General features: G+C 63.2%; 52 protein-coding genes and 1 tRNA gene (2 of these 53 only partly in view). 5 read left to right on the forward strand and 48 right to left on the reverse strand.

The window, feature by feature from the left end:
- On the reverse strand, window positions 1-895 hold the 5' portion of the coding sequence (gene fucO / locus C1717_RS05785) for a lactaldehyde reductase (RefSeq protein WP_102372236.1). It extends 266 nt beyond the left edge of the window; 895 of the gene's 1,161 nt are visible here — the first part of the coding sequence; the start codon lies at window positions 893-895; the stop codon falls past the left edge of the window.
- A 204-nt stretch (window positions 896-1,099) separates the two neighbouring features.
- On the opposite strand from fucO, the gene C1717_RS05790 reads away from it, so the two are divergent.
- Window positions 1,100-1,636, forward strand: a complete 537-nt coding sequence (locus C1717_RS05790; RefSeq protein ID WP_102372237.1) for a nitroreductase family protein — start codon at window positions 1,100-1,102, stop codon at window positions 1,634-1,636.
- A gap of 33 nt (window positions 1,637-1,669) precedes the next feature.
- On the opposite strand, the gene C1717_RS05795 is transcribed toward C1717_RS05790, so the two are convergent.
- The 8 genes from C1717_RS05795 to C1717_RS05830 all read right to left on the reverse strand — a co-directional run bounded on the left by C1717_RS05795 (window position 1,670) and on the right by C1717_RS05830 (window position 8,265).
- Window positions 1,670-2,350 carry a PspA/IM30 family protein gene (locus C1717_RS05795; RefSeq protein WP_102372238.1) on the reverse strand — a complete coding sequence of 227 codons (681 nt, stop codon included), beginning with the start codon at window positions 2,348-2,350 and terminating at the stop codon, window positions 1,670-1,672.
- A gap of 98 nt (window positions 2,351-2,448) precedes the next feature.
- On the reverse strand, window positions 2,449-3,216 hold the full coding sequence (locus C1717_RS10585) for an alkaline phosphatase family protein (protein ID WP_180965854.1): 768 nt from the start codon (window positions 3,214-3,216) through the stop codon (window positions 2,449-2,451).
- Between the two features lie 559 nt (window positions 3,217-3,775).
- Window positions 3,776-4,453, reverse strand: coding sequence for a DivIVA domain-containing protein (locus tag C1717_RS05805; RefSeq protein WP_102372239.1), 678 nt, complete (start codon window positions 4,451-4,453; stop codon window positions 3,776-3,778).
- 53 nt (window positions 4,454-4,506) lie between these two features.
- A complete protein-coding gene (locus C1717_RS05810; protein WP_245859501.1) occupies window positions 4,507-4,749 on the reverse strand; it encodes a YggT family protein in 243 nt (80 codons plus the stop codon).
- 48 nt (window positions 4,750-4,797) lie between these two features.
- The gene (locus C1717_RS05815; RefSeq protein WP_102372241.1) at window positions 4,798-5,538 is read right to left on the reverse strand and encodes a cell division protein SepF; all 741 of its coding nucleotides are present in this window, start codon (window positions 5,536-5,538) and stop codon (window positions 4,798-4,800) included.
- A gap of 64 nt (window positions 5,539-5,602) precedes the next feature.
- Window positions 5,603-6,340, reverse strand: coding sequence for a YggS family pyridoxal phosphate-dependent enzyme (locus tag C1717_RS05820; RefSeq protein WP_102372242.1), 738 nt, complete (start codon window positions 6,338-6,340; stop codon window positions 5,603-5,605).
- A 120-nt stretch (window positions 6,341-6,460) separates the two neighbouring features.
- Complete coding sequence (locus C1717_RS05825) at window positions 6,461-7,330, reverse strand: phosphate signaling complex PhoU family protein (RefSeq protein WP_102372243.1); 870 nt, start codon at window positions 7,328-7,330, stop codon at window positions 6,461-6,463.
- Between the two features lie 143 nt (window positions 7,331-7,473).
- Complete coding sequence (locus C1717_RS05830) at window positions 7,474-8,265, reverse strand: purine nucleoside phosphorylase YfiH/LACC1 family protein (RefSeq protein WP_102372244.1); 792 nt, start codon at window positions 8,263-8,265, stop codon at window positions 7,474-7,476.
- A 317-nt stretch (window positions 8,266-8,582) separates the two neighbouring features.
- Between C1717_RS05830 and C1717_RS05835 the strand changes: the two genes are divergently transcribed.
- The 3 genes from C1717_RS05835 to C1717_RS10900 all read left to right on the forward strand — a co-directional run bounded on the left by C1717_RS05835 (window position 8,583) and on the right by C1717_RS10900 (window position 10,483).
- On the forward strand, window positions 8,583-8,873 hold the full coding sequence (locus C1717_RS05835) for an IS110 family transposase (protein ID WP_425430935.1): 291 nt from the start codon (window positions 8,583-8,585) through the stop codon (window positions 8,871-8,873).
- Window positions 8,874-8,920: 47 nt separating this feature from the next.
- A complete protein-coding gene (locus tag C1717_RS05840) occupies window positions 8,921-10,141 on the forward strand; it encodes an IS110 family RNA-guided transposase (protein ID WP_245859509.1) in 1,221 nt (406 codons plus the stop codon).
- Between the two features lie 207 nt (window positions 10,142-10,348).
- Complete coding sequence (locus tag C1717_RS10900; RefSeq protein WP_273383840.1) at window positions 10,349-10,483, forward strand: hypothetical protein; 135 nt, start codon at window positions 10,349-10,351, stop codon at window positions 10,481-10,483.
- 246 nt (window positions 10,484-10,729) lie between these two features.
- Here the strand turns inward: C1717_RS10900 and C1717_RS05845 are convergent, their stop codons facing one another.
- From C1717_RS05845 to C1717_RS06025, 37 genes are all read right to left on the reverse strand, one after another.
- The gene (locus C1717_RS05845) at window positions 10,730-11,701 is read right to left on the reverse strand and encodes an IS1595 family transposase (protein ID WP_102372245.1); all 972 of its coding nucleotides are present in this window, start codon (window positions 11,699-11,701) and stop codon (window positions 10,730-10,732) included.
- Window positions 11,702-12,010: 309 nt separating this feature from the next.
- Window positions 12,011-13,153, reverse strand: a complete 1,143-nt coding sequence (ftsZ, locus tag C1717_RS05850; RefSeq protein ID WP_102372246.1) for a cell division protein FtsZ — start codon at window positions 13,151-13,153, stop codon at window positions 12,011-12,013.
- 190 nt (window positions 13,154-13,343) lie between these two features.
- Window positions 13,344-14,504, reverse strand: coding sequence for a cell division protein FtsQ/DivIB (locus tag C1717_RS05855; protein WP_245859511.1), 1,161 nt, complete (start codon window positions 14,502-14,504; stop codon window positions 13,344-13,346).
- Between the two features lie 313 nt (window positions 14,505-14,817).
- On the reverse strand, window positions 14,818-15,729 hold the full coding sequence (gene murB / locus C1717_RS05860; protein WP_102372248.1) for a UDP-N-acetylmuramate dehydrogenase: 912 nt from the start codon (window positions 15,727-15,729) through the stop codon (window positions 14,818-14,820).
- A 7-nt stretch (window positions 15,730-15,736) separates the two neighbouring features.
- Window positions 15,737-17,158, reverse strand: coding sequence for a UDP-N-acetylmuramate--L-alanine ligase (murC, locus tag C1717_RS05865; RefSeq protein ID WP_180965855.1), 1,422 nt, complete (start codon window positions 17,156-17,158; stop codon window positions 15,737-15,739).
- A gap of 108 nt (window positions 17,159-17,266) precedes the next feature.
- Window positions 17,267-18,391: an undecaprenyldiphospho-muramoylpentapeptide beta-N-acetylglucosaminyltransferase gene (gene murG, locus C1717_RS05870; RefSeq protein WP_102372249.1), complete on the reverse strand. Its 1,125-nt coding sequence runs from the start codon at window positions 18,389-18,391 to the stop codon at window positions 17,267-17,269.
- On the reverse strand, window positions 18,381-20,132 hold the full coding sequence (locus C1717_RS05875) for an FtsW/RodA/SpoVE family cell cycle protein (protein WP_102372250.1): 1,752 nt from the start codon (window positions 20,130-20,132) through the stop codon (window positions 18,381-18,383). Before C1717_RS05875 ends, murG begins: the two co-directional genes overlap by 11 nt.
- A complete protein-coding gene (murD, locus tag C1717_RS05880; protein WP_102372251.1) occupies window positions 20,125-21,549 on the reverse strand; it encodes a UDP-N-acetylmuramoyl-L-alanine--D-glutamate ligase in 1,425 nt (474 codons plus the stop codon). Before murD ends, C1717_RS05875 begins: the two co-directional genes overlap by 8 nt.
- Before the next feature lie 9 nt (window positions 21,550-21,558).
- On the reverse strand, window positions 21,559-22,590 hold the full coding sequence (gene mraY / locus C1717_RS05885; protein WP_102372252.1) for a phospho-N-acetylmuramoyl-pentapeptide-transferase: 1,032 nt from the start codon (window positions 22,588-22,590) through the stop codon (window positions 21,559-21,561).
- Complete coding sequence (locus C1717_RS05890; protein ID WP_102372342.1) at window positions 22,591-24,039, reverse strand: UDP-N-acetylmuramoyl-tripeptide--D-alanyl-D-alanine ligase; 1,449 nt, start codon at window positions 24,037-24,039, stop codon at window positions 22,591-22,593.
- A gap of 192 nt (window positions 24,040-24,231) precedes the next feature.
- Window positions 24,232-26,091 carry a peptidoglycan D,D-transpeptidase FtsI family protein gene (locus C1717_RS05895; protein WP_342745800.1) on the reverse strand — a complete coding sequence of 620 codons (1,860 nt, stop codon included), beginning with the start codon at window positions 26,089-26,091 and terminating at the stop codon, window positions 24,232-24,234.
- A gap of 137 nt (window positions 26,092-26,228) precedes the next feature.
- Window positions 26,229-26,744 carry a cell division protein FtsL gene (locus C1717_RS05900; protein ID WP_102372253.1) on the reverse strand — a complete coding sequence of 172 codons (516 nt, stop codon included), beginning with the start codon at window positions 26,742-26,744 and terminating at the stop codon, window positions 26,229-26,231.
- An 87-nt stretch (window positions 26,745-26,831) separates the two neighbouring features.
- The gene (gene rsmH / locus C1717_RS05905; protein WP_102372254.1) at window positions 26,832-27,821 is read right to left on the reverse strand and encodes a 16S rRNA (cytosine(1402)-N(4))-methyltransferase RsmH; all 990 of its coding nucleotides are present in this window, start codon (window positions 27,819-27,821) and stop codon (window positions 26,832-26,834) included.
- 21 nt (window positions 27,822-27,842) lie between these two features.
- Window positions 27,843-28,277, reverse strand: a complete 435-nt coding sequence (locus C1717_RS05910; protein WP_102372255.1) for a division/cell wall cluster transcriptional repressor MraZ — start codon at window positions 28,275-28,277, stop codon at window positions 27,843-27,845.
- 769 nt (window positions 28,278-29,046) lie between these two features.
- Window positions 29,047-30,036, reverse strand: coding sequence for a site-specific tyrosine recombinase (locus C1717_RS05915; RefSeq protein WP_102372256.1), 990 nt, complete (start codon window positions 30,034-30,036; stop codon window positions 29,047-29,049).
- A 5-nt stretch (window positions 30,037-30,041) separates the two neighbouring features.
- Window positions 30,042-31,703, reverse strand: coding sequence for a CTP synthase (locus C1717_RS05920; RefSeq protein WP_102372257.1), 1,662 nt, complete (start codon window positions 31,701-31,703; stop codon window positions 30,042-30,044).
- A 548-nt stretch (window positions 31,704-32,251) separates the two neighbouring features.
- Complete coding sequence (locus C1717_RS05925) at window positions 32,252-32,935, reverse strand: ABC transporter ATP-binding protein (RefSeq protein WP_102372258.1); 684 nt, start codon at window positions 32,933-32,935, stop codon at window positions 32,252-32,254.
- Window positions 32,916-33,968, reverse strand: a complete 1,053-nt coding sequence (locus tag C1717_RS05930; RefSeq protein ID WP_245859513.1) for an ATP-binding cassette domain-containing protein — start codon at window positions 33,966-33,968, stop codon at window positions 32,916-32,918. Before C1717_RS05930 ends, C1717_RS05925 begins: the two co-directional genes overlap by 20 nt.
- The gene (locus tag C1717_RS05935; protein ID WP_102372259.1) at window positions 33,968-34,954 is read right to left on the reverse strand and encodes an ABC transporter permease; all 987 of its coding nucleotides are present in this window, start codon (window positions 34,952-34,954) and stop codon (window positions 33,968-33,970) included. The genes C1717_RS05930 and C1717_RS05935 overlap by 1 nt, the downstream gene beginning before the upstream one ends.
- Entirely contained in the window at window positions 34,944-35,948 is a 1,005-nt protein-coding gene (locus tag C1717_RS05940) for an ABC transporter permease (RefSeq protein ID WP_245859515.1), read from the reverse strand. Before C1717_RS05940 ends, C1717_RS05935 begins: the two co-directional genes overlap by 11 nt.
- Before the next feature lie 2 nt (window positions 35,949-35,950).
- Complete coding sequence (locus tag C1717_RS05945; RefSeq protein WP_102372260.1) at window positions 35,951-37,624, reverse strand: ABC transporter substrate-binding protein; 1,674 nt, start codon at window positions 37,622-37,624, stop codon at window positions 35,951-35,953.
- Window positions 37,625-38,162: 538 nt separating this feature from the next.
- Window positions 38,163-39,707 (reverse strand): CCA tRNA nucleotidyltransferase, encoded by a 1,545-nt coding sequence (locus tag C1717_RS05950; protein WP_102372261.1) that lies wholly within the window; start codon window positions 39,705-39,707, stop codon window positions 38,163-38,165.
- Between the two features lie 67 nt (window positions 39,708-39,774).
- Window positions 39,775-41,124 carry a C1 family peptidase gene (locus C1717_RS05955; protein ID WP_102372262.1) on the reverse strand — a complete coding sequence of 450 codons (1,350 nt, stop codon included), beginning with the start codon at window positions 41,122-41,124 and terminating at the stop codon, window positions 39,775-39,777.
- A gap of 79 nt (window positions 41,125-41,203) precedes the next feature.
- Entirely contained in the window at window positions 41,204-42,130 is a 927-nt protein-coding gene (locus tag C1717_RS05960; protein ID WP_102372263.1) for a 1-phosphofructokinase family hexose kinase, read from the reverse strand.
- 108 nt (window positions 42,131-42,238) lie between these two features.
- Entirely contained in the window at window positions 42,239-43,168 is a 930-nt protein-coding gene (locus C1717_RS05965) for a 1-phosphofructokinase family hexose kinase (RefSeq protein WP_102372264.1), read from the reverse strand.
- Between the two features lie 112 nt (window positions 43,169-43,280).
- Window positions 43,281-44,984, reverse strand: coding sequence for a phosphoenolpyruvate--protein phosphotransferase (gene ptsP, locus C1717_RS05970; RefSeq protein WP_102372265.1), 1,704 nt, complete (start codon window positions 44,982-44,984; stop codon window positions 43,281-43,283).
- Window positions 44,985-45,110: 126 nt separating this feature from the next.
- Window positions 45,111-45,374, reverse strand: coding sequence for an HPr family phosphocarrier protein (locus tag C1717_RS05975; RefSeq protein ID WP_102372266.1), 264 nt, complete (start codon window positions 45,372-45,374; stop codon window positions 45,111-45,113).
- A gap of 157 nt (window positions 45,375-45,531) precedes the next feature.
- Window positions 45,532-46,668, reverse strand: coding sequence for an AAA family ATPase (locus tag C1717_RS05980; RefSeq protein WP_180965856.1), 1,137 nt, complete (start codon window positions 46,666-46,668; stop codon window positions 45,532-45,534).
- Window positions 46,669-46,909: 241 nt separating this feature from the next.
- A tRNA-Arg gene (locus C1717_RS05985) sits at window positions 46,910-46,986 on the reverse strand.
- 373 nt (window positions 46,987-47,359) lie between these two features.
- Window positions 47,360-48,286: a transketolase family protein gene (locus C1717_RS05990; RefSeq protein WP_102372268.1), complete on the reverse strand. Its 927-nt coding sequence runs from the start codon at window positions 48,284-48,286 to the stop codon at window positions 47,360-47,362.
- Window positions 48,279-49,166, reverse strand: a complete 888-nt coding sequence (locus tag C1717_RS05995) for a transketolase (RefSeq protein WP_102372269.1) — start codon at window positions 49,164-49,166, stop codon at window positions 48,279-48,281. Before C1717_RS05995 ends, C1717_RS05990 begins: the two co-directional genes overlap by 8 nt.
- Window positions 49,167-49,212: 46 nt before the next feature.
- Window positions 49,213-50,100 carry a MurR/RpiR family transcriptional regulator gene (locus C1717_RS06000; protein WP_102372270.1) on the reverse strand — a complete coding sequence of 296 codons (888 nt, stop codon included), beginning with the start codon at window positions 50,098-50,100 and terminating at the stop codon, window positions 49,213-49,215.
- Window positions 50,101-50,126: 26 nt separating this feature from the next.
- Window positions 50,127-50,579, reverse strand: coding sequence for a PTS sugar transporter subunit IIA (locus C1717_RS06005; protein ID WP_102372271.1), 453 nt, complete (start codon window positions 50,577-50,579; stop codon window positions 50,127-50,129).
- An 87-nt stretch (window positions 50,580-50,666) separates the two neighbouring features.
- Window positions 50,667-51,536 carry a ketose-bisphosphate aldolase gene (locus C1717_RS06010; RefSeq protein WP_102372272.1) on the reverse strand — a complete coding sequence of 290 codons (870 nt, stop codon included), beginning with the start codon at window positions 51,534-51,536 and terminating at the stop codon, window positions 50,667-50,669.
- Window positions 51,537-51,545: 9 nt separating this feature from the next.
- Entirely contained in the window at window positions 51,546-52,643 is a 1,098-nt protein-coding gene (locus C1717_RS06015) for a PTS fructose transporter subunit IIC (protein ID WP_102372273.1), read from the reverse strand.
- Window positions 52,644-52,967 (reverse strand): PTS fructose transporter subunit IIB, encoded by a 324-nt coding sequence (locus C1717_RS06020; protein ID WP_102372274.1) that lies wholly within the window; start codon window positions 52,965-52,967, stop codon window positions 52,644-52,646.
- A 27-nt stretch (window positions 52,968-52,994) separates the two neighbouring features.
- Window positions 52,995-54,086 (reverse strand): class I mannose-6-phosphate isomerase, encoded by a 1,092-nt coding sequence (locus tag C1717_RS06025; RefSeq protein WP_102372275.1) that lies wholly within the window; start codon window positions 54,084-54,086, stop codon window positions 52,995-52,997.
- A 346-nt stretch (window positions 54,087-54,432) separates the two neighbouring features.
- Between C1717_RS06025 and C1717_RS10480 the strand changes: the two genes are divergently transcribed.
- Entirely contained in the window at window positions 54,433-54,639 is a 207-nt protein-coding gene (locus C1717_RS10480) for a hypothetical protein (protein ID WP_146003662.1), read from the forward strand.
- 100 nt (window positions 54,640-54,739) lie between these two features.
- On the opposite strand, the gene C1717_RS06035 is transcribed toward C1717_RS10480, so the two are convergent.
- Together C1717_RS06035 and C1717_RS06040 are read right to left on the reverse strand one after the other, a co-directional pair.
- Window positions 54,740-55,315, reverse strand: a complete 576-nt coding sequence (locus tag C1717_RS06035) for a DJ-1/PfpI family protein (RefSeq protein WP_102372277.1) — start codon at window positions 55,313-55,315, stop codon at window positions 54,740-54,742.
- 465 nt (window positions 55,316-55,780) lie between these two features.
- Window positions 55,781-57,671, reverse strand: the 3' portion of a protein-coding gene (locus C1717_RS06040) for an LTA synthase family protein (RefSeq protein ID WP_146003663.1). 158 nt of this gene lie beyond the right edge of the window; the window shows 1,891 of its 2,049 coding nt (coding positions 159-2,049); its start codon lies beyond the right edge, outside the window; it ends in the stop codon at window positions 55,781-55,783.

Consider the following 57,671-nt stretch of genomic DNA (forward strand, 5'->3'; position numbering starts at 1 on the left):
CGGGCTTGTTGAACTCCATGGCGATGGGCAGGAGCATGGCGCAGGCAACGCCGTGCGGGGTGTCGTAGTGGGCGGAGAGGGTGTGCGCCATAGCGTGGTCGATGCCGAGGCCCACGTTGGAGAAGCCCATGCCGGCGATGTACTGGCCAAGCGCCATGCCCTCGCGGCCGCTTCCGGGCTCGCCGCTCTTAGCCTCGGCGACGGCATCGCGCAGACTCTTGGAGATGAGCTCGATCGCCTTGAGATGGAACATGTCGGAGAGCTCCCAAGCGCCCTTGGTGGTGTAGCCCTCGATGGCGTGGGTGAGCGCGTCCATACCGGTCGCCGCGGTGAGGCTTGCCGGCATGGTCGCCATCATATCGGGATCGACGACGGCGATGATGGGCATGTCATGCGGGTCGACGCACACGAACTTGCGCATGCGCTCGGTATCGGTGATGACGTAGTTGATCGTAACCTCTGCCGCGGTGCCAGCGGTCGTGGGGACGGCGATGATCGGCGTGCAGGGGTTCTTGGTGGCCGCAGTGCCCTCAAGCGAGCGCACGTCCTCGAACTCGGGGTTCGCGATGATGATGCCGATTGCCTTGGAGGTGTCCATCGAGGAACCGCCTCCGATCGCGACGATGCAGTCGGAACCGGAGGCCTTGAAGGCCTCAACGCCGTGCTTGACGTTCTCGATCGTCGGGTTGGGCTTGATGTCGGAATAGACCTCATAGGGGATCTCGGCGGCGTCCAGAAGGTCGGTCACCTTGGCGGTGATGCCAAACTTCACCAGGTCGGGGTCGGAAGCGACGAACGCCTTCTTGAACCCGCGCGCATGGATTTCGTTGGGGATCTCGGCGATTGCGCCGGAGCCGTGATACGAGGTCTCGTTGAGCATGAAACGCTGTGCCATCTTGTCTCCTTCCAACACCAGCGGGGTCATGGCGAGGCCTCGCATGGAAAAGCGCCCATCATGGACGCCCGTGATTATCGATACCTACCCAACTCATGCGGCATCGATACAAGCTTTCGGCAAACTGGGCCGGGTCGGCGGTAGAATGGGAGCAACGCAGCCGCTCGCCTCGCGGGCGCAGGGAACATCACGATTGGAGCGACTATGTCATTCACCGAGCTCACGCAGAAGCGCTTCTCCTGCCGCGCATACGAGGACCGTCCCGTTCCCGCAGACGTCCTCGATGCGGTCATCGAGGCGGGCCGCATCGCGCCGTCCGCCCACAACAACCACCCCACGCGCGTCATCGTATGCGACACGCCGGAGCTGCGGGCCAAAGCCGCTCGCGCCGCGCACTACTTCGATCGCGGCGGCAGCGTCTTTGGGGCTCCCGTCGTGCTCATCGCCTGCGCCAAGACGTCGGATGCCTGGGTGCGCCGCGGCGACGACATGAATTCGTCGCTCATCGATACCTCGATCGTCATCGACCAGATGATGATGCAGGCAACGGAGCTCGGCCTCGGCACCTGCTGGGTCTGCATGTTCGACCCAGAGATCACCCGTACCGAGTTCGACCTGCCCGAAGGCGTCGACCCCATCTCGATGCTCACGTTGGGCTACCCCGCCGAGTCCATCGCCGACCCGGAGGCGCGCGAGGAGCGCTGCATCCCCCGCGAGCGCTTCCTCGACCCGCGCTCCTAGCACCGCCCGCCGAACGGCGCGGCGCCTCCTGGACTAGAGGCCCATCTCCTGCTTGAGGCGGGCGAGCTCGTCATCCACCGCAGCGGTCGAACCCGCCTCGGCGTACTTCTTCTCAAGCTCAGCCGCCGAATCAACCGGCTCGGCATTAAGCTCGCTCATGGCGTTGGCGCGGTCTAGCATCTCGTCTGCCTTGGCCTCCATGCGATCGAAAGCGCTCATAGCGGCTGCGGCGCTATCGCCGGCAGAGCTGACGGCGTTGACCTTATCCTGCGTCTTGGCAACGGCAACCTTCGCCTTGATGGCTTCGCGGCGGCCTTTGAGCGTCTCGATATCGGAGACGAGCTTGTCGTGCATCTCGCGCATCTTGCCAGCATTGTCGTGAGCGGCGGCCGCAGCCTGCTTCAGGCTCTCCCCCTTCGCGGCGAGCTGCTGCTTCTTAGCAAGGAACGTGCGGGCGTCATCCTCGTTGCCGGCCTTGAGCGCACGGCGCGCGAGGTCGTCGTACTTGGCGATCTCCGCTTCGTTCTCTTCGACAAGACGCTGCGTGCGGGTCTCCTCCGCCATGACGCCGGCGGTCTCCTGCTTCACCTCGACGAGTGACTCGCTGAGGTCGCGCAGGTACTGGTCGACCATCTTGGCAGGATCCTCGGCCTTGTCGAGGAGTTCATTGATGTTGGCCTTGATGATATCGGCAAACCTATCGAGCATTCCCATGTCCGTACTCCTTGTCGTATCGAGTCCGTTCACAATCCTCCCGGGCGGCTCAGGCACCCGATCGGCTTCTACCCATCTTGTTCTACCCAACCGAAAGCCTATGGGGCGGAGTTTCCGTCGTCTCCAGAATCATTCCTGTACTTGCTCTCGAGATCTTCGAGATCCTGGTCCCCAAAGGTCTCGAGCGGGGTGTTGAGCACCTGCTGCATGCGCTCCGCCTCGCGCTCCTTCGAAGCGCGGTAGCGCTTCACCCCAACGAACACGAGGGCTGCCACGGCAACGACCGCAGCGCAGACCGCGATGTACACCAAAGGCGACGTCGTCACATGCATGATGCGCTCACCGGTAGCCGAGAACGCGTCCGCGAACACCTCCTCCTCGGTTGCGGCCTCCTGGTAGTACCGGTCGAGGTAATCGGCGAGGATACCGATCGCCTCGTCGTCCATGACGGTCTTTGCCCGGGCACCCACCGCATACCCGCAATTGAACGATCCGTGGTTATCATCGCAGAACACAAGCAGGAAATGAGCCTCGTCATCGAACAGCTCATTGTATAGTTGATCCGCCATCTGACCAAGCTCGCTCACCGAGGTCGAGCTGCCGTTGGGCAGGATGTAGACGTAAGGCGAAACACCAGTCGCTTCGCGGAAGTCGCGCAAGCCCCGCTCGAGCGTGGCGGAGTCGTAGATCCAAGCGCCATCGGCATCGGTGTAATAGCCCGCCTCGTCGGTCACGGCATCATCAGGCAGCGCCTCGCGCTCGACCGTGGACGCAGGTGCCGAGAGGGAGGCTGCCGAGCAGGACATCGCACCGCTCAACAGCGAGAACAACATGGAGAGAACGATCAGCATGACGATGATGCCCATGCATCCGCCAAGCGAGCAGCCGCCGCCCTGCGGCTCCGAGCCGCCCGGGCCTCCCCCGCTGCCGCGCGAACCGCGCCCTATGCCGTAACCGGCTACAAACGGCCAGAAGCTTCCCCCGGATCCATGCCAGCGAGGCGGTGGGCCCATGGGTCGCGGAGCCCTGCCGAATCCGCCGAATCCACCCGAGCGCCCGCCGCTCCTACCGCGACCTCCCCCGCCGGAGAAACCGCCGAACGAGCGGCCACCGCCCGAAAACCCGCCGCCACCCGAGCGCCCGCCGCCAGATCTACCCATAGGACATCCCTTCCATCGTGGCACCATCTCGTGCCATTTCCTCCATTATGCCCACCCGCGTTCACCCTCGGCAGCACGTCGACGAATTGTCCGCCAGGAGTTGACCTCAAAGCAGCCTGCGGCAATCCATGCAGCGAGCTCGCGCGCGTAGTCGCACATGGCCATGAAAAAGCCTCCCGTTCCTCGGACCCATTACTGTCCAAGAAACGGAAGGCGGTTCATACCCTGAGGTCTCAGGATCTGCTGAGGGGCGACGTATCTGCGCCTAGTCCAGATCGTCCATGCCGAAGTTGTCGAGCGGGGCGAAGGGATCCGCCACCGGAACCGGCTCAGGAGCGGGCTGGGCAACGGGCGCGGGGGTCGGCGCGGGGGCGGCAACGGCAGGAACCGGCTCATAGCTCGAGGCGGCTGAGCCGACGGGCGTGGAGCTCAGCAGGTCGGAGGGGAAGGAGTTCTGCGCATCGTCCATGAAATGCTGCAGGAGCTTCAGGTACTCGGCCTTGAACTCCTCGCGGGAGGCCTTGAGGCGGTCGATCTCCTTGAGCTCCTCCTGCTTTTCCTGGAGGGCCTGGCGGATGACGTCGCGCGCCTTGGCATCTGCCTCGCTGGAGATGTGCTCAGCGTTCTGCTGGGCCTCGGCGACGATGGCCTCGGCCGTCTGCTGCGCAGCGATCAGGGCAGCGGAGATCTGGCGCTCGGAAGCGCTGGTCGTGGGCTGCGGCGCGGCGATGGCGGCAGCGGGGCCGGCAGCGAGCTGAGCCTGCGCATCGGCAAGCTGCTGCTCGGTGGCGGTGAGGCGGTTCTTGAGATCCACGATCTTGGCGAGCATGGCATCGACCTCGGAGGCAAGCTGCTCAAGGAAGACATCGACCTCGGCGGGATCGTAGCCGCGCTTGGCCTCAGAAAACGTCTGGGCCTGGATATCAGCAGGTGTAATGGCCATGGGAACTCCTTCGTTCACGTGTCATAGGGTGCATGCAACCCCTTGGCGCTTGACTACAAGATTATACCTATAAGGAACCTCGACACGAGATTCAACGCAATTACTGCAATCACCGGCGAGAAGTCAAGCCCGCCGATAGGGGGAATGATCCGCCTGAAGAAGCCGAGGAACGGCTCGCAGAGCTGCTGCAGGACCATACCGATGTCATACGCGAGGCCGCCCTCACGGAGAGGAAACCACGACATGAGGATGTAAGCGAGGATGAGCATCTCGTAGAAATTGACGATCGTGCTCACGACCTCGGCGATCTGTAGCGGGGAAATGATGATCAGCGCTCCTTCAGGCTACTTGAGGTAGCCGTCGTCACGTAGCTTGAGCAGGTCGGACTGCTTGACCTCGCAACCAGCGGGCAAGACCATGAACACGCGGTCGCCCACCTCCTTGACCGAGGCACCCAGACCGCATGCGAATCCGTAGCTGAAATCGAGAACGCGCTTGGCGACCTCCGTACGCACCCCCACGAAGACGAGCGCGACGGGCTGCTTGGTGCGCACGCGACGCACCACGGTCTCGACGTCGTCGTAGCTCTCGGGCCGCAGCACGTAGGCAGGAAGCTGCGGGGTGGCCGTGAGGATCGAGTTCGCGTGCTGCTCAACGGCGGGCGAGGGCGCCGTACGGGAGTGAGCAGCGTGATCGCGCACCGAAGCGGCATAGGTCGAAGGCGTGTCGTACGCGCCGGGGCGGAAGGCGTCCTGGCTGCGCGCAGGCGGGTTGTACGTGGCACCGTGACGGTCGGCATCGCCGACGAGCTGGCCGGAACGCGTGTAGACCGCGACGGACTCGGCTTCGCCGCGCCGCGTCTGGCCCAGCACCCCGTTGCCATGCTCCGACTGCGAGCGGAAGGTCGGCTCGGAGACGCCGCTCTCAGCGGAATCGTATGCCGAGTCCCTTACCTGGTAGTCATCCTGGTAGCCGTCATCGTAGTAATCGTCGTAGCCGTCGCCCTCGTCGTAGCCATCCTGATCGTAACCAGCCTGGTTCGGGCCGAAGGGGAGCCTGCTTTTGATGTCATCTAGGAAACCCACGTCTCTCAACCTCTCTGTGCGCTGTCATCCAGCTCTACTGCAGGTCGTTGTCGTCCCTTCCTGCCTATTTTAGCGTAAAGGCAGGGTCGAACACCACTCTACCCAAACGGATGAGCGTGGAGCCCTCGAGGACGGCCTCCTCGAAGTCTTCGCTCATGCCGCAGGAAAGCTCGGCGAGATCGAGCTCGGGATGGCTGTCGGCGAGCTCATCCCTAAGCTCGCGCAACCCCTCGAACGTCGACCGCGCGATATCCTTATCCCCCTGCGGCGCCATGGTCATAAGCCCCTGGATGCGAATTCCACGAAGCTCCACCAACTCGGCCATCGAACGGCGGAGCTCATCGGGCTCGAAGCCCGACTTCGAAGCCTCGCCGGATACGTTGACCTCGAGGAGCACCGCTTGGGGACCTGCCATGGCGCCCTCATCCATGCGGCGCTCCGCTCGAGCGGATACCGCTTCGGCAAGATGGGCAGAGCTGATGGAGTGGATGCACGTCGCCCGCCCGAGGACCGTGTTGATCTTGTTCTTCTGGAGGTTGCCGATCATATCGAAGCTCAGCTCCGGGAGCTTTGGGACGAGGGCGAGCCCTTCGAGCTTGCGGACGAGCTCCTGGGGCCGGTTCTCGCCAAACAACCGGTATCCCGCCTCGATCGCGGCGAGCACCTGCGGCACATCGACGGTCTTCGACACCGCCATGACCTTGACATCCTCGACGGAGCGGCCTGCGCGCTCCGCAGCCGCCGCGACGCGTCCCATGATCGAAGCGCGGCGCGAACGGATCGCTTCGAGATATTCCTCCATGAATGCCTTCCTTCACATCGATACACCTTCATACTAGCGCAGGGCGCAGCCGCAACGACTGCGACCGCGCCCCATCACGTAAGGTTTACGATGCGCCGCACCCACGGGGTGCGAGAAGCGCTACTTTTCCTCGGCGTCCGGCTCCTCATCCTCAAGATCGTCCTCGTCGACAGCGCTCTCGATGAGGCGCTTGAGCTCGGTGGGGACCTCCTCGACGGGAATGGCGGCGACGGCGCGCGCATCGACATCGGGTCGCAGCAGCACGCCCTCGCCCGAGGGGATGCGCAGGGCGTCGAGGTCCTCGTCATCGAACTTGGCGAGGTCGACCTGGTTCATGCGCTGACCGGTAAGCAGGAACATGACGCGCCCAGCGGCATCGATGGCATACTGCGCGCAACGGTCGAGGTAACGGGAGACCATGATCACGCGGCGGAGGTCGTCATAGGAGCTGTCGTCTCCGAGCTGGACAGCTGCCATGCGGTTGTAGGCACGGAAAAATTCCTCGTAGATACCGTGCGCGGACTCTTCCTGCTCGTTGAGCACGCGCAAAAGCCCGAGGTCGTTCACGACGAGCACCGAGGCGGCCGTTCCCATGACGCGGTAGACGACCGAAGCCTCCTGGCCCACGAGCTCGATGAGCTCGTCGGGCAGCTCGATATCGGAGGAGATGCGCAGCTTGGCGGCGCGGGCGATGCGGCGTACCTTGTCGCACATGCGCTGCAGGCAGAAGTCGGTGTAGATGATGGTCTGGAGCAGGCGGAAGTCCGAGGCGACGGGGCCCTGCGTGGCGATGAGGTTATAGCAGAGCGCCTCGAGGTTTGCGCAGCGCGCGTCGATGCGCAGCGTCTTGTTCATCGCCTTCGTCGCGAGCTTGCGATCGCCCGCCACGAAAGCGTTCACGGCCTCATGAAGGGTGAGGTCGATGGCCTCGTAGATGGAGAGCATCTCGCGGCGGGCCTCTACGAGCTGGCGGTAGAACAGTTTGCGCATTACGGCTCCAATCGGTGTAGGACTAGGAGGGACACCTAAGCGTCTCTAGTCTATGCGCCGAATGTAAGCTCACGGTAAGCTCCATGCGAGCAGCAGGCAAGCTCAAAGCCCTAACGGAGCATGTACGGTCGCCAGCCCGGCTGCTACGGCCGCATCACCGCGACGGCACCATGGCGGCCGCAGGCACCGCCCTCGCCGCGGTAGGAATAGAACCGATCGGTCCCGGATAGTGTGGAGAGGCCCGTATCGAAGACGGACTGCTCCCCCACACCCGCCTCGACAAGCGACGAACGGATCGCCGCAGAGAGGTCGAGGAGACGGGAGCCAGGCCGCACCGAGCCGGGATAGAGCGCGGCGAACTTGTCGATGAGCTCAGCGGAGACCTCGTACTCGCTGCCGAGGATATGCGGTCCAATGTATGCCTTGAGCGTTGCCGGGTCACAGGAAAGCTCCCCAGCGAGCATCCGCGCCGCCTTGCCCGCGATGCCCGCGTACGTGCCCTTCCAGCCGGAATGCACGACGGCGAACCCGTGCTCGCCGATGATGACCACCGGCACGCAGTCAGCGAAGCAGAGGAGGACCGGCACGCCGGGAGCGAGGCACACGATCGCGTCCGCACCCTCCGAGACCTGAGTGCGCACATGATCGAGCTCGTCTGCATCCGCGGTACGAACGACCGCCACCTCGTCGCCGTGAACCTGATTGGGCACGAGCAGGTTGCAGGAATACTCCTCGGCATCGAGGGCAGCGAGCACGCGGCGGCGGTTCTCCGCCACCGCAGCAGGATCATCGCCCACGTGCGCACCGAGGTTCAAAGAGTCGTACGGGGGCTCTGAAACGCCGCCCGTGCGCTCGGTGAAGCCGAAGGCTACCCGCCCGTCTAGATCCCCCACCATCGCGATGCCGTCGCGTTCAACACGTGCCAAGCTTCGCATGTCGAACCCCTTTCCATACTGATCGCCGACGCCCATTACAGTTTGAGAAGTAGTTAGCCCAATCGCTTAAGCCATCCGCTTAGACGGTCGGACTACGATTGACATATGTCCCGAGGGACTGCCGATCGGGCGCCCGCGGACGGCCTTATGCCCCTGCCCCTTGAGGGCCCGGGGGGTGTTGCCGACGCGGGCGCCGCTGCTTCTGACGACTAATAGGAAACTGCCGGGCTCCTCCGACCAAAGAGCGCCACGGCCAGGTAATGTGGGTGTCGCGCGAGGCAGCATTCCGATCGACCGACGATTGGAAGGATACCATCATGCTGACCGAAGCCACCGCCTGCCCTGCCGTAATAGGCCTCGACGTCGGGAAGTTCTCCCATTGGGCGTGCCACGTGACCAGGCAGGGCGAGATCCTCGCCAGCGGCCCCGTGGCCAACACCGAGCATGACCTGGACAGCCTGTTCGCCCGAGTGGATGCAGGGACGCTGGTCGTCGTCGACCAAGTGCGCAACATCGGGTCGCTGGCGATATCGAGGGCAAGGCTGGCCGGGCTGCCCGTCGCCTACCTGCCGGGAATCGCCGCCCACGGAGCTGCCAAGNACGACTAATAGGAAACTGCCGGGCTCCTCCGACCAAAGAGCGCCACGGCCAGGTAATGTGGGTGTCGCGCGAGGCAGCATTCCGATCGACCGACGATTGGAAGGATACCATCATGCTGACCGAAGACACCGCCTGCCCTGCCGTAATAGGCCTCGACGTCGGGAAGTTCTCCCATTGGGCGTGCCACGTGACCAGGCAGGGCGAGATCCTCGCCAGCGGCCCCGTGGCCAACACCGAGCATGACCTGGACAGCCTGTTCGCCCGAGTGGATGCAGGGACGCTGGTCGTCGTCGACCAAGTGCGCAACATCGGGTCGCTGGCGATATCGAGGGCAAGGCTGGCCGGGCTGCCCGTCGCCTACCTGCCGGGAATCGCCGCCCACGGAGCTGCCAAGCTGTTCGCGGGCGACGCCAAGACCGACGAGCGCGACGCCGCGGTCATAGCCAAGACGGCGCTCGGCATCCCGGATTCGCTGCTGCCCGTGCCAAGGCGCGACGAGAGGCTCGAGGCCGCAAGGTCGATGGCGGCGCAGAGGAACCACATGGTCACCTGCTCCACCCGTGACAAGAACAGGCTCAGGAGCATACTCCTGGAAAGCTGCCCCGCGTTCGAGGCGCTGGCCGACCTGGCCGATCCCCATTGGCTGAAGATGATGGAGTCCCTGGGCGGCCCCTGGGGCATCCTGGATGCCGGCAAGCCTGCCGTCGGCGCCGTGACCCGCGGCGCGAACAGGGCGCGCATCGACGCCGCGCTGGCGGCGATATCGTCGTCGACGCGCCCGTCCGAATACCAGGTCATGGCAGAGAACCCGCAGGTCAGGATGCTTGCCAGGCGTATCAGGGAGTCCGCCGAGGAAGCCGCAAGGCTCGACACGGAGATAACGGCGCTGCTCGTCGAGGACGGCACTTACGAATGCCTGCTGACCATCCCAGGAATCGGCCCAAGGACCGCATCGGAGCTGGTGATAAGCATCGACATCGACGACTTCCCCGACCACGACCACCTCGCATCGTATTGCGGAATCGCTCCCAGGAACCGCCAGTCAGGCAAGTCGATATCGTCGGTGAGCGCCTCGCGCCAGGGAAACAAGAGGCTGAAAAACCTGCTCATCTTCTCCTGCAACTCGCTTAGCAGGAGCAGGGGCCGGTTCGGCGACTACTACCGCAAATGCAGGGATCGCGGCATGTGCCACGGAGAGGCATTGAAGGCGGTCGCCAGGAAGAGGATGAAGGTGATCTACGCGATCATGAGGGACAAGGTCCCGTACTCGGCCTAGCTAGCCAGAGCCATAGAAAAACGCCAGCCCGACAAGGGCTGGCGTCAGCATGCTCGAAAGCAGTGATCTTTGCCAACAAAATCAGTTGACAAAACTATAGGAACACCCTCTTCCATCCCAAACCAGGAAGAGGGCTCGCCCGCTCACGGTCTACTACAGGTTGCGATTGATGCTAGCGCATCATCGACTGCCAAACGAGGATGATCCATGAACGAGCACATCAACCAGAACAATGCGCCCGAGGCGGCGGCGCTCCCCGGGGGCCCGGAAACGTCCATATCCCCGCATCTCGACAAGGGGCCGGAAATCGAGATCCCGCTGATCGGACGGTTTCTGCCCTAGAGAGGCCGATTCCGTCCATCCGGAGGGATCTCGGCGGGATGGGGCCGGATCCAGGCGCGCCGAGATGCGGGCGGATGGCCGCTTCGGAGAAGGCCCTGCCGCGGCACGCGGCCGATACGCCGCGAGAGAGCGCAGGGGCCCCTGCTCGCCCGCACGTGGAGGTCCCGGGGAATCAACTAAGTGTAGTGACAGGGCCTTGCTCAAAACACTTGATTCTGACAGTCTAGAACTTAGGTGATAAGAAACCTACGTCGAGCTGCGGAAACGCGCGTCAGTCGCGAGCAGGTGGCGGACCACCCTTGCAATCTTGGGCCACCTCTCGTCGTCGCGCTTCACCCGGAAGAGGTAGACGTAGAGGTTGAGGTACGACTGGAGGTTGTCGGGGTCCATGCCGGTGAAGCGCCACAGGTACCTCTTGAGCCAGGAGCACAGGTTGTTCACGAGCGCCATCGCCTCGAGGTAGACGGGGTCGCGGACGTCGGCCTTGTGGGGCTCGTCCTCGAGCCCCAGCTCGCGCACCAGGACGTTGTGCGCCCGCTCCCTGTCGTGCACGAGGCGCGCCCCCTTCTCCACATGAGCCCCCATCGCCTCCATGATGCGCCCCGAGGAGGGCTTGCCGTGCCCGCAGGCCACGGCAACCGGCTCCTTGCGGGAGTCGATGCCGACGGCGATGCAGACCTTCTGCCCGGAGAGCCCGCGCTTCCTCGCCTGGCCGTAGCCGCGGGAGAGGTCGGTGTCGTTGATGTACGTCTCATCCACCCACACGGTCCCGCGGAGCACGATGCGGTCCTGGTATCCGTCCACGGCCGCGAACAGGCGGTGGCGCCACTCCCAAGCGGTCTGGTGGGTGATGCGGCAGGCTTCGGCGCAGGCGTCGAGCGGCACGGCGAACAGCGCGAGCCGAATGAAGGATACCCAGGTCGACAGCGGCTTCTTGCAGTTCTCGAGGACGGTTCCCGTGAGCGAGGTGAACCTCGCCCCGCAACTCGGGCAGCGCCAGCGCCGGACGCCGGACGGCTCGCGCCCGTCCCTCCACGGCGACGCCTCCCCGCAGGCGGGGCACGCCGGGCGGGGGCGGTAGCGGTCGGCGGCCTCGGCGAGCGTGCCGACGCCGATCTCCTCCCTGAGCCTCCTTTCCTCGACGGCAGCGGAAAGGAGCTCGAGCTCGTCGGCGGACAGGCCGCCGACGAGCCCCGAGTAGGGGTTCAGTCGCTTCATGGCGGAGTCTTCCCATCCGCCCGAACGCCCACCCGGAGGGAATGTCGCCAAACATAGATCCGGGTGGGCGCTCGGGCAAATTCTACGTTTGGCTGGGAAGAGTATATCCCGTTCTGCCGGGGCGCTCGATCCATCACCTAAGTTCTAGACTGTCAGACACTTGATAATCGAAAAGGTAGTCCAGCTCTTACCGCGTAAGGAACGAAAACAGCGGTGCCCCAAGATCACTGGGGCACCGCTTATTGTTTTGATTTCGCAAAGAGGGCACCAAGCCCGACAAACAGGTGAAACCCCTACCAGAGCGACACACTAGAAGTTGCCGCGCTTCAGGAAGTCGGGCAGCTCGAACTGGTCGTTGCCGAAGTTGGGAAGCTCGGTGTCGCCGATGGTGCGGGTCGAAGGCGCGCTCTGGGCGGGCGCGGCGTGGGCACCGGCGGCAGGCTCGCGCGTGGAACGCGTGTTGGCGGCAGCGAAAAGCTCGTCCTGGCGGTTGACGTTGCGATCGGTGAAGCCGGTGGCGATGACGGTGATGCGCACCTGGTCGCCGAGGGACTCGTCCACCACGGTACCGAAGATGATGTTGGCCTCGGGGTCGACGGCGTTCGCCACGAGGTCGGCGGCGTCGTTGATCTCCTGGATACCGAGGTCCTTGGAACCGGCGATGGAGAGCAGCACGCGCGTGGCGCCGTCAATGGAGCTCTCGAGCAGACGGCTCGAGATGGCCTGCTGGGCAGCGTCCACGGCGCGGTTGTCACCGGAGGCGGTGCCGATGCCCATCATGGCCGTACCGGCCTGCTTCATGATGGTCTTCACGTCGGCGAAGTCGAGGTTGATGATGCCGGGCACGGTGATAAGGTCGGTGATGCCCTGGGTACCCTGCGACAGCACGCCATCGGCCGTGGCGAAGGCCTCGAGCATGGTGGTCTTCTTCTCGGCGATGTCGAGCAGCTTGTCGTTGGGAATGACGATCATGGTGTCGACGCAATCGGCAAGCGTGCGAATGCCTTCCTCGGCGCTCGCCTTGCGCTTACGGCCCTCGAAGGTGAAGGGCTTCGTGACGACGGCGACCGTGAGCGCGCCGATGTCGTTCATCGCGATGTCGGCGACGATGGGAGCAGCGCCCGTACCGGTACCGCCGCCCTCGCCCGCGGTGATGAACACCATGTCGGCGCCGGCAAGCGCCTCCTGGATGTCGTCGCGGCTCTCGTCAGCGGCCTTGCGGCCGATCTCGGGGTTGGCGCCAGCACCGAGGCCGCGCGTGAGGTCCGTACCGATATGCACCTTGATGTCCGCATCCGAGATCGCGAGCGCCTGGGCATCGGTGTTGATGGCGACGAACTCGACGCCGCGGATGCCTTCCTCGATCATGCGGTTCACCGCGTTGGTGCCGCCGCCGCCCACACCGACCACCTTGATAACGGCGAGGTAGTTGCTGATCTCGTTCTCGTGCATGTCGGTCCTCCGGAATCGGTGCGGATCTATTTCCAACGTTAACCTTCAAGTTTACGTTAAACTTCGAGGTAAACCGGCCTATGTTTGCACAAAACGCAGGTTAAAGTCAACCTGCATAACCCCGAATTATGGATTTCGCAGGAGATGCGCAGGTCAAGGGCGCAACCGTTCACCGGAACCACGTGGACCCCTATGCCTGCCTGAAGGTGTATTGGTCGGGCGTGCTCACGTTGATGTAGACGACCCCTTGCTCCTGCTCGAGCAGACGCGTCACGATCCGCTCCTTGGTGGAGATGTCAGTCGGCTCCCCCAGCGAAACCTCGATTCCGGAGGTCAATATCGCAGAGATCGCCTCGACCGACCCGAGCGACATCTCGCGCACCTGGGAGCGGAACTCGGCGGAGAACCCGTTCACGTACTCAAGGCCCGCGAGGAGCACCTCGGAGGTCACCTCGGCACCAGAAGACGGCTCGATATCCGCGGCAACATCCGCGAAGAGCACGGCCCCATCTTGCTGCGCGAGCGCTACCGCCGCATCCAAACCGGTGAGGAGCTGACTGCCTTCGGGAACTGCGGGCGCTGTAGACGCGGAGGCGTCAGCTGAGGCATCTGCTGCGTCGGCGTCCGCCGTGCCGGCGTCCTCGCTCCCGTCACCGGCTGCTCCGTCCGCATCGGCACCAGACCCGTCTGCCGATGCATCCCCCTGGGCGCTGGCGTCTGGTTGCGCGCCTGCATCGGCCTGGGCCAGCGAGGAGGTGGACTCGACGTTGCCCTCGGCGTCCATGATGACGGAGAGCGAGATGGGCGCTATCCACGTGCCCTCGGCGCTTATGCTCCAGGCCACGTCGCTCGAGGCGATGAAGGCGATGGCAGCGACCTCGTGCTCGGTGGGCGTGATGACCAAGGTGTGCGGGAACTGGCGCTCGATGGTCGCCCCGGAAACCCAGGGATTCTGGCTGAGCGCCTCCTCGATGGCTCCCGTATCGACGTTCATGAGGGTCGCGCCATCAGGCACGTTGACGAGCTGCTCTGCCGTCTGCTGGGTCACGTGCTCGCTGCCGTTCACCACGACATCGGTGATCGCGAAGATCGGCGAGTTGGCCACCACGATGCCCAGCACCGCGACGGCGATGAGCGCTGCCGCGGCGATGCCGGCGACTCGCCCGGCAAACGCTGGAAGCTTGATCGCCGGAATATGCGGCAACGGAATGCGAGGCAGCGACCACGGCCGCTTACCGCCTGCCGCACCGGGCCGGCTCGTTGCGCGCCCTGGCGTAGCACCGGCGCGCTGGACGGGAGGTACGAGCTTGCGCTTGCCACCTACAGACTTGTCCTGCGGGCGCCTTGCCATGGTGGGTGTATGCCCCTTGCCCCCGTGCGCAGAGGACGGAGCACCTCCGCTGGCGGCAGAACGTCTAGCAGGCACGCTCTTAGGTTGGAGCGCCGATGCGGACCGGCTGGCCGGCTTCTTCTTTGGCTGGAGCGTAGATGCGGGCCGACTGGCCGGCTTCTTCGCCGGCTTTGCCGACACCGCGGCCCTCGCGGGCTTTCTGGGCTGCAAGGAGGGCGCCTGACGCGAGGTCTTCTTCTTGGGCTGAGCCGGGGCGGACCGTCGGGCAGAGGACGCCTGGCCGCTTGCGCGGCGGAAGGTTGGTTTGGAGGCGTTAGAAGCCGAGGAACTTGACTTCCGGTTGAAGCTCGACGCCATACTCCTCCTGAACCTTCTCGTATACGTGCCTGATTACGCCTGCCACATCGGCTGCGGTCGCGCTACCCGTGTTCACGATAAAGTTACCGTGCACGGGCGAGATCTCCGCCCCGCCGATCGAAAAACCCTTCAATCCACAGTCTTCGACCATCTTTCCCACACTTCCATCCGGTGGGTTGCGGAACACCGACCCGCAGCATGCGACCCCGATGGGCTGGGTATGCCGCCGCCGCGAGAGATAGCGCTCCATCTTCGCACGGATATCGAGCTTGGCGGCGGGCTCGAGCTCGAGGGTGCACTCCAAGACGATCTCGTCGCGCGGGAGCGTGCAGGTACGGTACCCCCAGACGATATCGCCCCCGGCGTAATGGCGAAACCCCGTGCCCGGCTTGAAGGTGATGACCTCTTTTACGAGCGAGCCGATCCACTCGGTGCGCGTACCGGCATCCATCGATATGGCGCCGCCCACGGTACCGGGAATCCCCACGGCGAACTCGAGGCCCGAGAGCCCCTTAGCGTACGCCTCGTTCACCAGACGCATGAGCACCGCGCCCGCGCCGACGGTGAGGGTGCGCCCGTCGTCACCGAGAACCGAGCGGCCGAACTCGTTGCCGAGGGTCACCACGGCGCCGCGGTAGCCCTCATCGGCGACGAGCAGGTTGGACCCGCGCCCGATGACGACCCACGGCACCCGCTCGCGGGTAAGCACATCGATGGTCCGACGAAGCGCGTGATAGCTATGGCAGGTCACGAAGAGGTCGGCTGGGCCGCCGATGCGATAGGTCGTATGGCGTGCGAGGCGCTCATGCTCGGAGACATCGGTATCGACCGCCCCCGAGAGCGCCATGACGGCGTTGAAGAGCCCCATCAGACCCTCACGCCTCCTGCTGGGATGCCATGTACTCGATGAACTCGGGGCCAGCGGTCGTCACATCGCCGGCGCCCATGGTGATGAACAGGTCACCCGGCTTGACCACCTCGGAGAGGACCTCGGGCAGCTTCATGCGATCGTCGACGTAGACGACCTCTTTGCCCGGATGGCGCTTGCGCACCAGGTCGGCGAGCATGCGACTCGTCACGCCCGGGATGGGCATCTCGCCAGCGGAGAACACATCGATGAGCACGAGGCGGTCCGCCTTCTCGAAGGCATCGGCGAAGTCGTCGGCGAACGCCTCGAGACGCGAGTAGCGATGCGGCTGGAACACCACGTCGACGCTCGGGTAGCCGAGCTGCGAGGCGGCCTCGAGCGTCGCTTTGATCTCGGTGGGATGGTGGCCGTAGTCGTCCACGACGGTGATGCCCGCCACATCGCCAACATGGGTGAAGCGGCGACGCACGCCGGCAAAGCCGGAGAGGGCTTCTGCTGCGGCAGCGGTGTCGAGCTCGAGCACCCACGAGACGGTGAGCGAAGCGGTGGCGTTGAGCAGGTTATGGATGCCCGGATTCGCCTTGATGGTGATATGGCGCTCCTCCCCATCGGGAAAGCGCACCGTGCACCCGCCAGCGAGGCCCGTCGTGTGCGCGTCGGGGATGCAGCGCACGTCGGCGTCATCTCCGGTACCGTAGGTCACCACGTGCCGCCCGGTACCGCGCGCCAGCTCTGCCAAGCGCGGGCTCTCGGCGCAGGCGATGACGGTGCCCTCGTCGCCGACAAGGCTCATGAACTCAGCAAAGGTGCTCTCGATCTCATCGAGCGACGAATAGTGGTCGAGGTGGTCCGCCTCGATGTTGGTGACCACGACCACATCCGGGTCGAGGTAGAGGAACGACTTGTCGGACTCGTCGGCCTCGGCAACGAAGTACGGGCCCGAGCCGTTGCGGCCGTTCGTGTCGTAGCCCTCTACGATGCCGCCGATAAGGAAGCTCGGGTCGAGCCCCATGCGGTCGAGCATAGTTGCGCACATGGATGAGGTCGTGGTCTTGCCGTGGGTACCGGCGACCGCGACGGTGGTGTAGCCATGGCCCAGCTCGGAGAGCATCTTGGCGCGCGGCCAAACCGGGATCTGGAGCTCACGCGCGCGCACGAGCTCGGGGTTGGTTTCGGGGATGGCGGTCGACACCACCACGACGTCGGGACGAACCGCATCGATGGTCGCGGCGTCGTGCCCGATATGGATATCCACGCCGGCACGGATGAGCTGACGGATGTAGCGCGACTTCTTGAGGTCGGAGCCGCTCACCGCGTAGCCGCGCTCATGAAGCACGAGCGCGATGCCGCTCATGCCAGCACCCCCTACGCCGATAAAATGCACACGCATCGATTCGGGCGAGTTCAAGGTCGACTCGGTCTTAGCCATACCAGCTTGCTCCTTTATCAGGGGATAGGGGCCGACGAGCAGCCCTCCTTATCAAACGCATTAGTTTACTTCAAATCGCATCGCTTGTGGCGGGCGGCCCGAGAAGCGCTAAACGAGTCCCTCGAGCGCATCGGCGAGCTTCTGGGCGGCACGCGCCTGCTCGAGTCCGCGCGCCGCCGCGCGCATGGCATCGCGGCGGGCATCGTCGCGCAAAAGCGCCAAGAGCTCATCGGCGAAGGCGTCGTCGTCGATGCGCGCATCCGGGAACATGACGGCTGCGCCAGCATCAACCAGGAGGTGGGCGTTGGTGGTCTGGTGGTCCGCCGTGGCGTGCGGGTAGGGCACGAGAACCGCCGGGACCGCGAGGGCCGCGATCTCGGCGATGGAGGAGGCTCCGGCACGCGAGAGCACCAGATCGGCTGCCGCGAGCACATCGCCCATGTTGTCGATATAGGGCCGCACGACATAACGCTCGGCCTCGGCGGGCGTGAGCGCGAGGGCGCGCACGGTGGCCTCGTAGTCATCGGCCCCGGTGGAATGCAGCACGCGCACCCCGTCGATAGCCAGAAGATCGCGCTTGAGCGAGGTCATCCGCTCGTTGAGGTGGTGGGCGCCAAGCGACCCGCCAAAGGTGACGAGCAGCGTCTCGTCATCGCCTGCGCCGAGGGCGTCGCGGCCGCGGGAGCGCTCGCCTGCGAGCACCGAACGGCGCACGGGGTTGCCGGTGAACACGATGCGCCCGCTCGCCGCCCCTCGCTGCTCGAACACCTCGGCAACGCTGGGCTGGGCGATCGCGATGAGCGAGGCGCCTCTGGCGGACTGCTTGTTGGCGAGGCCGGGTACGGAGTTCTGCTCGTGCAGGGCGTATGGAATCCCCAGGTGCGCAGCCGCGCGCACCAGCGGGAGCTCCACATAGGCGCCGAACCCGATCGCGACGTCCGGTTTAAGCGCCTCGTCATCCTCGAACAGGCGGGTGAGCCGCTTCGCCTCGCGCGAGAGGCGCCACAGCGCGCTCACGAGGGTCCAGGGACGCTCGCGGTCGAAGCCGGTCACCTCGATGGGCTGGAAATCAAAGCCCGCCTTGGGTACCAACGTGCCCTCGAGCCGGCGCGTCTCGCCAAAGAACGTTACGTGGTGCCCGCGCTCGCGCAGCTCCTCGGCAAGCGCGAGAGCAGGGTTCACATGGCCCGCCGTGCCTCCGGCGGCGATGGCGATGTTCATGCTAGCGGTCATGGCGGTCCCTCCTGTGATCGCGACCACGGCTACCGCGGCCGCGGTATGTGCCGCCTTCATCATAGCGCGTGCGCACCCCGCGCGACCGCAGGCGATCGGCGGGGCCGCCGCCCAGGTCGACGCGCTCGTATGATCCGCGCCTGCTGGAATCCGCACGCGATGCGGCTCGTCCGCGTGAGGTGGAGCCGTGTCCGCGAGCAGACGTGCCTGCACCCTTGCGCCCGCGGGCCGCAGAGCCGCCGGAGGCGCTGGAGCCTCCCCGGCTTCCGTTGCCCCCGGAGATTCCCCCGCCCGCGCCGGGGCCGCCTTCAACGACGGTGAAGCCGCTCCGTCGCGCAGACGAGCGGACGCGCGGCATGCCGGCGGTGCTGCCCTCGATGGTCGAAGACGCGCCCGCGACGTCCGCCTCCTCATCTCCCAGTGCCCCCTCGCGCACGACCTCGAACGCTGCGCGGCGAGCATCATGGGAGGTGAGCGGGTTGCTCTCTATCGAGACGCGCAGGATGAGCCCTGCAAGGATGAGCGTGGCCATGACCGACGAGCCGCCGTAGGAGATGAACGGCAGCGTCTTGCCCGACATGGGTATGGCGCCCAGGATGCCCAGGATATTCAGAAGCGCCTGCGCCATGATCATGAAGGCGGAACCATATGCGATGACCCTACCCTGCACCGTAGGCGACTGCGAGGCGATCTTGAACGCCGCGTAGATCAACATAAGGTAGACCGCGAAGAAGATGAGCGTGCCCACGAAACCCAGCTCCTCGCCGATGATGGCGAGGATGTAGTCGTTATGCGCCTCAGGCAGGTAGTTGTACTTCATCGTGGAGTTGCCGATCCCCCTGCCGAACAGGCCGCCCGATGCAAAGGCCATGATGGCGAGCGTGGCCTGGTAGCCATCGCCATAAGGATCGAGCCATGGGTCGCTCACCGTGAAGAGGCGTGCCGAGCGGTATTCCGAGCTCAAGACAAAGACGGCAGCCACGAGAATGCCACAGACGAGAAGGAATACCGTCAGCGGATACGAGAGACCCGCGAAGTAGCACATGGCGAAGATCGAGCCCGCGATGATCATGCAGGTGCCCATGTCCGGCTCGAAGATGATGGCGATAAACGGCAGCGCGGCGCACCCGATGATCTGCGCCACGAAGACCGCGGTGCTGAGCGAACCCTCCTCGTAGTACTCATGCAGGATCTTCGCCGCCGTGAGGATGACAACCGCCTTCGCGAACTCGGAAGGCTGGAACTGGAAGCCGAAGATGACGATCCAGCGCGTGGCACCGCCCACGTGCACGCCAACCGCCAGGACGGCGAAGAGCAGCACGACGAAGCCCAACCAGATGCCCCACATGATGCCGGAGCGCATGAAATCGAGCGACACGCGCGACGCGGCGAGCATGAACGCGCCGCCCATCAGCATGAAGACGAACTGCCTGCCCAGGTAATACGTTGAACTTCCCGTCTCCTTGAGCGCCTCGACCGAAGATGCCGAGTAGACCATGAGGAGGCCGAAGGCGAGGAGCGCCACCAAGCAGCTGAGGAAGACGAGCCGGGGGCGCATGATGCGCGCTGGAACGCCGGCGATAAGCTTCTCTCCCAAGGCGGAGTGCTCCCCCGCCCCGCGCTTGCGCGTTCCGCGGGTGCGCCCGGCCCGCTCGCGAGCGGGCCCCCTCTCACGGGCGGAGTCCTTCTCTTCTGCCGTATCGGGAGCCTGGCCCCCTCCGGTGCGCTTGGAATCAGCCATGCAGGCCCCTAGCGCCCGAAGCGCTCGCCGGCGCGAGGGCGCGCACGAGCTCCTTGAAGCGCCGCCCGCGCTCCTCGAAGCCGGAGAACTCGTCGAACGAGGCGCATGCCGGCGAGAGCAGGACCACATCGCCGGAGACGGCGAACGTGCGGGCAACCCGCACGGCATCCGCGAGGTCGGCAGCCTGGGCGAGCACGAGCTCGCCGGTGTTCGCAGCGGGACGGAAGGCATCGCTGAAGCGCTCCTGCGCATCGCCGAAGCACACCACGGCCTTGACGGTCGAGGCCGCAACGCGGCGCGCGAACGCCTCGAGCGGAGTCCCCTTGTCGGAGCCGCCTAGCAGAAGAACCACGTCATCCTTGGTAAAGGCGGTGAGCGCCTTCTCTACGGCGTCCGTGTTGGTGGCTTTGGAATCGTTCACGTAGCGCACGCCGTCCACGGTCGCGACCGGTTCGATGCGATGCTCGAGCGGCGCGAAGGAACGGAGGCCGGCAGCGACCCGCGCGGGATCGGCGCCCACCCAAAGCGCCGCGGCGGAGGCGGCGAGCGCGTTGGTCACGTTATGGTCGCCCGCGATACCGAGCTCGCCCACGGGCACGAGCGCGTGCTCCGCGCCGGCAAGGCGCACGGTGAGCATCCCATCGCGCACGAAGGCCGCATGCTCGGCGCCGGTATCCTCAAGCGCCAGCTCGAGAACGGCGGCACCGGAACCGCCCGCCTCGGGCGCCGAAGCCGCGGCCTCGGGGTCGTCCATGGAGATCACCGCGAGGTCACCTGTGCCGAGGTTGGCGAAGATGCGGCGCTTTGCCGCCGCGTACGCCTCATGCGTTCGGTGCCAGGCCAGATGGTCCTCGGTGATATTGAGCAGCACGGCAACGCGCGGATGCAGCTCGCGCGTGGTGGCCAGCTGGTAGCTCGAGAGCTCGGCGGCGAACCATGAACCCTCCGCACGGGCATCGACCGCGGCGATGGGCGCGGTACCGATGTTTCCCACGGGCACGCAAGCCATGCCGGCGCCGTTGAGGAGGTGGTTCACGAGCGACGTCGTGGTGGTTTTGCCGTTGGTCCCCGTGACGGCGATCCAGCGCTCTGGAGAGAGCCGCCAGGCGAACTCGGGCTCGCCCATGATCTCGCCGGCATGCGCTGCGGCGGAGGCGAAGAAGGGCGAGAACTCGGAGATGCCCGGGCTCGACACGCAGACATCGTAGGAGCCCTCGACCTCCTCGGTCGCGAAGACGAACTTCGCGCCCGCGGCGGCAAGCTCGCGCGAGGCATCGGTCTCGCCGGAGCTCGCGCCCCCGTACACCGTGACCGAGCGCACGCGCTCACCCAGATGGGCGCAGGCCCACCGAGCGATGGAAAGACCGGTTCCGCCCATGCCGAGCACGAGCAGGCTAAATGTTTGAGGCAGAGGCATCGCGGTCACTTATCCCAGCTGGAACGACAGGGCGAGGCCCAAGGCGCCAAAGGCAGCCGCCACGATCCAGAAGCGGATGACCACCTTCGTCTCGGCCCAGCCCATCTTCTCGAAATGATGGTGGATGGGCGCCATGAGGAAGACGCGCTTGCCCGTGGCTTTGAAGCTCACAACTTGGATCATAACCGAGAGCGCCTCGATGATGAACAGACCGCCCACGATGAGCGAGACCACTTCGGTGTCGGTCATGATCGCCATGCAGGCGAAGCCCGCACCGAGCGCGAGCGAGCCCGTGTCGCCCATGAAGATGCTCGCCGGATAGCAGTTGAACCAAAGGAACCCAAGACAGGCCCCCGCGCAGGCGGCGGAGAAGATGGCGAGATTCGCATCGCCCGTGAGGAACGCGAATGCGGCCATGATGAGCATGGCGATCATCGAGGTGCCGCCGGCAAGACCATCCAAGCCATCGGTAAGGTTCACCGCATTGGAGAGGCCGGCGATGAGCAACCACGTGAACACCACGTAGAGCCACGGGATGCTGAACTCGCTTCCGCCCAAATCGACCACGGTGCTGAGGACGCCCAGGTCGATCGCGAGCCCGCCCGGGAAGCGCACCTGGGGCTCGACGCCGCAAAGGTTGACCGCGAGCAGGCAGAACGTCACGCAGATAAGGGTCAGGCCGATCATCTTGGCGTGCGGCGTGAGGCCGAGCGAGCGCCCGTGCGTGACCGAGGTCGCGTCATCGATGAGGCCGAGCAGGCCGGTAGCGAGCGTCGCGCCGAGCACCAGGGCTATCTCGGTAGTGAAACGAGCCATGAGGATGGTCGTCACCACCACGGCGACCAGGATCACCACGCCTCCCATGGTGGGCGTTCCCTGCTTGACGAGATGCCGCTCGGGACCATCGGCGCGAACCTGCTGGCCGATGCCCTCGAACTTAAGCAGCCGAATCCACAGCGGCATGAGCGCCATGGCAACCAGAGCAGCGATGCCGAGCGCGAGAAATGCCTGGTAGGTGGGATATGCGGGGTTGCCGAACATTTAGCATACCTCCTCGACGAAGCGGTCGAGACCAACGAAGCGCGAACCTTTGACGAGCACCGTATCATCCGGGCCAAGATCGTCCCCGATGAGGCGGACCACCTCTTCCGCCGTGGCGGCGGAGAGCGTCACGTCCTCGTCCATGCCCATGAGGCGCGCGGCGGCGAGCATCTCGGCGGCGCCGTCTGTGCCCACGCAGACCATGAGGTCGAGCTTCTTCGCAGCGGCATAGGCGCCCACCAGGCCATGCAGGCGCTCGGACTCATCGCCCAGCTCGCCCATCTCGCCCAGCACGGCGATGCGCCGACCGCGGGTGGGCAGCGTGCAGAGCAGGTCGAGCGCAGCAGCGGTGGATTCGGGGCTGGCGTTGTACGAGTCATCGATGATGCGGGCGCCCGAGGCGGCATGGCGAACCTCCTGACGGCGGCCCGTGATCTGGAGCGCGCGGAACGCGTGGTCGATCTCGGCGGCGGTCACGCCCAGCCGCGACGCGACCGCGGCGGCGAGCACCGCGTTCGACACGGACTGGCGGCCCGTGATGGCAAGCTCGGTGCGAGCATGCGAGCCGTCCTCGAGCGTCAAGGTGAAGCTCGGGCAGCCATCGTCGCCCAGCTCGATGGCAGTCGCGCTCACCGCATCGGACTCCTCGAGCCCCGCGCAGAGCACCTCGACGCCCGCCGGGCGCGCGAAGGTATCCGCGATGAAGGGGGTGAAGGGATCCTCGCCGGTGAGCACCAGAAGCGGGGCGGCGCCGGGCCTGCCGGCCTCGGCACCAACGGGTACGGGCACCATGCCATCCACGATCTCCGCCTTGGCGCGCGCGATGTTCTCACGGCTACCGAGCATGCCGATATGCGAGGTGCCGATCTTGGTGATGACGGCAAGCGACGGCTCCGCGCAACGCGTGAGCCGCTCGATCTCGCCGCGGGAGTTCATGCCCATCTCGAGCACGAGCACCTGCGTATCGCGCGGAGCCGAGAGGATGGTGAGCGGCATACCGATGAGGTTGTTGAAGTTGCCCCCCGTCACATGCACGCGGAAGCGCTGGCGCAGCACGCCGGCGAGAACGTCCTTCGTAGTGGTTTTGCCAATCGAGCCGGTGATGCCCACCACGGTGCAACCGAGGATGCGCCTCCATCTATGGGCGAGCGAGAGCAAGAATTCCTCGGCATCGTCAAGGGCAAACACCGCGCAGCCGCGCTCATGCGCGAGGTCGAGCAGCTCCTTGGATGGCTCGCGGGTGAGCGCCACGGCCGCGGCACCCGCCTCGATAGCCGAAGCGGCGAAGTCGTTTCCGTCGACCCGCTCGCCAGGGAATGCCACGAACAGGTCGCCTGCAGCAGCTTCGCGCGAATCGATGATGCAGCGCGTGCAAGCGCTCCCGGGATCACCCGCGAGCAGGCGCGCACCGGTTGCCTCTTGGATATCCTTGACAGCAAGCTCCACGATGCCGTCCCCCTCACCGATACGGGGCCGAAGGCCTTCGGCCCCCTGTTCGTCTCTCCGCCCCGCGTCGTCGCAGGGCATGCTTGCGGCACCGGCCATCCGATACCAGCAGGTTATTGTAACGTAGGCTCCGCGGGCTGACGCGTTCGGCGCCCAATCGCACAAGGTGTGCAACTGGGGGTAGCACCACTTGGCCTAGCGCGTGGGATCAACTCCCAGAATCGAGAGCGTCTGAGCCATGACGGCAGCGAAGGGCGGCGCCGCCTGGCCGCCGCCGGAACCCGCGGTGCCGTCGAGCGTCACGTATACGAGCGCCTTGGGATCGCTCGCCGGCGCGAAGCCCATGAAGGACGCCATGAAGTTGTTCTCCTGGTAGCCGCCCTCCTCGCTCGCGCGCTCCGCCGTACCGGTCTTGCCTGCCACATCGTAGCCCGCCACCTGGCCGCCTGAGCCGGTGCCCTCGTCCACGACGGTCACCATCATCGAGGTCACGGCTTCGGCCGCCTCGGCGCTGATGGTCTCGGTGTCGCCGTCGCTCCAGTCGACCTCCTCGCCATGGTGCGACTTGAGGAAGTGCGGTGTATGGGCCACCCCGCCCGAGGCGATGCTCGCGACAGCGCGCGCCACCTCGATGGGCGACACGGCGATGCCCTGGCCAAACGACATCGAGCCAAGCGTCGAACCGTCGTACTCGCTGCGTTCGCGCACGATACCGGTCGATTCACCCGGGAAGTCGATGCCCGATTTGTGCCCGATGCCGTAGGTGTCGAGGTACTCGGCAAAGGCGTCCGCCCCGATCTGCTCGCCCAGAAGGACCATGCCCGTGTTCGACGAGCGACGCATGATCTCGCGGACCGTCATAGTCATGCCGTAGTCGCGCTCGTCGACATCGGTGACCCAGTCGTCGCCCACCTTGACCCGGGCAGGAACATCGAAGGTCGACTCGGTCGTGAAGGTGCCCATATCGATGCCCATGCCGGTTACCAGCGCCTTGAAGACCGAGCCGGGCTCGTAGGCGTCGGTCACGGCTCGCAGGTTCATGTCGGCGGCCGCGGTGTTGGCCAGATCGGTCTGGTCATAGGTAGGGTTGGAGCAAGCGGCGAATATCTCGCCGGTCTGAGGGTCCATCACCAGGATCGACCCGTAGTTGGCTCCCGAGGACTCCACCGCCTCCGCCAAAGCTTTCTCGGCAGCGGACTGGATGTTCACGTCGAGGGTGAGCACCAGATCCTCGCCGTCCTGGGCCGGCACCCGCTCGTAGGCGCCGCCGGCGATGTAGGATCCGTCGCGGGCGCGCTCGCGCACCAGCGAGCCGTTCACGCCCTGGAGCTTGTCCTCGTAGTAGCTCTCCAATCCGGAGACGCCCTCGTTGTCGATATTCACCACGCCGATGACCTGCGACGCAAGGTTGCCGTACGGGTAGATGCGCTTCATGGTCTGCTCGTACTCGATGCCCTTGATGTTGCGCTCGGCAAGCGCATCGGCGATCTCCTGGTCGACCTGGCGCTTGATGTAGGCGAAGGTGGTATCGCGCCCCACCTTCTCTCGGCACGTCTCCTCGTCGACGCCGAGCAGCTCCACGAGCGCTGCCACCGCCTCGTCCTCGTCCTCGATGAGCTGCGGGTTGACGTAGACGTTCTGGCACTCCACGCTCGAGGTGATCACGTTGCCGTTGCGATCGTAGATGGTGCCGCGCTTGGCGAAGAGCGTCTGCGGGATGGCGCGGCGCTCGTCCGCTCGCCGGCGATACTCGTCGACGTTGACGATCTGGTAGTCCACGAGCTTGGACACGCCCCAAGCGACTCCAAAGCCAAAAAGCCCCATGACGAAGTTGCGGCGCGGGATGCGCTCGCGATCGAGATCACTATGGAGGAGATCGACTTGGGAGCCACCCGCGCGCGGAGGCCTGGGCGGCCTGCCGGAGCCGGATCCGCCGGCGCCGCCTTGGCCCTCCCTCTGGCGACGGGAGGACGCACCGCGTGCTCTCGCGCTGCCCGTGCGGTCCACGCGGCTCGAGCGGCCTGCCCGGCCATCACGGCCGGATCCGCTCGGCATGGAAGAGCGCCCGGAGCTGCTGCGCCCCGTGCGGGCGCCGCCCCGAGAACTCGAACCGCGGCGGCTCGAGGACGAACCGCCGCGGGAATCATATCCATATCGGTCTGCTGTCATGAAAGCCTGATTCGATCGGTAGCCTACTGGGCATCGGCGGGCGCAGGATCCGCCGCATCCGCTGCTGCCGCATCGCCCTCAGCCGCGCTGGCGGAGGCGCCATCTCCCTCGGAGAGGTCGAGCGTGATCGAGCCCTCGGGCTCGACCATGCCGAGCGTGCCCGTCGCGAGGTCGCGGATGCGCGTGTCGGAGCCGTAGACCGAGTTCATGACCTCGAGATTCGAGCTCTCATCGCGCGCCGCCTCCAACGAGGACGATACCTCGGCATTTGCATTGAGGTATGCGGCGGTGACGCTAGCGATGGTAACACGGGCGACGCCGATGGCGAAGAAGAGCGCCACGAGCACGCAGAATACCTTCACGACATGAGTGAAGACGGGGCTTACCAGCTGGTTGGCCTCGCGGCCTTCGCCGGTGTAGACATCGAGGTGCGGACGGCCCGCGGGAACGCGCGCCGGCTGGGGCGCCGTCGAGCGGACCCGCTCGGGAGCGGCCGCGCCGTCGTAGACATAGGCGAGATTGGAATCATAGCGCGCCATATTGCTCGGCCTCCCATCCCTGTTCAATCAAGCTGCGGTTACAGTACGTTTCTAGTTCGATACGGGTGGGATCTGTGAAGAACATCGTCACGAGCTGGGGCGGATGCCCTCCAATCGCTCGGCAACGCGGATCTTCGCCGACCTCGCCCGCGGGTTGCGCTCCACCTCTTCGGCGGAAGCAACGAGCGGCTTGCGGGTGATGACCTTGAGTACCGGCACGTGCCCGCACACGCACACCGGAATCTCCGGTGGGCAGGTGCAGCCCTGGCTTTGCTCCTGGAAGAGGCGCTTTACGATGCGGTCTTCAAGCGAGTGGTACGAGATGACGCAGATGCGCCCACCCGGGTTGAGCCACCGCACCGCCGCCTCGAGGCCGCGCTCGAGCACGTCGAGCTCGTGGTTCACCTCGATGCGGATAGCCTGGAAGCTCTTGCGCGCGGGATGGTGACCAGCACGCCTGCGCGCCGCGGCCGGAATGGCCGCCTTGATGGCTTCTACGAGCTCACCGGTGGTCTCGATGGGATGGCTCGCCCTGCGACGCACGATCTCGCGCGCGATCTGGGAGGCGAACTTCTCCTCACCGTAGATGCTGAGGATCCGGGCCAGGTCGGCTTCGTTGTAGGTGTTGATGACCTGAGCTGCGTTTAAGGGGTTGTTCCCCGGATCCATCCGCATATCGAGCGGGGCGTCCTCGTGATACGAGAAGCCCCTTCCTGGGATATCAAGCTGCGGGCTCGAGACGCCCAGATCGAAGAGGATGCCGTCTACGCCGGGCACCTCCGCCTGGCAGAGCAGCTCGTCAAGATCCCCGAAGTTGCCTTTGAGGAGCTTATGCGGCATGCCCGGTGCCTCGTGGCCGAGGCGCTCGGTAGCCGCATCGAGCGCCATGTCATCCTGATCGATCCCGATCAGCAGGCCGTCCTCGCCGATCGCGCGGGCCATCTCCACCGAGTGGCCGGCGCCGCCGAGCGTGCAATCGCACACGACGGACCCGCTCTCCAGTTGAAGCGCTGCAAGCACCTCCTGGAGCATGACAGGTTCATGCCGATATTCTGGTGTCAACGTTCCCGTTGCCATGCACGCACCCTCCCAGGACCGTTAGTTGAAGAAATCCGCGAGCGCGCTCTTCATGGAGGCCTTGCGGGCCTCGTGCGTCGCGCGATCCCAGATCACCAGGCGGTCGTCGTTACCCACGACGGTCACCTCGCGATCGAGATGGGCTTCTTCCCGGACCGACTCGGGAAGGCTGATACGGGCGGCGGAGTCTATTTCAAGTGTGGTTGCCGCGCCGTTCAGAGCCTCCTTGACCATGCGGTGCTGCTCATTGGTGGGGCAGTAGCCCCCCTTTGACTCGAACACCGACATGAGCCAGTCCTTGAACGTGTCCTCGGTGAACACGTACACAGCGTCGATCTCCCTCTCGGGAGCGGCGAGGACGCGCACCTGGTCCCCAAGCTGCTTACGGAATGCAGGCGGCAGAGACAGACGACCCTTCGCATCGAGATTGCGATCGTAGGTACCTGTCAGATACACCGCTGCACCCCCTTAGGCTTACTCGTGGGCAGATGCGGGAGCCACCCCGCCGTCGACGCTTACCATGATATGGGTTGGCTCTCCTTTTCGCAACACTTTCTCCCACCATCTCCCCCAACGGTATCTCCTCGTCCCCCAACTCGCCTTGCGTCGACCGCGAGTTACCCCAAGGTCAACACAAGATGTTGTGTTGCATGCTTCAACGGGCCCCCACCAATCGATGGAGGTCCGTGAACCCTAACCCTCAAGTTCTACTTGAACCGATTTTTTAGTCTGAACAGTGGAAATGTGTCGAAACAGAGAACCCGCAGGTGCGCCGCGCTGGATGTCTATCTTGCTGGATCTCGATGGTCGTCTATTCGAAACGTCCATCAAGCCGGACCTCGACAGCCTGCCGCTCGAAACGTCCATCTAGCCGGACCTCAACAGCCTGCCGCTCGAAACGTCCATCTAGCCGGACCTCGATGATCGGACGAGTTGCTCGAGGATGTCGAGATCCTGCCAGATAGTCAAAATGGGCTCATAAAACATACGAAAGTGTCCATCCAGCGGCATCTCGATTTCTGCAGAGCCATCGAGATGCACGAAAAATGACAGATTGGCCCTGGATGCGATCGGGCCGTTTAGAAATAAAGGGAGCGCGGACGGAATAAAGGGCTCTCGGATGGTACAAAAGGCACGCGGGCGGTAAAAAAGGCACTCGGGCGGTAAAAAGGGCACTCGGGTGGTACAAAAGGGCACTCGGGTGGCACAAAAGGCACGCGGGCGGTCATGCGCGAGGATGCGACGCGAGGTAGACCTCGCGCAGCTGCGTGCGGTCGAGGTGCGTATAAACCTGCGTGGTCGAGATGTCCGCGTGGCCCAAGATCTCCTGGAGCACGCGAAGGTCGGCGCCGCCGGCAAGCATATGGGTCGCGAACGAATGGCGCAGTGTGTGGGGATGCAGCCCTTCGAGGCCAACGGCGCGGCCGTAGCGCTCGCAGAGCGCATGAACCGACTGGCGTGAGAGACGCCTGCCGTTCTTGTTGAGGAAGACCGCCGAGGTCCCGCGCCCTGTACGGTCGTGGAGCGCCAACCCGCCGCGTGCTCCGTCGAGATAGCGCTCGAGCGCGCGGCGGGCACTACCCAGAATCGGCACGAGCCGCTCTTTGGAGCCCTTACCGACCACGCGCATGAACTCCTCTTCGAGATAGAGGTCGCGCAGATCGAGTCCGGTCAGCTCGCTCACGCGCAGCCCGCACCCGTAGAGCACCTCGAGAATGGCGCGATCGCGCTCACCGGCAGCGTTATCCGGAAACGGCTGCTCCAATAGGGCGCGCGCCTCGTCGATTGTGAGGTAGTCGGGCAGGTGCTCCTCTTTCTTGGGAAGCCTCAAAGCTGCGGTGGGATGGACCTGGGTGATGCCCTCGCGCAACATGAAAGCGTGAAGCCCTTTCAGAGCGGAGAGGGAGCGCTCCACCGAAGCATCCGCATAACCGGCATCACGGCGGACGGCGACGAATTCGTCGATGTCCGCACGAGAGACCTCATCGGGATCTGAGATGCCGCGCTCGGCAAGAAAGCCGATGTAGGCAGCGAGGTCGCGACGGTACCCCTCGATGGTGTTGCGGGCAAGATTCCTCTCGACGGAGAGAAAAGCCAGGTACTCCCCCACCGCGCGCTCGAGCTGGCTCGGAACGGAGGCGGCACAGCGGTCGGTGCCGGCAAGCCGAGCAGCACGATGATGCTGCTCGGCATGTGCAAAGTCGGAAGCCGCCATGAAGTCTACTGCTCAGCCGAGTTCTTAGACGTCACCTGCAGGCGCTCGACGCCCTCGTGCCGGCCGATGGCCGCGCGGGTGAACTCGCGGAAGAGCGGCGCGGGGTTGGTGGGACGGCTCTTGAACTCGGGGTGCGCCTGCGTAGCCACGAACCAAGGATGCATAGACGCCGGCAGCTCTACCATCTCGACGAGCGACTCATCAGGCGAAAGACCCGAAATCACGAGGCCGGCGCGCTCCAACTCGTCGCGATAAGCATTGTTGAACTCGAAACGATGGCGATGGCGCTCGTAGACGAGCTCCTCGCCATAGGCCTCACGCGCAAGCGTGCCCTCAGCGAGCTTGCAGGGGTAAGCACCGAGTCGCATGGTACCGCCCTTGTCGGTCACATCCTCCTGTTCGCTCATGAGACCGATGACCGGATGCGCGCATTCAGGCTCGAACTCGGTGGAATTGGCGTCGGCAAGCCCCGCCACGTGGCGCGCGAACTCGCAAACCGCGACCTGCATACCCAAGCACAGGCCGAGATACGGGATCTTGTTCTCGCGCGCGAAACGCGCAGCGCAGATCTTTCCCTCAAGGCCGCGAACGCCAAAGCCTCCCGGAACCACGATGCCAGCCGCCCCGCCGAGCACCTCGTCGCATGCATCCCAGGTGAGCGCCTCGCCATCGACGAGCTCGACGTCGATGTGACGGTCGAACGCGATGCCGGCATGCCGAATCGCCTCGATGACCGACAGATACGCATCGGGCAGCTGGGTGTACTTGCCCACCACGGCAACCTTGACTGCGTCCGCATGATGGTTGGCGTGGTCCTTCTTCTCGAGGAAGCGGTACCAATCGGCCATGTCGCGCTCGTGGGGATCAAGCCCCAGGCGCTCGCAGACGCGCAGGTCGAAGTCCTGATCAGCGAGCATGAGCGGCACGTCGTAGATGCTCGCGCAGTCTTCGTTCGTGAAGACGCAATCGACGTCCACGTCGCAGAAGCTCGCGATCTTAGCGCGGATGGCGTCGTCGATCTCGTGGTCGGAGCGCAGCACGATGATGTCCGGCTGGATGCCAAAGCTACGGAGCTCCTTCACCGAGTGCTGCGTGGGCTTGGTCTTTACCTCGTGCGCGGCGGCGATGTAGGGCACGAGCGAGACGTGGATGAAGCAGACGTTCTCCGCACCTGCGTCTTTGCGGTACTGGCGGATCGCCTCGAGGAATGCCTGGCTCTCGATGTCACCGATCGTGCCGCCGAGCTCGGTGATCACCACGTCGGAACCCGTCTGCTCCTCGATGCGACGGAACTTGTCCTTGATGGCGTTCGTCACATGCGGAATAACCTGCACGGTACCGCCCAGGAAGTCGCCGCGGCGCTCGCGCGCGATGAGGTTCTTGTAAATCGCACCTGTTGTGAAGTTGGAGTCGCGCGTGAGGTTCTCATCGATGAAGCGCTCGTAATGACCAAGGTCGAGGTCGCTCTCGTATCCGTCCTCCGTAACGAAAACCTCACCATGCTGGAACGGGCTCATGGTGCCGGGGTCAACGTTGAGATACGGATCGGCTTTCTGCATGGTCACCTTGTAACCACGGCTCTTGAGCAGCCTGCCCAGAGACGCCGCCGTGATGCCTTTGCCGAGCGATGACACGACACCGCCGGTTACGAAGATATGCTTGGTCATTATGTTGTACCTGCGCTTCCCGTATCAGAACCTATGGTCTCTACGGGCCTTCATGGTATCACTCATCTTGCGTGGCGTCGCGTTCGCGATTCCCGATTTCATGTAACAGAAACGTTCTGCGACGGCACGCGCGGCGCCATGAGACGCCATGCCTAGGATATGCACCCTATGAGCGCGCCGCACGCCCCCAAACGCACCCGCCGCCATGCCGCGCGCGTGGCGGCGGGTGCACATGGTAGGCACGGAGCGCATCGAGCGCTTTCATGCAACCAAGCCACATCCAAACCGCGGCCAAACGCTCCGGCAACGCGCCCAAAGGGCGGTTCGATTGTCGTTCGAGCCTCTTGGCGGTGGTTGATCCCGGAACTGCTCGGTACAACCATGATTATTATTAATAAAATCGCAGGTAACCGCTTCGTAGGACGAAGGTCTACTTCATCATCCGGTAAAAGACCACCGCCAAGAAGCTCGAACGAGCAAAAGCCATCTGAGGACCGCAGCAGCGAAGGAAGATCTTGCGCAAGGAAGCGTGGTAGAGGCCAGCAGCGCTACGCGAGCGGCGCGATGCGGGTGGCCAGGCGCCGCACCAGCGCGGGACTATGCGACACGATGACGAGACCCATTGCGCGCCTATCAGCAATCTCGAGCACTTCGCGCCAGAGCGCGGCCTGGGTAACGGCGTCGAGCATGGCCGTCATCTCGTCGCAGACGAGGTAGCGCGGTTGGGCGAGCAGGGCGCGCACGAGGCAGAGCCTCATGAGCTCGCCGCCCGAGAGCTCGTGCGGAAAGCGGCCAAGCCACGCCTCGCGCACTCCGAAACGTTCAAGCAGGCCCGACGCGCGAAGCTGCTCGAGCGCCCGATCGTTGCGGCCTCGCTTCGCCTGCGTCGTTCCGTCGGAAAAGAGAAGCCCCTCGGTGACGCTCCTCCCCAGCCGCACCAACGGGTCGAAGGCCTGTTCCGGATGCTGCCGGATGAGCTGCACCGGACGCGGGCCAGCAGGTACACGACGCAGCAGGCCGCGACGATTCAAAACAGGCGCGCCGTCGACCAGCACCTCTCCGGCCTGAGGGCGCAAATAGCCGGCGAGAAGTTGACAGAGCGTGGTCTTACCCGTTCCCGAGGGTGCCTGCAGAGCAACCCGCTCATTGGGATCGACCGAGAGCGAGAAGTCTTTTAGAATCTCATGGCCATCTTGATAGGAGAACGAAACGTTATCGGCGACAAGGCTCATTTTCCGTACCTCCCCCGCGGGAATCGGAGCGTGCTGCGCTGATTGGGCCGAGCACGCCTCCAGCCGGTGCGGCGTCGGCTGAGCAGGGGGCATCGCCCCGAGGCGCGCAACCGTCCGCGTCAGCAGCGAAATCGTGTTCAGGCATCGCATGCCAAAGTGCACGGGAAAACGGATGACGCAGCTTCTCAGGATCATTGAAGCTCGCACACGAGGTCTCCTCGACCACGGTGCCGTCCTTGAACACGGCAACGCGGTCCGCAACGGAAAGAGCCAGCTCGAGGTCATGCGTGATAAGCAAAACGCCACCCCCCGAGCTCGCGAACGCCCGGAGGTCGTCGAGCGCGCGAATCGCAAGCTCCAGGTCGAGGCCCGGCGTGGGCTCATCCGCGACGATGAGTCTCGGCTCGTCGATGAGCGCGCACATGAGCAGCACGCGACGCGCCATGCCGCCCGAAAGCTCGTGGGGATACAGCCGCTCAACCTCGGGTTTCAATCCATATCGTTCAAAGAGCCGACGCATGCGCTCCACGCGCTCGCGCCGACGGGAACCGGTCGCGGCTCCCACCACCTGATCGCCCACCCGCATCAGAGGGTCGAGGTGCGTCACGCTCTGCGGAACAAGCGAGACGCCGCGCCCCCGCAAGCGCGCAAGGTCGGCAGACGAGCAGCGCTCGCCGTCGAACCAGATCGATCCCTCCACGCGAGCATTGGGCTCAAAGAGACCCAGAATCGAATCGGCGAGCAGCGTCTTTCCCGAACCGCTCGCCCCCACCACGGCAAGCACCTCCCCTTCGTGAACCGAGACGGAAAGGTCTCGGATCACCGGCACCACGACTTTGCGGGCAGCGAAATAGCTCGCCGCGGGATCGTACATGGAAAAGCTCACGCTGAGGTGCTCGACGGCAAGCAGGTGGTGCCCGCCATGATGATGCGAGCCATCCGCGTGGGTGTGGTGATGATGGGCCTCGTCGTCCACATGGGCATGACGATGGCGGAGCTCGTAGTCCCCGCGGGTATCCATCATGCTTGTCATCACGCCTGCACCCCCTCGGGATTGGAAAGGCGCCTCAAGAGCGCGCCGGCGCGATCGAAGAGCAGAACGCATGCGAGCAGCGCCAGCCCCGGGAACACCGCGAGCCACCATGCACCCGAGGTCAGGTACGACATCGCCTCGGAAAGGATGACGCCGATCGCGGGCTGCTCGGGCGAGAGGCCGAAACCCAGGAAGGTGATGGAGGCCTCGTGCAGGACGGCGTGAGGGAACAGAAGCACAAGCCCCACCAGATACTGCGGCAGCACGTGGGGGACGAGGTGCGTGGCGACCAACCGGACGCGCGAGATGCCGAGCGCCGTCGAGCACGCGAAAAACGGCTGCGCGCGAACCTGCAGGATCTCGCCGCGAAGGACGCGCGCCAGGCTCGGCCAATGCGTGACCGCGATGCCCACGAGCACGCCGACCGTCCCCCGGCCGAGCGCATAGCTGATGAGGATGAGGAGCACCAGGTGCGGGATTCCCATCACGAGGTCGATGAGCCACTCCACTGCCGCGTCGACGCGCGGGCCCCCGAGGGCAGCTGCAGCAGCGAGCGCAAGCGCGATGGCAGAGGATGCGCCCGCCGCGAGGAGCCCGACCCCGATCGAGGTCGAAAGGCCTGCGAGCGTGCGCGCGAGCATGTCGCGCCCCATCCAATCCGTGCCGAAGGGATGCGCCGGGCAGGGCGCCAGGTTGCGCGCGGCAAAATCAACGACCGAGGCCTGCCCCGCGGAGCATGCTCCTGCGACCGCAACCGCGGCGAGCACGCAGATGACCGCAACCAGCATCACCAGCAGCGCGCGCCTACCGCTCAGGCGCCCTTCGGCAGCCGGGATGTGGAGCGCCGTCGGGGCCTGCTCGCCCACATGTCGAGAGGTTTGAGGGGCATCAAAGGTATCGGAACCTTGGGAGGGGAACTCGGACCGGCAGCGCTCTGACCGGAGGCCCCCATGCGCGCGGGAGCGCGGCGGGGCGTCATTCGACATGGGCCACCTCCCCGCGCAGACGCGGATCGACCAACCCGTACAAGACGTTCGCGAGCGTGTTACCGGCAAAGACGAGCGCAGCCGACGCTAGCGCGATACCCACCAGCAGCGGAGCATCCCCGCCAAGGCCCGCCGTCACCGCGGCCTGCCCCAGGCCGGGATACGAGAACACCTGCTCCACCAAGATGGAACCGCCAAAGATCTCGCTGATCTGCGCGCATTGGAGCGTCAGCGCCGGGATGATGAGGTTGCGCAACCCGTGCCGTAGCACGATCGAGCGGGCCCCCTCCCCGCGCGCCCGAGCAAGCCGGACGTAGTCCGTCGCCATGACGTCGAGCGTCTTCTCGCGCGTATGCAGCGCCACGTTCGCGATGCCGGTAAGGGACAGCACGAGCGCCGGCAGCACGATATGGTGCAGCCGCACCCAGATGGAAACCTCTCCCGTCGAGCCGATGGGAACCGAAAACCCCAAGGGGAACCACCCAAGATACACCGAGAAGATCATGAGGGCCACGAGTGCCAGCCAGAACGTGGGCGTTGCCGACAGCACATAGCAGTAGCCGCGCACCATGCGGTCGAGCACGCTCCCCGAACGCACGCCCGCGACGACGCCGAGCGTCGTGCCGACCACGCCGGCGATGAGCCAGCTCGCAGCGAGCAGCGCCACCGAGCTCGCAAAGCGCTCTGCCACCACGGTGACAACCGGTTCGTTGTAGCGCAGGCTCTCGCCGAAATCACCGCGTACGGCGTCACCCAACCAGGCAGCGTAGCGCTCAAGCACCGGCGTGTCGGCATCCCAACGCTCCGCGAGCTGCTCGCGGCGGTCGGGAGACATCGTGGTATAGGCCACCTGTCCCACATTCGCCTGGACGGGATCGATGGGCGAGTTGCCCACGAGCCAAAACGTCACGAAGCTCACCGCCAGCATGAGCAGAACGAACCTGCAAGCGAGCTGCGCGCAGAATGGCAGGCGCCGTGCCGCATCTCTTGCCAAACCTACCAGCTCCACCGGTCGACGTTGTTCACCAGCGACCAACCGTGTCCGTGCGGATGGGGCTTCTGCTCCGCAACCGAGAGGCCCGTGCGCTTGAAGTAAAGATGGTCGACGTTCGCGATCCACGCCCACGTCGCGGCACCGCAAGGAGCGAAGCCGTCCTCGCCGTCCCAAGCCGCCAAGCGCCAGTGCTCGTAAGAATCCTCGATCGCGGGCTGAGCAAGCGCCTCGTCGAGATGCGCATCGATCGAGGAGCTCTCGTAGCAAGAGTAATTTCCCCAGCCCGTTGAGTAGTTGAGCGCGTAGACCTCGATCGGCGAATTCGAGCCCCAGCCCCAAAGGACCGGCTGATCGAACTGGTGGGGATAGATCTCATCCCAGCTGCCGCCGCGGGGACTTGCCTCGATGCCGAGCTCCATGAGCTGCACGGAAAGCTCGTTTGCCATTGCCTGCCGCACCGAGTCGTCGGAGGAATACCAGAGGTCGAACGCTGCGCGCACGCCGTCCTTCACACGCACGCCGTCGTCACCCGGAAGCCAGCCCGCCTCATCGAGCAGCGCACGGGCGCCGTCCGGATCGTATTCGACGCGCATGTCCTCGCTCGACCACGGCATGTCGTCACCGACGCTGAAAGCCTCCTTGCCATAGCCCGAGAGCACGTGGTCGATCACCTGAGAGCGGTCGATCCCTTGGTTGATGGCTCGACGTATCGCTAGGTCGCAAGTGACGTCGTTGCCGGTGGGATAAGCCATGTCGCCATCGACCACCTTGGTACCGCCCGCGGGCAGACACGGCAACGAGATGCCGCGCGAGTCGACCGAGTCGTATGCGACGAGTTCGTAGCCATCGTAGCTTTGCCCTGCATGGGTCGCGTAGGTATAGGCGATATCCACCTCACCCGCCGCAACGGCCGCCAGCGCCGCGTCCTCGTCCATGAACACCACGACCACCCGCTCCATAAGGGGCGCCTCACCGTAATAATCCGGGTTCGCGCGGAATATCGCCTGCTGGCCCCGGTCCCAGCGCTCCAGCAGATAGCGGCCGGAACCGATGGGGTGCTCCCCGTAGCTCTCGTCATACGCGTGCTCGGGCACGATGCCCAGCACCGCGAGCGTGTAGAGCAGGGCGTTGTAGGGTTTGTTGAGGCGGAGCTCCACGGAGTAGTCTCCCGTCGCCACGGCCTCGTCGACCATCGAGAGGTCGGCCTCGGAGACATCGCTCGCCACGATCGAATTCACGGTGAAGACGACGTCGGCCGCCGTGAGCGGCTCGCCATCGCTGAACACCGCGTCGTCGCGGATAGTGAACGACCAGGTGAGGCCGTCTTCCGAGCAGCTGTACTCCGTCGCCAGGTCGCAGACGAACTCAAGGTTCTCGTCGGTGGTGATGAGCGTGGACTGGATGAGCGGCTCGTGCACATGCTCGCCGCAGCCCCATGCGATGAGCGGATCGAAGCCCGCGGCCGGCTCGCTGCCCCCATTCATGGCAACGATGACCTGGGTTGCCGGCTCATCGGCAGCGGACCCGGCGGCTGATCCTGAGACGTCTCCCCCAGAGCAGGCGGCTTGGGTCCCCGCTACCGCGAGCGCCGCCGCGCCAGCACCTGCAACCGTCATGAATGTGCGGCGCGTCACACCCCCGTCGGCAGAAACCGCATTCCCCTCAGAATCAGTCATAGCGCGTCCCTTCGCAAAGACGGGGCACGCGCCCCGATCGTCTTGGTGTTACGGATAATAACGTTTGTGTTACCGTTGCTATAGTAGCATAGCGCGGCATGCGTTCTGCGCCCGCCCGAAACGCGCCCGCACAGAGCTCGCCCCCCGAGCAAGCCGGAGGAAGAATCACATGCGAAGGTCGGCTGGCGCGCACCCAAAAGTATGCAAATAATCGCTGAGTGGGTCTTTTTCGACCATTCAGGGAAAATCTGAGTACGTTTTCCTCGCGACCGAGATTCCTCGGAAGGCCGCTACCTGCGTGTTTGTAAAAGTAGTTCCCATTCGCAGAAAAATTGAACTCGAAAAAGTACACACTATTTCAACGAATGGGTTCGTTGGAAAAATGCAATGCAAAAGTTGGATGAGTGACCGTGATTCCGCGCCGTTGGGTCCAAAAATTCAACGAGTGGCAAAGAAACGACGGCATCAAATTCAATAATCAAGCGAGTGGGAGCTGCCTCACAAAATGCAGTGCATAATTTCAACGAACGGCACGACCTTAGTCGAGCTTGAGGAACGCAAGCAGGTCGGCGCGATCGTTCGCGACCACGCCGTCAACCACACCGGAGAGCGCGCGCTTGAGCAGCTCGCCGATGCGCGGCCCGGGCTTTACGCCGGCAGCGATGAGGTCGCGGCCGCCCAACGCGAGCGACTGCAGATCGTAAGCCTCATGATTTGCAAGAAGCTCGCGCACCATCTCGCGCATGCGTTCGATCTCCTCGACATAGTAGAAGCACGAGGGCGCCTTGCCGAGCGTGTCAGCGCGCTTGATATCGAACAGCTCGTTTGCCAGCCGTGCGGTATCGAGCCCCTCTCCCGAGAGCAAGCCGAGCATCTTCAGCAGGTCGGTGCGCTCGGCACGCAGGGGCAGATCGTGATAACGGATGATAAGGCATGCATCGCGGATGAGCTCGGTAGGGCACGCGAGCCGGCGCATGATTGCCTCCGCTTTGCGCGCGCCGAGCTCGGGGTGGCCATAGAAGTGCCCGTTACCGCGTTCGTCGAGCGTGAAGCAATCGGGCTTGGCGATGTCGTGGAGGAGTGCCGCCCACATGAGCGAGGGTGAGGGCGGGCGGCTGGGGTCTCCTCCATCGATGCGCGCGGCGGCAAGTTCGCCAGCGACCGTGAGCACGCGCGCGATGTGATCGTAGACGTCGAAGGCGTGGTAGCGACTATGCTGGTCGAATCCGCGGCACGGCGCGAGCTCGGGGATGGCGGCGCACATGAGCTCGGGATAGCGGATGAGGGCATCGCCGCCGTGACCCGTGGCAAGGATGCCGTCGAGCTCCCAGCCCACCCGCTCGCGCGCGACGGCGTCGAGAAGCGGTGCGCAGGCGGCGAGCGCACAGGCCGTGGCGGGGTCCATGGCGAAATCGAGCCGGCATGCGAAACGCACGGCTCGCAGCATCCTGAGCGCATCCTCCTCGAAGCGACGGCGCGGCTCCCCTACCGCCCGAATGACGCCGCGCTCAAGGTCGCCCGCGCCGTCGTAGAGGTCGAGCAGGCCGCGCTCGGGATGCCACGCCATGGCGTTCACTGTGAAGTCTCGCCGTGCGAGGTCATCCTCCACGCAGCTTGCGGATGTGATCTGCTCGGGATGGCGTCCGTCGGTGTAGAACCCGTCCACGCGATATGTGGTGACCTCGATGCGCTCGCCTTCGCAAACCGCGGTGATGCCGCCGAAGCGCGTCCCCGACTCAATCACACGTATGCCCGCCGTCTCGAGCGCCCGCTCGTTCTCCTGCCAGCCGCCCGCGCAGCAAATGTCGACATCGTGGCTGGGAGCGCCGCGCATCGCGTCGCGCACCCAGCCGCCGACGATCCACGCTTCATAGCCGGCGCCCTCGAGGGCCCGGAGCACCTTGGACGCCGGTTCTGAGAGCTCCGTGCCGTTAAGGGCGGGCGCACCAACGCATACGGGACCAGAGGGAGCTGTGCCAGAGCAGGCAGCGTCGCAGGGAACGCTATGGGCTGCATCGGATACGGCACCGGGCGCGCCTCCGCACGCAGCAGCATGCACAGCACCGATCGAGTCGCTCACCATGTCGCCCCCTAACCCTCAGCATGCAGTAGGCACCAGTATAGCGCGGCGGCTGGCAGGCAAGGCGCGGCTACCGAGCGAGCGCTCCCATGGGGTCCCAGGGCGCAAGCTCGACGGGCTCGCTCTCGTAGGCGGTGAGCTCCTCCGCCGTGAGGTACTTGCGGTCCACTACAACCTGGTAGACGTACTCGTCAAACCAGCGCGCCGAGCCGATGTCGTAGCCCTTCTTGCCGCGATCGGCACCCCAGCTGTTCTCGATGCGCCACAGCGTGGGCTCACCCGCCTCGTCGAGGTTCACGCCCTGGAGCGTCATGGCATGCGTCATGAGCGACTCGCCGTAATCGAGCCGAGCCGCCTTATCGAGTCCCGCCTCGATGGGCAGGTCGAACAGGCGGTCCACGTCGAGCGCCTCAGGGTCGATCACGCCGTCATCACGGAGGAATCCCTGGTCGACATCGGAACCGAACCATACGGGCAAACCATCTTCGAGCTGGGCGACCGCCGCGCGGCGGAGCGCCTCGATGGGAAGGTTCACGTAGCGCACGGTGCCGTCCTCCACCACGTTACCGAGGTACTTTACCGTGTAGGACCGCATGTAGGGCTTGTCCGCGGTAGGCGCGTTGATGACGGAGACGTAAGCATCCAAATCCATGTCGACGAACTCGGCGAAGAACGCCTGCGGCGTGTACGTGCCGCTCGCCTTGAGCTCGTTCTTCTCGTCGCGGATGCGCACGTCGAAGGTCGCCGGCGGCTCGCCCAAACAGATCGCCAGCACGCGGTAGACGCCGTCCATGAGCTCCCGTTTGATGGCATCGAGCGCCGCGGCATCGGCGCCCCCTGCGACGGCGTCGCGCAACCGCTTTGCACCATGGCGCAGATAGCGCGTGAGGTACTTGTTGAGGTCGCCCGTGCTGGACGAGCAGGCCGTCTCGGGCATGGCCTCCTTGGGCACCACGCCGTATTTCTTGACGAGCGAGCGGAACATGTCCCACTGCCCACCGTCTCCGAGCGGATCGCGCAGCAGGTAGGCGACCTCGCGCGAAGCGAGCTCGTCCGCAGCGGTGGCGATGATGTTCTCGAAGAACCAGTTCGAGCGCTCGTACTTGTCCCAAAACAGTGGATAGGCTTGGCTGAGCTCGAACGTCTTGAGCCCAAGCTTCTTCATGATACGGTACCGCATGGTGTTGAGACTCGCGAACATCCAGCAGCGGCCCGAGCGCTTCTGGTCGCAAATCTCGCCCTGCTCGAGCTGGATGTCGAAGGTCGTGGTCGCACGCGAGGCGATCTCGGGGTCGCGTGCGGCGGAGCGCACGCCGGCGCTCGTCACGGCATTGCGGGCAACGAGGTTCGCGCGCTCGCTGGCAAAGCGCTCATGCGCTTGCTCGATATCCCCCAGAGTTATGGAACGGTCCCTCTCCATGCGATCTCCTATCCAAAAGTCCCGGCGATACCCCACGAAGAAGCGCGACAGCGGCCGGGAGCACCGCACACCACAGCCCTTACCGTACCCGCTGGACCTCGACATGGCGCAGATACTCATCCACCTTCGCGAAATCACCCAACCCGGGGCATTCGACCACATTCGCCCCCGTCGCCATCGAGAGCGCAAGCGCCTGCTCTGGATCCTCGCCGGGACGCCACCGCGCAAGGAACGCACCGAGCGAGGCATCGCCCGCGCACGCCGTGGAGAGGACCCGCACGGGCATCTTGGCACGCGCATACCAGAGGCGCTCGCCATCGCCAAAATACGCTCCCCCGCTGCCGAGCGTGAGCAAGATGTATCGAGCGCCACGGCGGTGCAGCTCGCGAAGGGCCTCTGCCACCGCCGCGTCCTCCCCTGCCGTCACCGCAAAGCCAAAGATCTCGCGCAGCTCGTCGTCGTTGGGCTTGATGAGGAGCGGACGCTGGGCGAGCAAACGAGCGAGCTGCGAAGACGAGATATCGAGCACGACCTCGCCGCCGCGTGCCCGCACGCGCTCGATGACCGCGGGCAGGAAGCCCTCGCGCACACCGGGCGGCATCGAACCCGACACGACGAGCAGCGCCAGGTCGTCGAGGCCACCGATGAGCTCCAGCATGCGAGCCTCGTCTACAGCCGTTACCGGCGCGCCCGCGTTCACGAGCTTGTACTCGCCCGAGTCAGAAGTAAGGAAGACGTTCACCCGCGTAACGCCGTCGATCCAAACCGGCTCCACCGCGCACCCCAGAGCACGGGCGCCGTCCACGATATAGCGACCGGAGAACCCCGCGAAGAACCCTAGGATGGTGGAGGCGACGCCGTAGTGCGCCAACGTGAAGGAGACGTTCAACCCCTTGCCGTTGGGCGTGTACACCGCATCGCGGGTGCGCGTCACCGCATCGGGTACGAGCGCGTCGCAGGTGATGTTGTAGTCGATCGCGGGATTTGCGGTGAGCGTGTAGATCATGGAGTCCCCTTAGGTCGCGACGTACCCTAACAAGAAGCGCCCCCGTGCCAAACACGAGGGCGCCAAGACCGACCCACGTCAAGCGCAGGCAGCAGAGAAGCTCAGATGCTAGCGCGCGAGCTTGCGCACGGTCACGCGCTTGCTGTACTCCTCCACATGGCCGAAATCGCCCAGACCCACGCTCTCGGCGACGTTCGCGCCGGTAGCCATGGCGAGCTTGAGGGCGTCCGCGACGTTGTCGCGATCGTGGTACCACTTGAACAGGAACGCGGCGAGCGTGCAGTCGCCAGCGCACACCGAGCTTACGAGCTTGATGTTGAAGTCGCGTTTGGCGTACCAGATGTCCTCGCCGTTCGAGAAGTAGGCGCTGCCGCGGCTACCCATGGTGAGCAGCACGTTCTGCACGCCGGCCTCATGCGCGAGGGAGAGCGCGCGGCGGGCGTCGTCGTCGGTGTCGATCTGCACGCCGAAGATCTCGCGCATCTCGTGATGGTTGGGCTTGATGAGCAGCGGGTGCTTGGAGCACAGCGTCTTGAGCTTATCGCTGGAGAGGTCGAGCACCACGTCGGCGCCGCGCGCCTGGGCATGGTCGACGACCTTGTCGAGGAAGTCCTTCGAAGCCCTGGGCGGCAGGGAGCCGGACACGATCAGGCAATCGAGGTCACCGGTGTTGTCGAGGATGTTGAGGAGCTCCTGCTCGCCCTGCGGGGTGAGCACCGGACCAGGGTTGAGCACGCCGTACTCGTTCTCGCCATCGTTGAAGTAACCGCAGATGCGGGTGATGCCGTCGATCCAGACCGGGCGGCACAGGCAGCCGGAGTTCATGGTCTCATCGACGACGTACTTTCCGGTGAAGCCGGCGAAGAAGCCGAGCGCGACCGAGTCGACGCCGAACTTCTTGAGCGCGAACGACACGTCGAGGCCCTTGCCGTTGGCCGTGTAACTCGCGGAATAGGAGCGCACGTTCTCGTTGGGGACGAGCGTCGGGCACTGGACCGTCATGTCGACGGCGGGGTTAGCCGTGAGGGTATAGTACATAGCTGATACCTTCCTTTCGCACAAAACTGCACGGCGCAAGCATAAGCGCGCCATGCAGCGATTGCAAGCATTTGCCTTGCGGGCCTTACCGAGCCCTTACGAAGGCTCCGCCCTAGCGAGCGGCCTTCAGGAGGGCAGCCTTGACCTCTTCCGCGGTCTTGAGCTGCATGACCTCGGCCTCGAGAGCGTCCGCATCGGCCTTGGACCACTGGGAGATGGTCTTGCGAGTGCGCAGGATGCTCGGCGCGGAAACCGAGAACTCCTCCATGCCCCAGCTGATGAGGAGCGGCGTGAGCAGCGGGTCGGCCGCGGCCTCGCCGCACATGCCCACCATGATGCCGGCGTCGACACCCTTGGTGATGATGTTCTTGATGGCGCGCAGGACCGCCGGGTAATACCAGCTGTAGAGGTAGGAGACCTTGTCGTTGCCGCGGTCGGAAGCCATGGTGTAGCCCGTGAGGTCGTTGGTGCCGATGGAGAAGAACGCGGCTTCCTCGGCAAGCAGGTCGGCGATGTTGGCGGCGGCGGCCGTCTCCATCATGATGCCGACCTCGATGTCCTCGTTGAACTTGTAGCCCTCGGTGCGCAGCTCCTCCTTGCACTCCTCGACGAGCGCCTTGACCTGGCGGACCTCCTCGACGCAGGTGACGAGCGGGATCATGATCTTGATGTCCCCGAAGGCGCTCGCGCGCAGAAGGGCGCGGAGCTGGACCTTGTACTCGTCGGAGTTATCGAGGCAGTAGCGAACGGCGCGGTAGCCCATGAAGGGGTTGTCTTCCTTCTGGAGCTTGAGATACGGGATCTCCTTATCGCCGCCCACATCGAGCGTGCGGATGATGACCGGTGCACCCTTGAGGGTCACGGCCGCCTTGCGGTACGCCTCGAACTGCTCATCCTCGGAGGGAAGCTCCTTGGCATCCATGAACAGGAACTCGGAGCGGAACAAGCCGATCGCCTCGGCGTCGTGGTCCACGGCGCCCTTGGCATCCTCGGGATTGCCGATGTTGCAGGCGAGCACCTTCTTGTCGCCATCGGCCGTGACCGTGGGCTTACCGAGGAAAGCCTCGAGAGCATGCTTCTCCGCAGCGAAGGCCGCGGCGCGCTCCTGGTAGTCGGCGAGCGTCACCTCATCGGGGTCAGCGAGCACGTGGCCGTTGATGCCGTCGACGATGGCGGTCATGCCGTTGTGCAGGGCACCGCAGGCGTTCGCGACGGACAGGACCGCCGGGATCTCCAGGGCGCGGGCGATGATGGCGGAGTGGGAGGTACGGCCGCCGACCTCGGTAACGATGCCGACTACGTTCTCTTTGTCGATGGTGGCGGTCATGGACGGGGTGAGGTCGTGCACCACGATGATGCTGCCCGCAGGAAGCGCGGAGAGATCGACCACGTCGCGGCCGAGCAGCTCGGCCAGGATGCCGGTGCGGATGTCGGCGATATCGGCCGCGCGCAGACGGAACATCTCGTCATCCATGCTCAGGAACATGTTCTCGAACATGGTGCTCGTCTCGACGAGCGCCTGCTCGGCGCAGGTGCCGCTGTCGATGGCGTCGTTGATGCCGTCAACCAAACCGGGATCTTGGGCGAGCATGATGTGGCCGCTCATGATCTCGGCCTCGTTCTCGCCAACCGTGACCTTCATGCGCTCGGCCTGAGCCTCGGTCTTCTTGCAGAAGACGTCGAGCGCGGCCTGGTAGCGCGCCTTCTCGGCCGCAGCATCCTCAACCGCGTGCGGCTCGAAGGACAGGTCGGGCTCGACAGCCAGGACAACCGATCCGATGCCGATGCCCTCGGATGCATTGACTCCCTCGTACATGTGCAGTTCCTCTCTCCGTGCAACCCGGGCCCCTATACCCGGGAACAGAAAAGCGCAGGCACCATGCAGGCACCTGCGCTCTCCACACAAACTTAGTTGCTCGCTATGCGAGACATGGCAGGTGGTCTACTCGCCGAGACCGCTCTTGATGAGATCGATGGCGGTGGTGAGGGCGTCGGCCTCATCGGCACCATCGCAGCGAATCTCAACCTCGGTCCCGCAGGGGATGCCGGCAGCCATGAGGGCCATGGGGCTCTTGCCGTTGACCTCCTTCTCGGGGGTGACGACGGTCACGTCGCAGGCGAACTTGCCCATGGTGGAGGCGAAGAGGCCTGCAGGACGCATGTGAAGACCCTGGGGGTTGACGAGGGTGACCTTCTCAGAAACCATAGTTGTCTCCTTTTTTGCATTGTCCCGGTGCAGCGAAGGCTCCGGGCCCACATGAACGACTCTCATAGTTTAACGCATGCCGCCGCCGTTGCACGGCAAGATTTGCGAGCGGCATGAGACGATGCGAATTGCGGCACGCGACGAATATCCCTAAGCGTTACACCCCTTGCGTGCGCTTTAGGAAGGCGTCGAATCGCGGGACGGTGAAATCGATCTCTCCCCTGCCCGTTGCGTAGATGAGGCCCTTGTTGATGAGCTTGGCCCGGAAGGGGCTGATGGCTGTGACCTTGCGCCCCATCGCCTTGGCGACGTTTGCGATCGTGCACGGCAGCTCCTCGCATGACGCCATGGCTTGCAGAAACTCCTGCTCGCGCGCCGTGCAGCGATTGAATCTCACAAGGAAGAAACCCTTATCGAGCCTCCTGTTGGTCTCGTCGATGTTGGCAGCCACGTCCTCCACGGTTATACGAGACCCGTCGCAGCGCTCCCAGATCGTCGAACACATCTCCTGGATGAAGTACGGGTAGCCAGCCGTCTCCTTGACGATGAGCGCAACAGCATCATCATCGTACGCCACTCCGAATGGCTTAGCCGGCTCGATAACCGCCTCCGCCGCAGCGCTCGCACTCAACGAGTCAATTTCGATGAACTCAAAGAGGCGTTCGGAATACGATTTGACATCCCCAGCGTCTTTAAGAATCCGTGGGAGACCGGCGCAGAAAAAGATGATGGGCAGGTTGAGCTGACTCGTGCGGTGAAGTGCCGTCATGACGGCCTCCAGCTCTTCTTTACGCGCGTACTGCACCTCATCGATGCAAAAACAAATCGTCTTCTTGCATTCCCGCGCACATTTACCAAGCTCAACAAGCAGCTGGGTCAGATCGTTCGACAGGTCACCAGTTCCCGCGGTCGCCGCGGTTAGCGCAGCGTCATTAAGACCCAATGACAACGTATTATCCTCAGGATTCCACGTTGCGGTGAATGATTTTGCGACCGATACAACTCTGTCGAGCCAGGCTTTGGCAGCTTTCATCGCACTCAAGCTCACCACAAAGGCATTTGATGCGCTCGCCAGCGTCTTGGTGAGATCGCCATCCTCTTTGACTTCGATATGGCGGCATAATACCTCGAGCTTATCAGCCTCCTCCTCAACTGCGTTGAGCAAGACGGTTTTTCCTACACCACGTAACCCGTAGTAGATAACGGATCGAGCCTGGTATCCTTCGGAAACCGCCTGGAGTCGCTGCCGAGCGCTATCGACAAGGTTGCCGCGACCCGCCAAATACCGAGGCATTACACCCGCTCCTGGAGTGTATGGATTGCGGAAGTCAATCATTGCATCTCCAATCACATTCATGGAAATGAAACGTTATAAAGCATTATAAATCATAGGTGGATAATACACCATGCCCGAGATACACAACGATGGTGACTGCGGCGTTGCCCAAATAGATGGCAGCATCGATGCACAATGCATTTTGAGCTCGCATACAGTGAACTCACGTGACATTTAATTCTCGTGATAAAGAAAGGACTGGTGCGCCATGGGGGATTCGAACCCTCGACCTTGAGATTAGAAGTCTCCTGCTCTATCCAACTGAGCTAATGGCGCACATTAAGCGACGCGCAGCGAACAAGCACCGCCACGCGAACCGATTATAGACGATTTGCTTCTATTTCCGCACTCATAAAGAGCGCGATCCGGAAGTGCGGATGTCAAAGAAGTTGTCTCACATGTTTCAATCCACGCATAAGATGCGACGAGACGGATTATAGAGAACAAGTCAACTTCTGTTCCTCTGAATATCGTTTTGATAATGCCTACAAATCCTTGTCTACATCCATGCGGGAAATAGCGAACACTTCGAAGTCGCTATTTAAAATCTCAATCAAATGGCGGCCACCGCATATCCGGTAGCCGCCATGATCTACTCCTTCGATAGCGGGCAAGAACAATGAACAATCGAGAGTAAGCTCGCCGGAAACTAGCGAAGAAGATCAAGTACCGCTGCCTTGATTCCCTCCGCATCGAGCCCGAAATGCCTGAGCAGCGCTTCAGCAGAAGCCGAGGTGCCGAACGACCGCATACCGACGAACCTCATCGGTGTCGGGCACCTCTCGGCAAGCAGCCCGGCGACTGCGGCGCCCATACCGGTCGCCACGCAGTGGTCTTCCGCGGTGACCACATGCCCGGTCTTGGCGACGCTCGCGCAGATGAGGTCCTCGTCCAACGGCTTCACCGACTCGATGTCGATGACCTCGGCGGAGACACCCTCCGCAGCGAGCAGGTCCGCCGCCTGAAGCGCCTGCTCCACCTCGACGCCGCAGGCGAGCAGGGAGACGTCCGCGCCCTCGCGCAGCACGGTCGCCCATGGGAAGGAGCCCTTGATCGTCTCGTCATAGATCTCCGCAGTCGCGAAGCGCGAGAAGCGGATATAGACAGGGCCCTCGACATCTGCTGCGAGGCGGATCGCCGCGCAAGCGGTATGGTAATCCGCGGGCACCAGGACGCGCACGCCGGGAAGGCCGCGCATGAGGCCGATATCTTCGAGCATCTGATGCGTCGCCCCGTCTTCGCCCACCGTGATGCCGGCGTGCGTGGGACAGACCTTTACGTTGAGATGGGACTCGCAGACGGTATTTCTGATTTGGTCGTAGCACCTACCTGTACCAAAGGCGGCGAACGATCCGGTGAACACGGTACCGCCGGTGAGGGCGATACCCGCTGCGGCACCCATCATGTCCTGCTCGGCGATGCCGACGTTGAGGAGTCGGTCGGGATAGGCGTTACCGAACACCTGCAGCGTGGTCGCCCGCGCCAGATCCGCATCGACCGCGAAGATATCGGCCCCTTCCTGGGCGAGCTCCACCAACGTGGCGCCCAGCGCCTCGCGCGTCGCCCTCTTACTCATTGCCCTCTCCCCTTTCCATCGCCTCGCGCTCAGCTGCGAGCTCTGCAAGCGCCTGCTCGGCCTGGGCGGAATTAGGAGCTCCTCCGTGCCAGCTTACGTTGTCCTCCATGAATGAAACGCCCTTGCCCTTGACCGTGTGGGAAATGATGGCGCGGGGACGGGTGTCTCGGACTCTTCGGGCCGAACGCAGCGTCCCAAGCAGCCCCTCGATATCGTGGCCATCCACCTCGAAAACGCACCAGCCGAATGCCTCCAGCTTCTGCCGGAGGTCGCCCAACGTGCACTCGCTATCGACCGCTGTATCTAGCTCCAAGCGGTTCTGGTCCACGATGAGCGTCAAGTTATCGAGCCTATGATGGGCGCCGAGCATGAGCGCCTCCCAGTTCGACCCTTCCTGCAGCTCGCCATCACCAACCAGGACATAGACAGACCGCTCGGAAGACCGACCTTCTGTAGCCTTTCCTTTGAGCGCCCACGCCGCACCTACGGCGATGGGCAGCCCCTGGCCCAAAGACCCTGAACAGACCTCGACCCCGGGGCACGCGTTGCTGTCCGGATGTCCCTGGAGCTTCCCGCCGAGCGTTCGCAACGAGGCGACATCCTCATCATCGATCCAGCCTAGGCGATGAAGCGTCGCATATAGCGCCGGCGCCGCATGGCCCTTGGAAAGGAAGAACAAGTCGCGCTCCGACCAATCGGGATCATCCACATCGATCCGCAACACGCCGCCTAGGTACAGCGCAGCAAGGATGTCGACGCAGGATAGCGAACCGCCGGGGTGTCCCGACCCGGCGCGCGCAATCATCGAGACCACATCCACACGCATGTCATTCGCGGCAAGACGCAAATCGCGCACGGAACCATCAGGTACTGCCTCCATGGCACTACCTCCATTCATAATCGGTTTTCGATGTACGGAACTCGTCTTACGAGAGCAGCGGGTTGGGCACTCCCTTGTCGTCGCGCGCGGTCTTCCAGTGGAGCAGATAGCGTTCGCGAACATCCTTCGCATGCCTGAACAACAGCAAGGTGAGCATGTCGAGCACGAAGAACGTCGAGTTGTGCGAGAACGACATCTGCCCGGTAAGCGCCCGGTCGCGCGTCGCCGCCTTGAGGAACAGCGGTGTACGCTGGGCGAGCGGTGACGTCTCGTCATTGGAGATGACGATGACCTTGGCTTGACAGTCCTCGGCGTTGTCGATGATCGCCGCAAGGCGCTTGGAATGACCGGAGTTCGAGACCACGATAAGGACGTCGTCCTTCTCCAACAGAAGGGACTCGAGCGACATGCCCTCGGTGTTTACCGGGCAGCTCGCATGCACGCCCATCTGCATGAACTTGAACGAAGCATTCATGCTTATAGGAATCGAATTGCCCACCGAAGCGAAGAGCACCTGCCGCGCCGAGAGAATGGCGTCGATGCATTGCTGCACTACGTCGAGGTCCAAGCCGGAAACGGTATCGATGATCTCGTCGGTCTTGAACTTGAGGATGGCATCGATCGACTGGCGCAGGTCGTCGCCGGTGAACGCGGACGGCTCGTCGCTCGGAGAGTCGATCCCCATGATGCTCTCGCGCGCGAGCGCGAAGCGGAAATCCGAAAAGCTCTCGAACCCGAGCCGGCGCGAGAAGCGCGAGACCGTCGCGATCGAAGCGCCGCTCGCCTCGGCAACCCGTTTCACACCGAGCATAGAGACCTCAGCAGGCTCCTGCGACAGCACGAAATCTGCAACCTTACACTCAGCTGTAGAAAGGTTGTCGCGTTTCGCGCAGATCTGGCTCAAGACACCGCTAGCGGCCTTCGTGCCGACCATGCCAACACCCCCTGCCCCGCAGAACCCTATCCGCACATCAATCGTACTATTTCCTCGGGACTTTGTGCATGACGCACCTGGACGACCAGATCGTCGTCCGCGAGCTTCGTCGCCACCTTCGAGAGGAGCACCAGATGCTCTCGGGCCCCTTCGTTGCTATCGCCGGCGCAGAACAGAAACACCGCGTCCACATCGCCACCGTCGAGCGTCTCCCACGCAATGGGGTGCGCGAGCGTCGCAACGGCGACAGCCGGCACCGTCACGCTCGCGCTCTTGCCGTGGGGAATGGCGATGCCGCCGCCGATACCCGTAATGCCCTCCGTCTCGCGAAGGTACACGTCGGCAACGAAGGCTTCGAGGTCATCAACGTAGCCCGCATCGACCAGCACTCTGGCGAGGTAGCGGATGGCTCCGTCCTTATCGGCAACGTCCACGCCCGTGTGAACCATCTGCGGCGTGAGCACGTCCCTGAGCTCCATCTCATGCCCTTTCTATCCGGGGCGGTCGGTGGAAACCCCATCGACCGCCCACCAGTCCATCACGTTAACGAGCAGAAACCAAGCTCGTCACGCAGCGCGCCAAAGCGACGCCTTGCCCACGGAGCCGAAGAGCTCCATCTTCTCCAGGACCGTCTCGCGCACCACCTTGATGGTGGGGCCAAACACCTGCGGGGGCATGAAGTTCCCCGTATCGCCGTAGATTCCCATCGCGGTCTGGAAGTACACCTGCTTGATATCGCTGGAGATATTCACCTTCTGGATACCCAGCTGGCATGCACGGGCGATCTCCGCATCAGGGTTGTCGCTCCCACCGTGGAGCACCAGAGGCACCGGCGCAATCGCCGCGATGCGCTCGAGCAAATCGAGCTGCAGCTGCGGCACGAAGTCCTTGGGATAGATGCCGTGCGCCGTTCCGATGGCGATGGCCAACGCGTCGACGCCGGTCTTGCCCACGAAGTCGGTCACGTCGTCAGGATCCGTATACACCACGTTCTCGACGCCGCCCTCGTCGGAGTTGCCCATCGTGCCGATGGTGCCGATCTCCCCTTCGACCGAGACGCCCATCAGGTGAGCGAGGTGCACGACCTCCTGGGTAAGACGAACGTTCTCCTCGTACGGCAGAAGGGAGCCGTCGATCATGACCGAGGTGAAACCGGCCTTTATGGCAGCGGCGCAATCCTCGATCGTCTTGCCGTGGTCAAGGTGGATCGCCACGGGAACCGGGCTCTTCTCGGCGCGGGCGCGCACGAACGTGAAGAAGTCGGGGGTGGCGAAGTTGAACTCGCCGGGTGCGAACTGCAGGATGACGGGAGCGTCGCTCTCCTCCGCCTGCTCGAGCACGGCACGCACGAGCACAAGGTCGGAGGTGTTGAAAGCACCAACGGCGAACGAGTGCTCCTTAGCCTTGCCGAGCAGCTCTTTAAGCGTACAAAGCATCTTGGCCCCTTACATGATCTCGATGTCGAGGTCGTCGAGCTCCTCCTCGGAGAGCTCCTCGCCCAGGTCGATCTCGCCGGAATCCTCGTTCTGGTCGACGGGCTTCTTGATGAAGGCGAGGATGACGCCGGTCACGACGGAGCCGATCGCAAGGCAGAGCAGAGCGCGCAGCGGATCGCCAAAGAACGGGAAGGCGATGAAGCCGCCGTTGAGCAGCTCAGAGGAGTTGCCCCACATCATGGAGAGACCGCCGCAGACGAACGCACCGCACACGCAAGCGAAGACAACGCGCACCAGGTCACGAGCAGCAATGGGGATGACGCCCTCGGAAATCATGAAGCAACCCATGGGGACCGCGGCCTTGAGGGTCTCCTTCTCGGCCTTGGTGAACTTGTTGCGGGCGATCAGTGCCGCGATGGCGATGCCGAACGGCTGGGTCATGCTGCACATGATCTGGACGACCTTGGCGTCGGTGATGCCCTCGGTGTAGAGCGCGTTAACGAACGCCGTCGCAGCCTTGTTGACCGGGCCGCCGAAGTCGAACGTCACGAAGGCACCGAGCACGCCACCGTACAGGAAGCGCGAACCGGAGGACAGGGAAGCCAGGATGGCGGTGAGCTGAGCCATGAGCCAGGTGATGGGGCCCTGGATCACCGCGTACATGATGATGCCGCCGATAGCCGTAGCCAGAAACGGTATCACCAGCATGCCCTTGAGCGATGCGATCGATGCCGGCAGATGGATGTACTCCTTGCCCAAACGGACGAGGATGCCGATGAGCACACCGCCGAGCATGCCGCCGATGAAGCCGGTGTTGAGGTTGTAGGCGACCCAGCCGATGATGAAGCCAGGTGCCAGCGCGGGCTTCTCGCCCAACGAAAAGGCAATGTAGGCGCAGAGCATGGGCACCATGAGCTGCATACCGAGGTTACCGGTCTGATACATCCAGTATCCGATGCCGGAGGTACCCAGGTTCGCGACGTCGGTGCCCGCGATGGCGCGGCCGATGGCCATCGTGAGGCCTGCGCCGACAACGAGCGGGATGAAGTACGAGATACCGGTCAGGATGCACTGCTTGACATCGTTCCAGGAGATGATCTTCTTCATTTACTTGACACCCCTTTTCGCCATGGCGCGCTCGATCTTCTGGATGAACGCAGTAGGGTTCTTCACGACCTCGGACGTACCGACCTTGACGGTCGGCTTGCCCTGGAAGCGCTCCATCTTGTCGATGGCGACGTCGATTGCGAGGACGACGATATCGGCAGCTGCCACATCGTCCGCGGTGAGCTCATTCTCGATGCCGATACTTCCCTGGGTCTCGCACTTGATGGTGTGGCCGCGAGCTTCAGCGGCCTTCACGAGTTTCTCGCGGGCGATGTACGTGTGGGCAAGCCCCGTCGTGCATGCCGCTACGGCGACGATGTTCATTGCTTTCCTCCCTGATGCTTACGATTGCTAGCTGACGATGCGCGGTACTCCGATACCTATCCTTGCGCTCCCTCCCTTCAGCACAAGTTCCTTACACGCCGCGGGGACGCATGCCCCGTAGCCCTGTCCGAGACGATACGTCCCCGATACCGCTTCGAGCTCGACATCGCCCTCGAGGGCGACGAGAACCCTATGGCCGTCGAACGCCGGCAATGCATACGAGCCGTGCACGTTCGCAACCTCGACCTCAAACCCTTCGCCTTGCTCAGAGCCGATGAAGGAGAACCGCTCTCCGCCCTCGGCGCTATCGAGCAACGTAGGCTCCATAACGCAACGACGGCGTATCTCTTCTTCCGAGTAGGTGGTGTAATCGAACAGCCCCAGCCCGTGCTCGACATCGAGGCCGCCGAAGAGCTCCTCATCGGTGAGCGTAAGGCCGTTCACCTCGCGCTCGAGGCGGATGGTCAAGTCGTTGCACTCGTGGAACTCAACGAAGAGGCAGCCAGGGCCGACGCAATGCGGCATACCGGCGGGAACGAGGACAACGTCTCCCTGACGGACCGAGATGCGATGCAGGCATCCCAACATGCCCTCGATATCCTGATCGAGGAAGAGCTGCTCGAAGCGCTCCCGCGTCACATCCGGACGGAAACCGACGTACACGCACGGGTCTTCGCAGTCTTCGCGCGTCCGTGCGATATACCAAGCTTCGGTCTTTCCCATCGGCATACCGAAGTACTTTTGCGCATCAGCCTTCGTTGGGTGGCACTGCATCGGCAGACGTACCGTGGTGTCCCCCACGCGTGCAAGAACGGAAAGATGCCCGGGATTGTACTCTTGGAAACGAGTTCCCAGCACGTCGTCCGGATACGCCTGGATGATCTTATCCAACGGCAGTGCACCTTGCTCGTCGATCGTCACGCTCACCGCGTAACCCTTGGGCTTTCCCGTGACGATGGCGCCTATCGAGGAGACGAGCAGCTCCTCGCAATGATGCCCATCAGGCTCGGGATCCGCATGCCGCCATGCAGCCAGCGCGGAACCGCCGATGTAGAACCGGTCGATTCTGTTGTCCTTGAACAGAAGGGGAACGTTTGCGAGCCACGAAGGCACTTCCATACCTACCACCTCTCTCATAGGAGGCTTTAAACGATGTTGGCTGCAACCATGGGAACGCCGGATAGACCGACCGCTTCCTTATCCTCACAGTATGGTGTTTATTTTCTTGTTGTCTATTCTGTTTGAGAATCTTTTTCATGACCGGTTGAAAACACCCGGTAGACGGTCGGATAGCATGGGAGGAGAATCTTGCATCGTCATCTACTGCGCCAATAAAGCGCCGATAGGATCAAACAGAGGGCCTTAAGTGATGAGGGACGGTACAATTGGGCTCGGACCGCATGGCTGCCTCCCCGGCGCAAAGGTCACGATGCTTTAGGGCACCAATAAGATTACGCGGGGTGACATGATGTCGCATTTGATGGCATATACGCTGATCGGCTTGGCGATTGGGCTGCTGGTCGTTTTACCGGCATGGGTCATCATTTCACTCGCCAGCAATGCGCGGCGCCAGGCAAAATGGAAGTCCATGAGCCGCCATATCATCAACGACGCGCGCAATGGCGCAGCAAATCGCACGCCGACAGGAACAAATGGCGAGCGACACGAATGAGCCCGCTCCCCGCGCCCGGATAGCGACATCCCGCCCACTCCCTTGAGAGCAGACGGGATGACGAGTCAACCAACGACAGGCGAAGCAAAGAACGAGTTGCTTAGATCTCGATCTTGGCGCCGAGGAGCTTCACGAACTCACGGCAGCAGGCGGTGTCGCCGGGCCACGCAGGCGAGGTCACGAGGTTGCGGTCGACGACAGCCTGGTCAGCCGGAACCTCCTTGTAGGTGCCGCCAGCGAGGTTGATGTCGGGACCGACGGCGGCATAGGCGGTTGCGGTGTAGCCCTCGAGCACACCGGCGGCGGTGAGGACCTGCGGGCCATGGCAGATCGCGGCGACGGGCTTGCCGTCGGCAAAGAACTCACGGACGATCTCGAGCACGCGCGGATAGAGGCGGATGTACTCAGGAGCGCGGCCGCCGGTGATGTAGAGACCGGCGTAGTCCTTCGTATCGACGGCGTCGAAGTCGGCCGTGAGGGCGAAGTTGTGGCCGCGGAGCTCGGTATAGGTCTGCTCGCCGAGGAAGTCGTGAACGGCGGTCGCGATGGTGTCGCCAGCCTTCTTGTCCGGACACACGGCGTCGACCTGATAGCCGAGCATCGAGAGCGCCTGGAACGGCACCATGGTCTCGTAATCCTCCGCAAAATCGCCGCAGAGCAGCAGAATCTTAGGCATGAAATCAGCCCCTTCGGGTTTCCGGGCGGGAGCCATTTCCCGCGTAGATTTAATTTTGGCCCTAGAGGCATGCTCACGCAAAGCGCCATTCGATTAACGGAACGAATAAGTCTACGACCGGCAATAGACAAGAATCAGCATGCATCCACATTATGCAGCAAGGGCGATAATGGATTACTCGATAAGCGATTTGAGATGCTTTGGGAAGGTGCTATGGCAGGCCTCGCACTTGGAATGAACACCGAGTGACAAGACGCAAGCGATAAATCGAGGCAATCGAGCCACAATTCAAGATAAACTCTTTCAGAGCCTGCCTAGTCTCATTCTGTATGGGGATGTAAGTAGATATAGAAATTGTACAAGATGTTATGCGTATGTATTGATTTGACAAGAGTTCATAGTTGCTTAGTATCAAGTGGTTCCGCTAACCGATTGAGAGCCCGTGAGGCAGTTATCAGCCACGCTTCACACCCTGCTGCCAAAATTAAGATACTGTAAGAACTCAAGATCGTTTACCGCTGAAAGCCGATCATCTGCGAGAAGATCGAGCCACAAGCCTTCAGCATTTCTATATCCAATAGCATTAATTGCCGATACTCTATCTCGTAGCGCAAGAACCGCTTTCTGATAGTCAGTCAGCGGCGCACCAACAATCTCAAGTAATCTTGCGCCGAGCATATTGGCACTCAAGTCTTCACGCTCAGATACTTGAGCGTTACCGGCAATATCATAGTTCGCCCAGATAACGTATTGTGTAGTATAAAGCCGCTCTACAGTTGAAATATCTTCAACCCCCGGATGCATTGCGTCGAAGAATACACTCGAGATTGCCGGCTGATGATCTCCAAAAACTAAAACGATGACAGGCCTTTCGAGAGTGCGCAGCTCCGCAATGAAGTCCGACAGTGCCCTATCCGACTCCTCAACGCATGCAAGATAATCATTCATCTGGGCATCCATGCCATCATCCGTCATTGGAAAGTCAAAATACGGCAATCCCTGAGCTGTCATACCAAGGGTGTATCCACCATGATTTTGCATCGTGAGGTCAAAAATGAATTGAGGAGAAGGATCTTCGCGCAAAAGCTCAAGAATTTTATCGTAAGTCGCAGCATCACTAACACCGCTATGAAAGAGATTCGACCCCTGAAAATCATCAATATCTAAAAACTCGTCGAATCCCAACGCTGGATACGCTTTATCACGACTCCAATTTGTCGCCAAGTTCGGATGCATGGCAATGGTCCTATATCCCAGGTCAGAAAATTGACGTGGAAGACTAGCAATATTTGCTAAATTGAACGCGCTGTATGGGTAACATGCCGTACCGAGGAAACCCATAGTATTTCCAGTAAGAAACTCAAACTCTGAATTCGCAGTTCCTCCGCCGTGCACAGAAACTGACAGATTGCCCATCAATGCAGCATCAGTTAGCGAATTCTGGAAGGAGGAGCCTGGGTAATCAACCCAGAGGCCGTCCAGCACGGGACCTAAATCCGCATAAGACTCATTCATAATCGCTACGACAGCTGGCCGCTGCTCTACAAACTGCATCTGGGTCTCATCCGTAGAGAAGTTCGCATCATACTGCTCCACAAGTCGATCCTCTATCGACTGAGCAGATTGTTCTGTATATCCAACTGGGATTTGAACATTCATCTCCTGAGCCAAGGCTAGAAATGATGGTATAAACCCCTGGGTTTTATACGGGGGCAGAGGTTGCCAGAATGCCTTATCCAGCCCAAAAGTGTCTGCAAGGCTAATACTTTGAAAGCAACAAATTGCCAAGATAAGCATGCCGCCCGAGACCAGCGAGTTCAGTGCGCATTCTCGAATGACCGCATGCCTACCATCAGAGAATACAGGATTCATGAACTGCAGCAAAAATAAAACGACACCGCATGCGAGGATTAGCCAAAGCGCCGACTCGGGAAGGATGTAGTCGTACCCTCCGCTCACCGCAGCAGCAGTCCCAATAGCAAACACATCGCTGGGAATTATCGGTGCCCCTTTATACGAAACCACAAAGAATTGAACAAAGCCTATGCCCGTAAAGAAAAGAACCCCTACAGAAACCAGGATTCCAGTACGCTGGCCAGCAAAGTAAAGCATGACCAAAGTGACAGCGATAGCAGTTAGCCCAATTAGGACGTAATTCACCTGCATCTGCATCAGCCAGTCGTTCCAAAGCACCTCGAGAGCAACAAAGGAATAGATCGAGGCGATTAAGATAAGAAGTGCATCGCGCGCAACGATATAGGCCACGAACACAGGGTTAGGTGCAATCCAACGTTGCAAAGCAACCACAGTTCGAAAATAAGAAAGAACAGCAAATAGGATTAAGCAACAAATTGTT

Origin of the sequence: Enorma phocaeensis (assembly GCF_900186505.1) — a bacterium.
In the GTDB taxonomy this organism is placed as follows: domain Bacteria; phylum Actinomycetota; class Coriobacteriia; order Coriobacteriales; family Coriobacteriaceae; genus Enorma; species Enorma phocaeensis.

Bases quoted from the DNA above. Each gene is read 5' to 3' on its own strand.
- mraY (WP_102372252.1), bottom strand. From the start codon at position 22,590: ATGTTCGGCAACCCCGCATATCCCACCTACCAGGCATTTCTCGCGCTC.
- C1717_RS05935 (WP_102372259.1), bottom strand. From the start codon at position 34,954: ATGTCGAATGACGCCCCGCCGCGCTCCCGCGCGCATGGGGGCCTCCGG.
- C1717_RS05795 (WP_102372238.1), bottom strand. From the start codon at position 2,350: ATGGGAATGCTCGATAGGTTTGCCGATATCATCAAGGCCAACATCAAT.
- murC (WP_180965855.1), bottom strand. From the start codon at position 17,158: ATGGCTAAGACCGAGTCGACCTTGAACTCGCCCGAATCGATGCGTGTG.
- C1717_RS05790 (WP_102372237.1), top strand. From the start codon at position 1,100: ATGTCATTCACCGAGCTCACGCAGAAGCGCTTCTCCTGCCGCGCATAC.
- C1717_RS05965 (WP_102372264.1), bottom strand. From the start codon at position 43,168: ATGTACTATACCCTCACGGCTAACCCCGCCGTCGACATGACGGTCCAG.
- C1717_RS05950 (WP_102372261.1), bottom strand. From the start codon at position 39,707: ATGGTGAGCGACTCGATCGGTGCTGTGCATGCTGCTGCGTGCGGAGGC.
- C1717_RS05990 (WP_102372268.1), bottom strand. From the start codon at position 48,286: ATGAGTAAGAGGGCGACGCGCGAGGCGCTGGGCGCCACGTTGGTGGAG.
- C1717_RS06015 (WP_102372273.1), bottom strand. From the start codon at position 52,643: ATGAAGAAGATCATCTCCTGGAACGATGTCAAGCAGTGCATCCTGACC.
- C1717_RS06000 (WP_102372270.1), bottom strand. From the start codon at position 50,100: ATGGTCGGCACGAAGGCCGCTAGCGGTGTCTTGAGCCAGATCTGCGCG.
- C1717_RS05925 (WP_102372258.1), bottom strand. From the start codon at position 32,935: ATGAGCCTTGTCGCCGATAACGTTTCGTTCTCCTATCAAGATGGCCAT.
- C1717_RS05830 (WP_102372244.1), bottom strand. From the start codon at position 8,265: ATGCGAAGCTTGGCACGTGTTGAACGCGACGGCATCGCGATGGTGGGG.
- C1717_RS05855 (WP_245859511.1), bottom strand. From the start codon at position 14,504: ATGGCAAGGCGCCCGCAGGACAAGTCTGTAGGTGGCAAGCGCAAGCTC.
- murG (WP_102372249.1), bottom strand. From the start codon at position 18,391: ATGACCGCTAGCATGAACATCGCCATCGCCGCCGGAGGCACGGCGGGC.
- C1717_RS05920 (WP_102372257.1), bottom strand. From the start codon at position 31,703: ATGACCAAGCATATCTTCGTAACCGGCGGTGTCGTGTCATCGCTCGGC.
- C1717_RS05955 (WP_102372262.1), bottom strand. From the start codon at position 41,124: ATGGAGAGGGACCGTTCCATAACTCTGGGGGATATCGAGCAAGCGCAT.
- C1717_RS05960 (WP_102372263.1), bottom strand. From the start codon at position 42,130: ATGATCTACACGCTCACCGCAAATCCCGCGATCGACTACAACATCACC.
- C1717_RS05900 (WP_102372253.1), bottom strand. From the start codon at position 26,744: ATGGCGCGCTATGATTCCAATCTCGCCTATGTCTACGACGGCGCGGCC.
- rsmH (WP_102372254.1), bottom strand. From the start codon at position 27,821: ATGGCAACGGGAACGTTGACACCAGAATATCGGCATGAACCTGTCATG.
- C1717_RS05845 (WP_102372245.1), bottom strand. From the start codon at position 11,701: ATGAAGCGACTGAACCCCTACTCGGGGCTCGTCGGCGGCCTGTCCGCC.
- C1717_RS05930 (WP_245859513.1), bottom strand. From the start codon at position 33,968: ATGACAAGCATGATGGATACCCGCGGGGACTACGAGCTCCGCCATCGT.
- C1717_RS10480 (WP_146003662.1), top strand. From the start codon at position 54,433: ATGATGTCGCATTTGATGGCATATACGCTGATCGGCTTGGCGATTGGG.
- C1717_RS06020 (WP_102372274.1), bottom strand. From the start codon at position 52,967: ATGAACATCGTCGCCGTAGCGGCATGCACGACGGGGCTTGCCCACACG.
- C1717_RS05805 (WP_102372239.1), bottom strand. From the start codon at position 4,453: ATGGCCATTACACCTGCTGATATCCAGGCCCAGACGTTTTCTGAGGCC.
- ftsZ (WP_102372246.1), bottom strand. From the start codon at position 13,153: ATGCACGAGAACGAGATCAGCAACTACCTCGCCGTTATCAAGGTGGTC.
- C1717_RS05975 (WP_102372266.1), bottom strand. From the start codon at position 45,374: ATGGTTTCTGAGAAGGTCACCCTCGTCAACCCCCAGGGTCTTCACATG.
- murB (WP_102372248.1), bottom strand. From the start codon at position 15,729: ATGGGGCTCTTCAACGCCGTCATGGCGCTCTCGGGGGCGGTCGATACC.
- C1717_RS05895 (WP_342745800.1), bottom strand. From the start codon at position 26,091: ATGCCGAGCGGATCCGGCCGTGATGGCCGGGCAGGCCGCTCGAGCCGC.
- C1717_RS05980 (WP_180965856.1), bottom strand. From the start codon at position 46,668: ATGCCTCGGTATTTGGCGGGTCGCGGCAACCTTGTCGATAGCGCTCGG.
- C1717_RS10900 (WP_273383840.1), top strand. From the start codon at position 10,349: ATGAACGAGCACATCAACCAGAACAATGCGCCCGAGGCGGCGGCGCTC.
- C1717_RS06005 (WP_102372271.1), bottom strand. From the start codon at position 50,579: ATGGAGCTCAGGGACGTGCTCACGCCGCAGATGGTTCACACGGGCGTG.
- ptsP (WP_102372265.1), bottom strand. From the start codon at position 44,984: ATGTACGAGGGAGTCAATGCATCCGAGGGCATCGGCATCGGATCGGTT.
- C1717_RS06025 (WP_102372275.1), bottom strand. From the start codon at position 54,086: ATGGAAGTGCCTTCGTGGCTCGCAAACGTTCCCCTTCTGTTCAAGGAC.
- C1717_RS05825 (WP_102372243.1), bottom strand. From the start codon at position 7,330: ATGCGCAAACTGTTCTACCGCCAGCTCGTAGAGGCCCGCCGCGAGATG.
- C1717_RS10585 (WP_180965854.1), bottom strand. From the start codon at position 3,216: ATGGGCATCATCGTCATGCTGATCGTTCTCTCCATGTTGTTCTCGCTG.
- C1717_RS05875 (WP_102372250.1), bottom strand. From the start codon at position 20,132: ATGGCTGATTCCAAGCGCACCGGAGGGGGCCAGGCTCCCGATACGGCA.
- C1717_RS05915 (WP_102372256.1), bottom strand. From the start codon at position 30,036: ATGGCGGCTTCCGACTTTGCACATGCCGAGCAGCATCATCGTGCTGCT.
- C1717_RS06010 (WP_102372272.1), bottom strand. From the start codon at position 51,536: ATGCTTTGTACGCTTAAAGAGCTGCTCGGCAAGGCTAAGGAGCACTCG.
- C1717_RS05945 (WP_102372260.1), bottom strand. From the start codon at position 37,624: ATGACTGATTCTGAGGGGAATGCGGTTTCTGCCGACGGGGGTGTGACG.
- C1717_RS05840 (WP_245859509.1), top strand. From the start codon at position 8,921: ATGTGGGTGTCGCGCGAGGCAGCATTCCGATCGACCGACGATTGGAAG.
- murD (WP_102372251.1), bottom strand. From the start codon at position 21,549: ATGCCTCTGCCTCAAACATTTAGCCTGCTCGTGCTCGGCATGGGCGGA.
- C1717_RS05820 (WP_102372242.1), bottom strand. From the start codon at position 6,340: ATGGAGGAATATCTCGAAGCGATCCGTTCGCGCCGCGCTTCGATCATG.
- C1717_RS06035 (WP_102372277.1), bottom strand. From the start codon at position 55,315: ATGCCTAAGATTCTGCTGCTCTGCGGCGATTTTGCGGAGGATTACGAG.
- C1717_RS05995 (WP_102372269.1), bottom strand. From the start codon at position 49,166: ATGGAGGCAGTACCTGATGGTTCCGTGCGCGATTTGCGTCTTGCCGCG.